The 57,671-nt window shown below is 38.1% G+C and carries 64 protein-coding genes (2 of these 64 only partly in view); 29 read left to right on the forward strand and 35 right to left on the reverse strand.

Going from position 1 to position 57,671, the window contains the following annotated elements:
• Both secDF and AY601_RS15135 read left to right on the forward strand, forming a co-directional pair.
• Positions 1-2,332 carry the 3' portion of a protein translocase subunit SecDF gene (gene secDF, locus AY601_RS15130; protein WP_068402551.1) on the forward strand. It extends 614 nt beyond the left edge of the window, so only the last 2,332 of its 2,946 coding nucleotides appear in the window; the start codon falls outside the window, past its left edge; the stop codon is at positions 2,330-2,332.
• Positions 2,333-2,496: 164 nt separating this feature from the next.
• Positions 2,497-3,363: a hydroxymethylglutaryl-CoA lyase gene (locus AY601_RS15135; RefSeq protein WP_068402553.1), complete on the forward strand. Its 867-nt coding sequence runs from the start codon at positions 2,497-2,499 to the stop codon at positions 3,361-3,363.
• A 20-nt stretch (positions 3,364-3,383) separates the two neighbouring features.
• Here the strand turns inward: AY601_RS15135 and AY601_RS15140 are convergent, their stop codons facing one another.
• The 3 genes from AY601_RS15140 to fbaA all read right to left on the reverse strand — a co-directional run bounded on the left by AY601_RS15140 (position 3,384) and on the right by fbaA (position 5,475).
• Positions 3,384-3,806, reverse strand: coding sequence for a GNAT family N-acetyltransferase (locus tag AY601_RS15140; protein ID WP_068402555.1), 423 nt, complete (start codon positions 3,804-3,806; stop codon positions 3,384-3,386).
• Complete coding sequence (locus AY601_RS15145; RefSeq protein ID WP_068402557.1) at positions 3,784-4,272, reverse strand: low affinity iron permease family protein; 489 nt, start codon at positions 4,270-4,272, stop codon at positions 3,784-3,786. Before AY601_RS15145 ends, AY601_RS15140 begins: the two co-directional genes overlap by 23 nt.
• 123 nt (positions 4,273-4,395) lie before the next feature.
• Complete coding sequence (fbaA, locus tag AY601_RS15150) at positions 4,396-5,475, reverse strand: class II fructose-bisphosphate aldolase (RefSeq protein WP_068402559.1); 1,080 nt, start codon at positions 5,473-5,475, stop codon at positions 4,396-4,398.
• A 253-nt stretch (positions 5,476-5,728) separates the two neighbouring features.
• Between fbaA and accD the strand changes: the two genes are divergently transcribed.
• Positions 5,729-6,574 (forward strand): acetyl-CoA carboxylase, carboxyltransferase subunit beta, encoded by an 846-nt coding sequence (accD, locus tag AY601_RS15155; protein ID WP_068402561.1) that lies wholly within the window; start codon positions 5,729-5,731, stop codon positions 6,572-6,574.
• A 156-nt stretch (positions 6,575-6,730) separates the two neighbouring features.
• Here the strand turns inward: accD and AY601_RS15160 are convergent, their stop codons facing one another.
• From AY601_RS15160 to glmM, 7 genes are all read right to left on the reverse strand, one after another.
• Complete coding sequence (locus AY601_RS15160) at positions 6,731-7,342, reverse strand: outer membrane beta-barrel protein (RefSeq protein WP_157287948.1); 612 nt, start codon at positions 7,340-7,342, stop codon at positions 6,731-6,733.
• Positions 7,343-7,359: 17 nt separating this feature from the next.
• Positions 7,360-8,007 (reverse strand): outer membrane beta-barrel protein, encoded by a 648-nt coding sequence (locus AY601_RS15165; RefSeq protein ID WP_068402565.1) that lies wholly within the window; start codon positions 8,005-8,007, stop codon positions 7,360-7,362.
• A 215-nt stretch (positions 8,008-8,222) separates the two neighbouring features.
• Positions 8,223-10,514 (reverse strand): GH92 family glycosyl hydrolase, encoded by a 2,292-nt coding sequence (locus AY601_RS15170; protein ID WP_068407597.1) that lies wholly within the window; start codon positions 10,512-10,514, stop codon positions 8,223-8,225.
• 268 nt (positions 10,515-10,782) lie between these two features.
• Positions 10,783-10,989: a hypothetical protein gene (locus AY601_RS15175; RefSeq protein ID WP_068402567.1), complete on the reverse strand. Its 207-nt coding sequence runs from the start codon at positions 10,987-10,989 to the stop codon at positions 10,783-10,785.
• 103 nt (positions 10,990-11,092) lie between these two features.
• Positions 11,093-11,623 (reverse strand): GNAT family N-acetyltransferase, encoded by a 531-nt coding sequence (locus AY601_RS15180; RefSeq protein WP_084359302.1) that lies wholly within the window; start codon positions 11,621-11,623, stop codon positions 11,093-11,095.
• A gap of 62 nt (positions 11,624-11,685) precedes the next feature.
• Positions 11,686-12,834, reverse strand: a complete 1,149-nt coding sequence (locus tag AY601_RS15185) for a cysteine desulfurase family protein (RefSeq protein WP_068402571.1) — start codon at positions 12,832-12,834, stop codon at positions 11,686-11,688.
• Between the two features lie 6 nt (positions 12,835-12,840).
• The gene (gene glmM / locus AY601_RS15190; protein WP_068402573.1) at positions 12,841-14,229 is read right to left on the reverse strand and encodes a phosphoglucosamine mutase; all 1,389 of its coding nucleotides are present in this window, start codon (positions 14,227-14,229) and stop codon (positions 12,841-12,843) included.
• Positions 14,230-14,365: 136 nt separating this feature from the next.
• Here glmM and AY601_RS15195 point away from each other — a divergent pair, with 136 nt between their 5' ends.
• Genes AY601_RS15195 through AY601_RS15205 form a run of 3 tightly spaced genes read left to right on the forward strand, consistent with a single transcriptional unit; the run spans position 14,366 to position 16,382 of the window.
• A complete protein-coding gene (locus AY601_RS15195) occupies positions 14,366-15,097 on the forward strand; it encodes a class I SAM-dependent methyltransferase (protein ID WP_068402575.1) in 732 nt (243 codons plus the stop codon).
• Complete coding sequence (locus AY601_RS15200; protein ID WP_068402577.1) at positions 15,094-15,657, forward strand: phosphatase PAP2 family protein; 564 nt, start codon at positions 15,094-15,096, stop codon at positions 15,655-15,657. The genes AY601_RS15195 and AY601_RS15200 overlap by 4 nt, the downstream gene beginning before the upstream one ends.
• Positions 15,657-16,382, forward strand: coding sequence for a ZIP family metal transporter (locus tag AY601_RS15205; RefSeq protein ID WP_068402579.1), 726 nt, complete (start codon positions 15,657-15,659; stop codon positions 16,380-16,382). Before AY601_RS15200 ends, AY601_RS15205 begins: the two co-directional genes overlap by 1 nt.
• 77 nt (positions 16,383-16,459) lie before the next feature.
• On the opposite strand, the gene AY601_RS15210 is transcribed toward AY601_RS15205, so the two are convergent.
• From AY601_RS15210 to AY601_RS15245, 9 genes are all read right to left on the reverse strand, one after another.
• Positions 16,460-16,918 carry a MarR family winged helix-turn-helix transcriptional regulator gene (locus AY601_RS15210; RefSeq protein ID WP_232324611.1) on the reverse strand — a complete coding sequence of 153 codons (459 nt, stop codon included), beginning with the start codon at positions 16,916-16,918 and terminating at the stop codon, positions 16,460-16,462.
• A gap of 1 nt (position 16,919) precedes the next feature.
• Entirely contained in the window at positions 16,920-17,093 is a 174-nt protein-coding gene (locus AY601_RS25955; RefSeq protein WP_198163538.1) for a DUF5522 domain-containing protein, read from the reverse strand.
• Positions 17,093-18,034, reverse strand: a complete 942-nt coding sequence (locus AY601_RS15215) for an MBL fold metallo-hydrolase (RefSeq protein WP_068402581.1) — start codon at positions 18,032-18,034, stop codon at positions 17,093-17,095. The genes AY601_RS25955 and AY601_RS15215 overlap by 1 nt, the downstream gene beginning before the upstream one ends.
• Complete coding sequence (gene coaE, locus AY601_RS15220; protein ID WP_068402583.1) at positions 18,035-18,631, reverse strand: dephospho-CoA kinase; 597 nt, start codon at positions 18,629-18,631, stop codon at positions 18,035-18,037.
• On the reverse strand, positions 18,632-19,579 hold the full coding sequence (locus AY601_RS15225; RefSeq protein ID WP_068402586.1) for a YbbR-like domain-containing protein: 948 nt from the start codon (positions 19,577-19,579) through the stop codon (positions 18,632-18,634).
• A gap of 90 nt (positions 19,580-19,669) precedes the next feature.
• On the reverse strand, positions 19,670-19,993 hold the full coding sequence (gene yajC, locus AY601_RS15230) for a preprotein translocase subunit YajC (RefSeq protein ID WP_041885747.1): 324 nt from the start codon (positions 19,991-19,993) through the stop codon (positions 19,670-19,672).
• A 21-nt stretch (positions 19,994-20,014) separates the two neighbouring features.
• Complete coding sequence (locus tag AY601_RS15235) at positions 20,015-20,461, reverse strand: DUF1573 domain-containing protein (RefSeq protein ID WP_068402587.1); 447 nt, start codon at positions 20,459-20,461, stop codon at positions 20,015-20,017.
• A gap of 12 nt (positions 20,462-20,473) precedes the next feature.
• Positions 20,474-21,367, reverse strand: coding sequence for a transcription antitermination factor NusB (gene nusB / locus AY601_RS15240; RefSeq protein WP_232324612.1), 894 nt, complete (start codon positions 21,365-21,367; stop codon positions 20,474-20,476).
• 90 nt (positions 21,368-21,457) lie between these two features.
• Positions 21,458-22,546, reverse strand: coding sequence for a Glu/Leu/Phe/Val family dehydrogenase (locus AY601_RS15245; RefSeq protein WP_068402592.1), 1,089 nt, complete (start codon positions 22,544-22,546; stop codon positions 21,458-21,460).
• 111 nt (positions 22,547-22,657) lie between these two features.
• On the opposite strand from AY601_RS15245, the gene AY601_RS15250 reads away from it, so the two are divergent.
• From AY601_RS15250 to AY601_RS15265, 4 genes are all read left to right on the forward strand, one after another.
• Positions 22,658-24,448: an ABC transporter ATP-binding protein gene (locus AY601_RS15250; protein ID WP_068402594.1), complete on the forward strand. Its 1,791-nt coding sequence runs from the start codon at positions 22,658-22,660 to the stop codon at positions 24,446-24,448.
• A 70-nt stretch (positions 24,449-24,518) separates the two neighbouring features.
• Positions 24,519-24,845 carry a DUF3276 family protein gene (locus AY601_RS15255; protein ID WP_068402596.1) on the forward strand — a complete coding sequence of 109 codons (327 nt, stop codon included), beginning with the start codon at positions 24,519-24,521 and terminating at the stop codon, positions 24,843-24,845.
• A gap of 345 nt (positions 24,846-25,190) precedes the next feature.
• On the forward strand, positions 25,191-25,664 hold the full coding sequence (locus tag AY601_RS15260) for a hypothetical protein (protein ID WP_068402598.1): 474 nt from the start codon (positions 25,191-25,193) through the stop codon (positions 25,662-25,664).
• Positions 25,665-25,678: 14 nt separating this feature from the next.
• Entirely contained in the window at positions 25,679-26,161 is a 483-nt protein-coding gene (locus AY601_RS15265; RefSeq protein WP_068402600.1) for a hypothetical protein, read from the forward strand.
• 81 nt (positions 26,162-26,242) lie between these two features.
• Here the strand turns inward: AY601_RS15265 and AY601_RS15270 are convergent, their stop codons facing one another.
• The 4 genes from AY601_RS15270 to AY601_RS15285 all read right to left on the reverse strand — a co-directional run bounded on the left by AY601_RS15270 (position 26,243) and on the right by AY601_RS15285 (position 29,811).
• Positions 26,243-27,247: a hypothetical protein gene (locus AY601_RS15270; RefSeq protein WP_068402602.1), complete on the reverse strand. Its 1,005-nt coding sequence runs from the start codon at positions 27,245-27,247 to the stop codon at positions 26,243-26,245.
• 68 nt (positions 27,248-27,315) lie between these two features.
• Positions 27,316-28,425, reverse strand: coding sequence for a hypothetical protein (locus AY601_RS15275; RefSeq protein ID WP_068402604.1), 1,110 nt, complete (start codon positions 28,423-28,425; stop codon positions 27,316-27,318).
• Between the two features lie 8 nt (positions 28,426-28,433).
• On the reverse strand, positions 28,434-29,144 hold the full coding sequence (locus AY601_RS15280) for a hypothetical protein (protein WP_068402605.1): 711 nt from the start codon (positions 29,142-29,144) through the stop codon (positions 28,434-28,436).
• A 250-nt stretch (positions 29,145-29,394) separates the two neighbouring features.
• Entirely contained in the window at positions 29,395-29,811 is a 417-nt protein-coding gene (locus AY601_RS15285; RefSeq protein WP_068402606.1) for a hypothetical protein, read from the reverse strand.
• A gap of 171 nt (positions 29,812-29,982) precedes the next feature.
• Here AY601_RS15285 and AY601_RS26225 point away from each other — a divergent pair, with 171 nt between their 5' ends.
• Positions 29,983-30,108 carry a hypothetical protein gene (locus AY601_RS26225; protein WP_257722232.1) on the forward strand — a complete coding sequence of 42 codons (126 nt, stop codon included), beginning with the start codon at positions 29,983-29,985 and terminating at the stop codon, positions 30,106-30,108.
• A gap of 94 nt (positions 30,109-30,202) precedes the next feature.
• On the opposite strand, the gene AY601_RS15290 is transcribed toward AY601_RS26225, so the two are convergent.
• From AY601_RS15290 to AY601_RS15305, 4 genes are all read right to left on the reverse strand, one after another.
• Positions 30,203-30,613, reverse strand: a complete 411-nt coding sequence (locus tag AY601_RS15290) for an OsmC family protein (RefSeq protein WP_068402607.1) — start codon at positions 30,611-30,613, stop codon at positions 30,203-30,205.
• A 119-nt stretch (positions 30,614-30,732) separates the two neighbouring features.
• Positions 30,733-31,941 (reverse strand): MFS transporter, encoded by a 1,209-nt coding sequence (locus AY601_RS15295; RefSeq protein ID WP_068402608.1) that lies wholly within the window; start codon positions 31,939-31,941, stop codon positions 30,733-30,735.
• Positions 31,941-34,085, reverse strand: a complete 2,145-nt coding sequence (locus AY601_RS15300; RefSeq protein WP_084359304.1) for a S9 family peptidase — start codon at positions 34,083-34,085, stop codon at positions 31,941-31,943. Before AY601_RS15300 ends, AY601_RS15295 begins: the two co-directional genes overlap by 1 nt.
• 107 nt (positions 34,086-34,192) lie before the next feature.
• Positions 34,193-34,456, reverse strand: coding sequence for a hypothetical protein (locus tag AY601_RS15305; protein WP_068402609.1), 264 nt, complete (start codon positions 34,454-34,456; stop codon positions 34,193-34,195).
• 313 nt (positions 34,457-34,769) lie between these two features.
• Between AY601_RS15305 and AY601_RS26230 the strand changes: the two genes are divergently transcribed.
• Entirely contained in the window at positions 34,770-34,901 is a 132-nt protein-coding gene (locus AY601_RS26230; protein WP_257722233.1) for a hypothetical protein, read from the forward strand.
• Between the two features lie 238 nt (positions 34,902-35,139).
• The gene (locus tag AY601_RS15310) at positions 35,140-35,619 is read left to right on the forward strand and encodes a TlpA family protein disulfide reductase (RefSeq protein ID WP_068402611.1); all 480 of its coding nucleotides are present in this window, start codon (positions 35,140-35,142) and stop codon (positions 35,617-35,619) included.
• 5 nt (positions 35,620-35,624) lie between these two features.
• Here AY601_RS15310 and AY601_RS15315 read toward each other — a convergent pair whose 3' ends face one another.
• Positions 35,625-35,804 carry a hypothetical protein gene (locus tag AY601_RS15315; protein ID WP_068402612.1) on the reverse strand — a complete coding sequence of 60 codons (180 nt, stop codon included), beginning with the start codon at positions 35,802-35,804 and terminating at the stop codon, positions 35,625-35,627.
• Between the two features lie 15 nt (positions 35,805-35,819).
• Positions 35,820-36,212, reverse strand: coding sequence for a (deoxy)nucleoside triphosphate pyrophosphohydrolase (locus tag AY601_RS15320; RefSeq protein WP_068402613.1), 393 nt, complete (start codon positions 36,210-36,212; stop codon positions 35,820-35,822).
• A 72-nt stretch (positions 36,213-36,284) separates the two neighbouring features.
• Here AY601_RS15320 and AY601_RS15325 point away from each other — a divergent pair, with 72 nt between their 5' ends.
• Positions 36,285-36,911: a hypothetical protein gene (locus AY601_RS15325; protein WP_068402615.1), complete on the forward strand. Its 627-nt coding sequence runs from the start codon at positions 36,285-36,287 to the stop codon at positions 36,909-36,911.
• Positions 36,912-37,021: 110 nt separating this feature from the next.
• Positions 37,022-37,801, forward strand: a complete 780-nt coding sequence (locus AY601_RS15330; protein WP_068402617.1) for an SDR family oxidoreductase — start codon at positions 37,022-37,024, stop codon at positions 37,799-37,801.
• Here AY601_RS15330 and AY601_RS15335 read toward each other — a convergent pair.
• Complete coding sequence (locus AY601_RS15335; protein ID WP_157287952.1) at positions 37,794-38,447, reverse strand: DUF6266 family protein; 654 nt, start codon at positions 38,445-38,447, stop codon at positions 37,794-37,796. The genes AY601_RS15330 and AY601_RS15335 overlap by 8 nt on opposite strands.
• A 670-nt stretch (positions 38,448-39,117) precedes the next feature.
• Between AY601_RS15335 and AY601_RS15340 the strand changes: the two genes are divergently transcribed.
• On the forward strand, positions 39,118-39,891 hold the full coding sequence (locus AY601_RS15340; RefSeq protein WP_068402621.1) for an SDR family NAD(P)-dependent oxidoreductase: 774 nt from the start codon (positions 39,118-39,120) through the stop codon (positions 39,889-39,891).
• 280 nt (positions 39,892-40,171) lie between these two features.
• Positions 40,172-40,978 carry a phytanoyl-CoA dioxygenase family protein gene (locus AY601_RS15345; RefSeq protein WP_068402623.1) on the forward strand — a complete coding sequence of 269 codons (807 nt, stop codon included), beginning with the start codon at positions 40,172-40,174 and terminating at the stop codon, positions 40,976-40,978.
• Positions 40,979-41,130: 152 nt separating this feature from the next.
• On the opposite strand, the gene AY601_RS15350 is transcribed toward AY601_RS15345, so the two are convergent.
• Entirely contained in the window at positions 41,131-41,637 is a 507-nt protein-coding gene (locus AY601_RS15350) for a hypothetical protein (RefSeq protein ID WP_157287954.1), read from the reverse strand.
• A gap of 578 nt (positions 41,638-42,215) precedes the next feature.
• Here AY601_RS15350 and AY601_RS15355 point away from each other — a divergent pair.
• The gene (locus tag AY601_RS15355) at positions 42,216-42,857 is read left to right on the forward strand and encodes a YceH family protein (RefSeq protein WP_068402627.1); all 642 of its coding nucleotides are present in this window, start codon (positions 42,216-42,218) and stop codon (positions 42,855-42,857) included.
• 30 nt (positions 42,858-42,887) lie between these two features.
• The gene (locus AY601_RS15360; protein WP_068402629.1) at positions 42,888-43,814 is read left to right on the forward strand and encodes a glycosyl transferase; all 927 of its coding nucleotides are present in this window, start codon (positions 42,888-42,890) and stop codon (positions 43,812-43,814) included.
• 85 nt (positions 43,815-43,899) lie between these two features.
• On the opposite strand, the gene AY601_RS15365 is transcribed toward AY601_RS15360, so the two are convergent.
• The gene (locus AY601_RS15365; protein WP_068402631.1) at positions 43,900-44,274 is read right to left on the reverse strand and encodes a YybH family protein; all 375 of its coding nucleotides are present in this window, start codon (positions 44,272-44,274) and stop codon (positions 43,900-43,902) included.
• A 168-nt stretch (positions 44,275-44,442) separates the two neighbouring features.
• Here AY601_RS15365 and AY601_RS15370 point away from each other — a divergent pair, with 168 nt between their 5' ends.
• From AY601_RS15370 to AY601_RS15410, 9 genes are all read left to right on the forward strand, one after another.
• Positions 44,443-45,705, forward strand: coding sequence for a prephenate dehydrogenase (locus AY601_RS15370; RefSeq protein ID WP_068407606.1), 1,263 nt, complete (start codon positions 44,443-44,445; stop codon positions 45,703-45,705).
• Between the two features lie 10 nt (positions 45,706-45,715).
• Complete coding sequence (locus AY601_RS15375) at positions 45,716-46,933, forward strand: GAF domain-containing sensor histidine kinase (protein WP_068402633.1); 1,218 nt, start codon at positions 45,716-45,718, stop codon at positions 46,931-46,933.
• An 81-nt stretch (positions 46,934-47,014) separates the two neighbouring features.
• Positions 47,015-47,815, forward strand: a complete 801-nt coding sequence (locus tag AY601_RS15380) for a methyltransferase, TIGR04325 family (RefSeq protein ID WP_068402635.1) — start codon at positions 47,015-47,017, stop codon at positions 47,813-47,815.
• A complete protein-coding gene (locus tag AY601_RS15385) occupies positions 47,808-48,836 on the forward strand; it encodes a glycosyl transferase (protein ID WP_068402638.1) in 1,029 nt (342 codons plus the stop codon). Before AY601_RS15380 ends, AY601_RS15385 begins: the two co-directional genes overlap by 8 nt.
• A 49-nt stretch (positions 48,837-48,885) precedes the next feature.
• On the forward strand, positions 48,886-49,368 hold the full coding sequence (locus tag AY601_RS15390) for a CHRD domain-containing protein (RefSeq protein WP_068402640.1): 483 nt from the start codon (positions 48,886-48,888) through the stop codon (positions 49,366-49,368).
• 7 nt (positions 49,369-49,375) lie between these two features.
• Positions 49,376-49,981 carry an RNA polymerase sigma factor gene (locus AY601_RS15395; protein ID WP_068402642.1) on the forward strand — a complete coding sequence of 202 codons (606 nt, stop codon included), beginning with the start codon at positions 49,376-49,378 and terminating at the stop codon, positions 49,979-49,981.
• Positions 49,982-50,000: 19 nt separating this feature from the next.
• A complete protein-coding gene (locus AY601_RS15400) occupies positions 50,001-50,996 on the forward strand; it encodes a FecR family protein (RefSeq protein WP_068402643.1) in 996 nt (331 codons plus the stop codon).
• A 41-nt stretch (positions 50,997-51,037) separates the two neighbouring features.
• Entirely contained in the window at positions 51,038-53,578 is a 2,541-nt protein-coding gene (locus AY601_RS15405; RefSeq protein ID WP_068402645.1) for a TonB-dependent receptor, read from the forward strand.
• A 1-nt stretch (position 53,579) separates the two neighbouring features.
• Entirely contained in the window at positions 53,580-54,413 is an 834-nt protein-coding gene (locus AY601_RS15410) for a hypothetical protein (protein WP_084359308.1), read from the forward strand.
• A 17-nt stretch (positions 54,414-54,430) separates the two neighbouring features.
• Here AY601_RS15410 and trxA read toward each other — a convergent pair whose 3' ends face one another.
• The 3 genes from trxA to AY601_RS15425 all read right to left on the reverse strand — a co-directional run bounded on the left by trxA (position 54,431) and on the right by AY601_RS15425 (position 56,845).
• A complete protein-coding gene (gene trxA / locus AY601_RS15415; RefSeq protein WP_068402649.1) occupies positions 54,431-54,727 on the reverse strand; it encodes a thioredoxin in 297 nt (98 codons plus the stop codon).
• 378 nt (positions 54,728-55,105) lie between these two features.
• Positions 55,106-56,278, reverse strand: coding sequence for an MFS transporter (locus tag AY601_RS15420; RefSeq protein ID WP_084359310.1), 1,173 nt, complete (start codon positions 56,276-56,278; stop codon positions 55,106-55,108).
• Between the two features lie 54 nt (positions 56,279-56,332).
• The gene (locus AY601_RS15425; protein WP_068402651.1) at positions 56,333-56,845 is read right to left on the reverse strand and encodes a DNA-deoxyinosine glycosylase; all 513 of its coding nucleotides are present in this window, start codon (positions 56,843-56,845) and stop codon (positions 56,333-56,335) included.
• 118 nt (positions 56,846-56,963) lie between these two features.
• On the opposite strand from AY601_RS15425, the gene AY601_RS15430 reads away from it, so the two are divergent.
• Positions 56,964-57,671: the 5' portion of a S1 RNA-binding domain-containing protein gene (locus AY601_RS15430; protein WP_068402653.1), read on the forward strand. 126 nt of this gene lie beyond the right edge of the window; 708 of the gene's 834 nt are visible here — the first part of the coding sequence; the start codon lies at positions 56,964-56,966; the stop codon falls past the right edge of the window.

Consider the following 57,671-nt stretch of genomic DNA (forward strand, 5'->3'; position numbering starts at 1 on the left):
CCGTATCCTGATTGAGATGCCTGGTGTTCAGGATAAAGAAAGGGTTCATAAATTATTACAAGGTTCTGCAGAATTACAATTCTGGCAGGTGTATCAAAATGAAGAGGTTTACTCGATCATGGAGAACATCAACAAAACCCTTGCCTCTACTTTAAAAGACACTGCTACAGTAACAACTGTAAAAGATACTGCTGTAAAAGGAAAAAGTGCATTGGCTAACTTAGCTAAAAAAAGCACTACTGGTAAAGATTCTTCTGACTTAAAAACAAAAGAACTTTCTAAATCTAATCCATTATTCGCTTTATTAAATATCCCTACTTACCAGGATGAAAAAGGACAACCAGCTTTACGTCCTGGCCCAACTGTTGGATGGGTTGCACAAAAAGATACTGCTAAAGTAAACTCTTACTTCAGAAGACCAGAAGTTGTTTCTATCATTCCTCAGAGTTTCAAATTCATGTGGAGTGTAAGACCAATGGATGGTACTAAAGTTTTTGAACTTTACGCAATCAAATCTGTATCTCCGGATGGAAAACCTGATTTAGGTGGTGAAGCTATCAGCGATGCCCGTCATGATTACGATCAGAAAGGTAAACCTGAAGTGACCATGTACATGACTGGTGAAGGTGCACAGAAATGGAAAAAAATCACAGCTGAAGCTTCAGCCGATGCAAACAACAAAAAATCTATTGCTATCGTTCTGGATAACGCAGTTTACTCTGCCCCTACTGTTCAGAATGAAATCCCTAACGGTATCTCTTCGATCACTGGTAACTTTACAGTGAATGAAACACAGGATTTAGCCAACATCTTAAAAGCAGGTAAATTACCAGCTCCGGCACGTATTGTTGGTGAGTTTGTGGTTGGTCCATCTTTAGGAGAAGCAGCGATCCACAATGGTTTATTATCATTCGTACTGGCATTCATAGTGATCCTTGTGTTCATGGCGTTGTATTACAACAAAGCAGGTTGGGTAGCTAACCTTGCCTTAGTGATCAACTTATTGTTCATCATGGGTATCCTGGTTTCGCTGGGTGCGGTATTGACTTTACCTGGTATTGCTGGTATTATCCTGGTAATTGGTTTATCGGTCGATGCGAACATCCTGATCTTTGAACGTGTAAGAGAGGAACTGGCACATGGCAAATCAACTGCTGTGGCAATCAAAGAAGGTTTTAAACATGCAATGCCTTCGATTATTGACTCCAATGTTACGGTATTAATTTTAGGTGTTATCCTTTATGCATTCGGTAGCGGTCCTGTTCAGGGTTTTGCAACTACTTTATGTATCGGTATCCTTTCTTCTTTATTCTGTGCGGTATTAATCTCACGTTTAGTATTTGAAGGTCTATTGAACAAAAATGCAAACATCACTTTCGGTAACAAAGCAACTATCCACGCCTTTAAAAACATCGCGTTTAACTTTGTTGGCCGCAGAAAGATTTATTATACAATCTCTTCTATCATCATCATCTTAGGTATCATTTTCTACTTCAAAAACGGTGGATTAAGGTTAGGTATTGATTTTAAAGGAGGAAGAACTTACATCGTTCATTTCGATAAAGGAATGGATACTGAAGATGTAAAAGCGAAATTAGCCCCAAGCTTCCAGAATGAAGAAATTCAGGTTAAAACTGCTGGTGCTGACAACGAATTAAAAATCACAACTACTTACCATATCGCTGACCAGAATGCTGGTGCTGATAAGATTGTAGAAGATGCATTAAAAGCTGGTTTAGCAACAACAGGAGCTAAATATACCATTGAAAGTAACCAGAAAGTAGGGCCAATCATTGCGAGTGACCTTGTTTCAAGTGCTTACACAGCAATCTTGTTCTCTTGTCTGTTGATGTTTGTTTATATCATCGTCAGATTTAAGAAAGTAAACTATGGTTTAGGTGCGGTTATCGCATTATTCCATGACGTGTTACTGGTATTATCATTCTATACGATCCTTGATGGTGTGCTACCATTCTCTTTAGAAATTGGTCAGGATTTCATCGCAGCAATCTTAACGGTTATGTCTTATACCATGACTGAAACAGTAGTTGTATTTGACCGTATCCGTGAGAAACTTGCGGAGACTGGTAAAGATGATTTATATGGTGAAGAACGTAATACACTAATCAACTTCGCGTTGAACAGTACATTAAGTCGTACCATCTTAACCTCATTAACCGTATTCTTCGTATTACTTGTAGTCTTCATCTTCGGTGGAGAAAGTATCCGTGGGTTTATCTTCGCGTTATTAATTGGCCGTGTGATCGGTACATACTCTTCGTTATGTATCTCTACACCAATTGTAATCGACTTAGGCAAGAAACACGCATAAGTAATAGCATAGCATTTAAAAGCCTTCTTCTGGAATCAGAAGAAGGCTTTTTTGTTTTTAATCCAAGGCAGCTTTTCCACCACGGAAAGCTGCCTTATTTCTGTTATTTCGTATTTTTACTTACATTGAGCCGTTGCACAAATAACCAGCGTGCTTTACTATTTATGAGTCAGAAAGCTATTAAACTAATCGAATGTCCGAGAGATGCCATGCAAGGCATCCATGACTTTATTCCCACAGACTTAAAAGCGGCCTATATCAATTTGCTCCTGCAAGTTGGTTTTGATACCATAGATTTCGGCAGTTTTGTTTCGCCAAAGGCTATCCCCCAGCTTACCGATACCAAAGAAGTTTTAGCACAACTGGATCTGAGCAATACATCCAGCAAATTATTAGCTATTGTAGCCAATCTGCGTGGCGCTGAAAATGCCATGCTCTTTCCTGAAATCGATTACGTAGGATTTCCATTTTCTATCTCTGAAACTTTTCAGCAGAGGAATACAAATTCCACTATTCAGGAATCTCTGGTAACCGTAGAAAAGATGCTGGAATTATGTGATAAAAATCAGAAGACTGCCGTAGTTTACTTATCTATGGGCTTTGGTAATCCATATGGAGATGCTTACAACACAGCAATTGTAGAACAATGGGCATCGGAATTGGTAAAAAGGGGGACTAAAATACTTTCCTTATCAGATACCACAGGAGTTTCTACACCAGAAAAGATTAAAGAGTTAATGCAGCTGCTGCTCCGCAGCTTTCCGGAAACAGAAATAGGCCTGCATTTGCACAGCACTCCGGAGACGCGTAAAGAAAAAATTGAAGCTGCTTACCACATTGGGTGCAGACGTTTTGATAGTGCTTTAAAAGGCTTTGGAGGTTGTCCGATGGCAGCCGATGACCTGACTGGTAACCTGGCGACCGAAGAACTGATTACTTATCTTCAGCAACAAGGCGAAACATTGAAGCTGAACTTAGATAAATGGCAGGAGGCGATGTTGTTGTCATCGAAAGTATTTCAAGGAATGTAACCTCACCTGCTACCAATTATTTATTTCTTTACCATTCTGAAATGCTGTATTCCAGCTTCTTCAAACTGTTCGCCTTCTACTGCAAAGCCAAACTTAGCATACAAGCTAACGGCTTCCACCTGCGCGTTTAAATAGATCGAGTTGGCACTATCTGGTATATCGGCTAAAGCAGCCGCTACAAGCGCTTGTCCTACCCTTTTGCCCCGGTATTCTTTTAATACCGCAAAACGCTCTAACTTATAGCCGTTGTCAGTTTTCCGCCATCGGCAAGCACCACAAGGCTGGTTATCCAGTAAAGCCAGGAAATGATGAGAAACATCCTCATTTTCCCATTCCAGTTCTGGCGGACAGCCCTGTTCCACCACAAAGACTTGTTTTCGAATTGCAAATGCACTTTCCAATTCTTCCTGCGTCCTGATCTTATTTACCTGAAGTAGTTCCATGATGTTTGGGTTTAAATAAATGCTTCGCTTTCATTACACTCACTTCCTGCGCAGCATCAATGGAATGAGAACAATGAATATCGGTTTCTTGTTTTGCTAATGCTGCTAATGTGACATAGAATTTATGTAACTGATCTAATTCAGCTTCTGTTAAGTCTTCAATATCCACCATCCTGTTACTTGCCCGTTCATGTGCGGCCAATAATTCATTCAACTTAAGCTGTATCGCCTTGCCATCTTTGTTCTGAGCTTTCTGGATTAAAAAGACCATTAAAAAAGTAATAATTGTTGTTCCGGTATTGATCACCAGCTGCCAGGTTTCCGAATAATGAAAAACCGGACCGCTCACTGCCCAGACAATGACAATTAATAAAGCAATAATAAAAGCTGAAGAGCTACCTGTAAACTTGGTCGCAGCATTAGAGAACTGCTCAAATAAGTTGTTTTTCTTTCCTGGGATTTTCATCGCTATTTTTTTCAGCTAATTTGATGATTAAAACCCATTTACAGTGTATAACCGAAAAAAAATAAATCATAAAAAAAGCGCTTCAGATTGACTCTGAAGCGCCTTAAATATTTTTTTCTTTACTTATAATTTATCACTTGCATTTCTACAGTTCAAATCTTCAAAAGCCTGAGTTAAACGTTTAACAAATGCTTCTTCTCCTTTGCGTAACCAAACACGTGGATCATAGTATTTTTTATTTGGTTTATCATCTCCATCAGGATTTCCGATTTGTCCCTGAAGATAAGCTTCGTTCGCTTTGTAATAATCCAGAACACCTTCCCACAATGCCCATTGCATATCAGTATCAATGTTCATTTTGATTGCACCATAAGAAATAGCTTCTCTGATCTCTTCCTGAGAAGAACCTGATCCACCATGGAATACAAAGTTAATTGGCTTTTCAGCTGTTAACCCTAATTTCTCTTTGATATAATCCTGAGAGTTTTTAAGGATTACTGGTTGCAATTTAACGTTACCTGGTTTATAAACACCGTGAACATTACCAAAAGCAGCAGCAACAGTAAATTTATCACTTACTTTACTCAATTCTTCATAAGCATAAGCGACTTCAGAAGGCTGAGTATATAATTTAGAGCTATCAACATCACTGTTGTCTACACCATCTTCTTCACCACCAGTTACACCCAGTTCGATTTCGATAGTCATACCCATTTTAGCCATACGTGCTAAGTATTTAGCCGAGATCTCCATGTTTTCTTCGATTGACTCTTCAGAAAGATCCAACATATGTGAAGAGAACAATGGTTTACCAGTTTCAGCAAAGAATTTTTCACCGTGATCTAACAGGCCATCAATCCATGGCAATAATTTTTTAGCTGCATGGTCAGTATGTAATACAACCGCAACACCATAGTGCTCAGCTAATAAATGAACATGTTTTGCGGCAGATACTGCCCCTAATACACATGCATTTAAGTTATCATTATTCAATGTCTTACCTGCATAAAATTGCGCGCCACCATTTGATAACTGGATCATGACTGGTGAATTCACCGCTTTAGCAGTTTCCATAACCGCATTGATGGTATTTGTTCCGGTAACATTAACTGCAGGCAATGCAAACTGATGTTTTTTAGCCTGTTCAAATAATTCCTGAACAGCATCTCCGTAAATTACGCCTTTATAGCCTTTTAAACTCATTGTTATTAGATTTTGTTTAAGCCGAAGTTAGGAAAAATATTAGCCCGGGCAAACCTTAGCTGGTAATTATTTCATCATACCTATTATTACCACAGCTGATTATTTCAATTGCTATATCAATATAGCAAAAGCTAATCGCTTAATATTTTATAAATTATAACCTGTTAAAGTATTATAGAATTTATACGAAATCTAGGTTAAGCTGTTCTGATTTTTTTTCGTTTCTTTGTAATCGCATTTTTCAACGAATAACATGGCTTGGTTTAAGAGAGAAAAAAAAGGTATCAGTACGCTGACAGAAGAAAAGAAAGAAGCGCCGGATGGCTTATGGAACAAGTGTCCTAATTGCAAGAAAGCATTACACAGCGCAGACCTTATTGAAAATAAATACGTTTGTCACTATTGTGATTATCATTTGAGAGTTGGTTCCAAAGAATATTTTCAGGTATTATTTGATAACAATGAGTTCAAAGAACTTTTTGCTGACCTGACCTCAGGAGATCCGCTTAACTTTACAGACAGCAAACCTTATACAGAACGTTTGGTTGACACAATGGCAAAAACAGGCCTGAAAGACGCTATTCGTTCAGCAGTAGGTAAAATTGAAGGAGAAGAACTGGTAATTGCCTGTATGGACTTCAATTTTATTGGTGGTTCTATGGGTTCTGTAGTAGGAGAAAAAATCGCAAGATCTATCGATTACAGCATCAAACATAAAATTCCATTTCTGATGATTTCCAAATCAGGAGGAGCCAGAATGATGGAAGCCGCATTCTCACTGATGCAAATGGCAAAAACATCTGCTAAATTAGCCTTGCTGAACCAGGCAAAAATCCCTTATATCTCTTTATTAACTGATCCGACTACCGGTGGTGTAACTGCATCTTATGCGATGCTGGGTGATATTAATATTGCAGAACCAGGTGCGCTGATTGGATTTGCAGGCCCGAGAGTAATTAAAGAAACAATCAAAAAAGACTTACCAAAAGGTTTCCAGACTGCCGAATTTGTGCAGGAACATGGCTTCCTTGATTTTATTGTAGACCGCAGGGCAATGAAAGCAAAGCTCGCTACTTTCCTTAAAATGGTAAAGAACTAGATAACCTGTTGCCTGTTAGACAGGCTTCCTTATAAAATAGCCTACGCTATAAAATAAAATCCCCTGCGGAATAAAGCGCTATTAAAGCTTTTATTCCGCAGGGGATTCTTAATATATTCAATTCATCTTATCAGGGCCTTTTAGTCCGGCTCTTGCTTACAAATAGAATTGAATCCCTAAACGCGGATTAAAGAAGTCACTTCCAAAACTAAAAGATCTGAAATCAGTTAAGGATGCCTCATCAGTTTTCAAGTGTTGCTTTGCATATTGGAATCCGGTAATTGACAGTTCTATACCGATTTTTTTAGAGGGGAACAAGGCAAATCCCGGAGATAAGGTTGCGCTATAAAAATTACTTTTCAAATCTTTTTCCCCCATTGTTTCGCTACCTTTTATATTCCGCCAGTTTAAAGCTGCTTCCAGCTGACCAAAAAATTTAAGTTGCGGTGTGATACCAACATAATATCTCCCAAACGGGCTTACACTCACAGCGTAAGCTTTTCTCCGTACAGAACCTCCATCAACCAAATTCTGGGTATAAGCAGAATGTACATAGCCTAATCCGGTTCCTATGACCAGATTATCTGTAACGAAGATTCCCACTGTGGGATTGATTCCTAAGTAAGTATTCCTGTCTGTTATGCTTCCACCTCTGTAGGTGTTGAAATTAGCATAACCTCCTAAAAGTATTTTTCCTTTTTCTGTCTGCGCCATGCAGCTAACTGATATTGATAGCAAACCAATAAAAATTAATACTATTTTCTTCATAATGATACAGCTCAGGATTAGAAATGAAATTGAATACCAATTTTTGGCGCGAAAAAGTCCGTTCCTAAATTGAAAGCATTATTCTTACTCACTTCATGCGAATTCTTATTCTCGGTTTTATTCCAGGCATAAGATAGCCCATCCAGAGAAAGCTGTATCCCAATCCTTTTGGTAGGAAAATAGGCGAAACCAGGCTCTATACTCACCCCTATAGCTGTAGTTTTAGAATTTGAAGGCGGCGCAACACTAACAGCCGGACTAGCCGTTCCTGTTACCGACTCCAGATTTCCCCATTTCATTGGAACAGAGAACTGACCAAAGAACTTGAACTGATCAGATATATTTATATAACGTCTGATAAAAGGGCTCACCATAAAATAATCAGTTGTATTTTTCTGATTTAAAAGGTATTGCGTTTTTTCGCTGCCCTCCTCTGTTAGCCTTGAATAACCAATCCCTAAACCCAATGCCAGGTTATCCTTTACAAAATAACCTATACTTGGAAGCAACGTTAAACTATTTTGCTTACTCTCCATAGCATTGTTACTACTTTTGGAATTGGAATAACCTATTGATCCTCCTGCAATAGTCTTACCTTTTTCAGTTTGGGCATTGACTGCCAGGGCAAATGCAGAAAGCATCGCCAATGTTACTAGTTTTTTCATACAGTGTTTCATTTGTGTATTCAATATTAAACATAAAAGATGATACTTAATATTTAAATTAATAGCAGACAAAAAATATATTACAAAAATGTCTTAAGTAATTAATTGAATTTCAATTTAAAACACAAAAAAAGTGGTTGATTTGCTCATTTAGCTATAAATGAGCAAATCAACCGCTTTATAAGCTGATCAGCTAACGGATCAGAACCCTTAAATTATTGCTGTTCTGTTGACATAGAGTAAGGGAAATCACTTTCCGCAGTACCCCTGGTCTTATTAGGTGTAGCAGTCATATCGAAATCCAAAGTAGCCCCTTTGACTAAATCAGCGTGACTTAACCAGTTTTTACCATAAGCCTTACCATTATATTTCAACGCATTGATATACTTGTTATCCACACTGTTTGCAGCAGCATTGATTACAATCTGTTTTCCATTATCCAGATTAACCGTTACTTTTTTGAACAAAGGCGCACCAACCACATATTGATCTGTAGCAGGAGTAACCGGATAGAAGCCCATTGAAGAGAAAACATACCAGGCAGAAGTCTGTCCGTTATCTTCATCTCCACAATAGCCATCAGGCGTAGCTTTATACATTCTGTTCATCGTTTCTCTTAACCAGTACTGCGCTTTCCAAGGTTGTCCGGCATAATTATACAAGTAAATCATGTGTTGTATCGGCTGATTGCCATGTGCATACTGTCCCATATTTGCAATCTGCATCTCTCTGATCTCGTGAATCACCGAACCATAATAACTTGCATCAAAAACAGGGGGCATAGTAAATACTGAATCCAATTTCTCTACAAACTTGTTTTTACCGCCCATCAGTCCAACCAGACCATTTATGTCCTGGAAAACTGACCATGAATAATGCCAGCTGTTTCCTTCTGTAAAAGCATCACCCCATTTAAACGGGTTAAAAGGTGATTGGAATGAACCATCCTTATTCTTTCCACGCATCAAACCAGATGAAGGATCAAATAGATTTTTATAATTCATTGCTCTTTTCTTGTAGATATCAATCTCAGCAGCTGGTTTATTCAGCGCTTTTCCCAATTGATAAATCGTAAAGTCATCATAAGCATACTCCAATGTTCTGGCGGCATTCTCATTCAGTTTAACATCATAAGGCACATAACCTAACTCATTATAATACTTTACACCCGCTCTTCCTACAGCTTCATTCGGCCCTTCATTATTCGCACCATGTTTTAACGCTTCAAATAAACGCTCAATATCATATCCACGCAACCCTTTAATATAAGCATCTGCGACTACAGAGGCAGAATTGTTACCGATCATACAATTTGCATAACCAGGACTTGACCATTCAGGCAACCATCCGCCTTCTTTATAATCATTTACCAATCCTTCCTGCATCTCTTTGTTGATTGCAGGATACACCAGATTTAAGAATGGGTACAGCGCTCTGAAGGTATCCCAGAATCCCGTACCAGCAAACATATAACCTGGCATAGTTTTGCCATTGTAAGGGCTCCAGTGAACAATTTTATTGTTCGCATCTATCTCATATAACTTATTCGGGAAAAATAAAGTCCGGTATAAACTTGAATAAAAAGTACGTGTCTGATCAACAGTTCCGCCTTCAATAGAAATTTTACCTAAAGTCTTGTTCCATACCGCTCTTGATTTTTGCTGCGTAGCTTCAAACGTATCATTTGCCAATTCTCTTTTTAAACTGATTTCGGCCTGTTCAACACTGATAAAAGACGAAGCGACTTTCATCCCTACTTTCTCTCCTTTTTCAGTCTTAAATCCTATGATCGCACCAGAATGATCACTTTTCAGCTCCAGCGTATCTTTTGCCAGCGTATTTCCGTGCCATGTATTAGCAGAAGAAATAGCCTTATCAAAGTAGATAACAAAGTAATTTTTAAAATTAGCAGGTAGCGGCCCACTTGCATAACGCGTACTGTAACCTATAACTTTTCTTTCCTTCGGAATAACTTTAATATATGATCCCTTATCAAAAGCATCAATAACAACATAAGAACTATCAGATTTCGGGAATGTAAAACGGAACTGAGCTGCACGCTCTGTAGGCGTAATCTCAGTAGTTACATCTGCATCAGCCAGGTATACACTGTAATAATATGGCTTTACAATTTCTGCCTTATGAGAGAACCAGCTTGCACGCTCATCCTGGTTAAACTTCATTTTACCAGTGACCGGCATTACTGAGAATTGTCCATAATCATTCATCCAGGGAGAAGGCTGATGTGTTTGTTTAAACCCTCTTATTTTATCAGCATCATAAGTATAAGCCCATCCATCACCCATTTTACCGGTTTGCGGAGTCCAGAAGTTCATTCCCCATGGAACTGCAATTGTAGGATAAGTATTCCCATTAGACAGGCTTGGTTTACTTGCCGTCCCCATTAACGGATTAACCCAATCTACCGGGTCTGTCACTTTACCTGCTTGCTGCGCCAGTACAGGCATAGTGGCAGCAATAAGTAATGCTGATAAGAAATGTTTCATCATTTGTTTTGTGTGATTTATAGCGTATATACTATTACGCATAAGTTCATATATGGTTAAAGAATTAAAAACGATTTAGCAAATCAATAAACACCCATTATCCTTTTCATACAGTAGCTAAATCTATCCCCTAATGTAATGGAGAAAACTTTAACAGACAAATAAATCAGGTAATATTTACGGGATAGAATTCACAAATCCCCCTTTATAAACAAAAAACCCTGAATCAACTGTTGAATCAGGGTTTTCTTTAGAAATAATATTTTTATCAGAAATCTCTTCCAGGTGTAGTACCAGGCTCATGACCTGCACCTAAAGGCTTATTTTTTCTTTCAGGTCTGTTCGCAAATGCAGATCTTCCAGATTCCGACTCAGAAGATGTTTCACCACTGCTTAAATCTTCATCATTGTCAGTTTCTTTATAAACCGTTTTCTTTTTTTCTTCTTCGTGATCGTGCTTTTCCGGAGTATTCATAACCAATGTTTTAATTAAAAATTATTGACAATTGAATAGACAACAAGCCGGGAAAAATATAGTTTATATTATTTTATAATAAATCAGCACGATCACCTTTAAATTACAAAGGGTGGTATAAATAGACCTGCTTTTTAACCGTGCGGATGATTTCATGAAAATACAGCTCTTCTCTTTCCGCTACATTAGTCATCAGCACTAAAGAATGAGAAACATGAGCGTCATGATAAGAAGGATGAAGATAATCAAAAGGTAAACAAACCAATCCCAATCTTTCATAAAAGCCAATTCTGCGTATGGCATCCACAGAAGCAGGAGGCTCAACCTCTAACAATAATTTACGGTTGACCATGAAATCTTTCATCACACGTTCTCCAAATTTCTTTCCTCTGTTTACCGGATCAATTGCCAGATGTTCAATAAAACACCAGTCCTCAAACTTCCAGCTGGTTACAAAACCAATCGCTTTTTCTTCTTCCAGAACAACCTGCATAGACATTTCCGGAACTGTGCCAATCATTTTTAACAATTGTTTCCAGTTCCTGCGCTCTTCCATTGGAAAAGCAGCATGGTACAACTCCTCTACAAAAGACAGATATGGACTCTTATTATTCTCTATGGGTGCGTATTGCATAATTGTGCTATAAAAAAAAAGCCCTGACCGCTGGCCAGAGCTTTTTGTAATCAATAAAATTCTTAAACTGCGATATTCTGTTCTACAATATGTTTCACTTTTTCTATCACATAATCAATTTCCTCTTTCGTATTCAACTTGCTGAAAGAGAACCTGACAGAAGGACGGTTCGGATCAATGCCAACAGCAGTCAATACATGAGACCCGATATTAGAACCTGAAGAACAAGCGCTGCCGCCAGATGCAGAGATACCGTTAATATCAAGATTAAACAATAACATATCAGACATATCCATTGCAGGGAATGAAACATTAAGGACCGTATATAAACTTTTCTCAGGATCAGTTTCTCCATTAAAGCTAATGGCAGGAATTTCTGCAACCAGTTTATCTTTCATGTAAGTTTTCAATTCCTGGATATAAGTTTGGTGCGCTTCCATCTGACTATAAGCCATCTCCAATGCTTTTGCCAGCCCTACAATTCCATAGACATTTTCAGTTCCTCCACGCATATTCCGCTCCTGCGCACCGCCAAAGATCATCGGACTGATTTTAACCGTGTGATTTACAAATAAAAAGCCTACTCCTTTTGGACCATGCAATTTATGTGCTGCACAAACTATAAAATGTGCTTTAATCTTTCTGACATCATGTACATAATGACCCATGGTCTGTACTGTATCACAATGATAAATAGCCTCGTAACGCTCACAAATATCACCTACCTTTTCCATATCGGTCAAGGTTGCCAATTCATTATTTGCATGCATTAAAGAAACGAAAGAACGTGAATTCTCTTTTAACAGTTGTTCCAGGTGCTCATAATCAACATTACCCTTAGCATCTATATTTACAAAGCTCAGCTTATCAATAACGCCATCTTTTAATAACTGGCCCAGCGTATGCTCAACTGCATGATGTTCAATTTTTGAAGTAATGGCATGTTTGATCCCAAAAGCCGCGATACCACAACGTATAGCTGTATTGTCGGCTTCTGTACCACCTGAAGTGAAAAATATCTCAGCAGGTGTCGCATTCAGTAATCCTGCTACAGTTTTACGGGCCTTTTCAATCAATGTACGTACCTCACGGCCCTGCGCATGAATTGAAGATGGATTACCATAATAATTCTCCATCACATTAATCATTTCAGCCATTACCTCTTTATCAAGAGGGGTAGTTGCAGCATTATCCAAATAGATCCTGTTCATTCTGTATTAATTCAATTTTAAAATTTCTTTGATGTCTGATATAATTTTGTTCGCCAGGTTTTCAGCTACAGTTTCATTTTCCGCTTCGCTGTAGATACGGATAATTGGTTCTGTATTTGATTTACGCAGGTGGACCCACTCACTATCAAACTCTATTTTCAATCCGTCAATAGTGCTGCTCGGTTGATTTTTATATTTTTCCTGTACTTTAACCAACAAAGCATCAATATCCATTTCAGGAGTTAATGTGATCTTATTTTTAGAAATATGGTAATTCGGATAGCTGCTTCTTAACAAGGAAACAGATTTACCAAATTTCGCAAGATGTGTTAAAAACAAAGCGATCCCAACCAAAGCATCACGGCCATAATGCAATTCAGGATAAATAATCCCGCCATTACCTTCACCACCAATAATTGCATTTGTTGCTTTCATCTGGTTTACCACATTCACTTCACCCACAGCAGCAGCATTGTATTCCCCGCCCGCTCTGAGTGTGACATCTTTTAAGGCTCTCGTCGATGATAAATTAGAAACCGTGTTCCCCACCTGATTCTTCAAAATATAATCAGCTACAGCAACTAAAGTGTATTCCTCACCGAACATCGTCCCATCTTCACAAACAAAACATAAACGATCTACATCAGGGTCTACTACAATACCCAGATCTGCCTGTTTGCGCTGCACGACTTTAGCAATTTCAGTCAGGTTTTCAGGTAAAGGCTCTGGATTATGAGGAAACTCACCATTGGGCTCACAATACAATTCGAATACTGTTTTTACCCCTAATGCCTTTAACAAAGCCGGAATAAAAATACCACCCGTAGAATTTACACAGTCAATTGCAATTTTGAAATTTGCATTTTTGATCAATTCCACATCAACCAGCGGCAAAGCCAGAATTACATCAATATGTTTTTGCAGATAAGAGTCATCATAAATAACTTTTCCAAGGTCATTCACCTCAGCAAAAGAAAAATCAGCTCTTTCAGCAATTTCTAATACTTCTTTACCATTTTCATCATTGATAAACTCACCCTTCTCATTTAAGAGTTTCAGTGCGTTCCATTGTTTAGGATTATGGCTGGCTGTCAGAATAATTCCCCCTCCCGCTTTTTCCATTGGAACAGCAATCTCTACCGTTGGCGTAGTTGATAAACCCAAGTCTATCACTTCAATCCCCAATCCCTGTAAAGTACCGGTTACAAGATTATTCACCATGTCTCCCGAGATCCGGGCATCCCGTCCGAGTACGATTTTCTTAATATTCGTATTTTTGATTACCCACGAGCCATAAGCTGCGGTAAACTTCACTATATCAATAGGTGTTAGCCCATTTCCAGCGATTCCGCCGATAGTTCCCCTGATTCCTGAAATAGATTTTATAAGTGTCAACTGCTCTGAATTTTATTTTCCAAAAATAGTAAAAATTTAAGTAGTCATAGTCATATTAGCATAATTTGAGTTGAATATCCACCCAGTTGCATTCCTAATCACTATATTTGCTTTTTCTAAATTTAAGACGGTCCTTATGCAGCGAAAGTGGTTTCAATATTGGTTTAATTCTCCCTATTATCATATCTTATATAGTCAGCGTAACGACGCTGAAGCAGAGTTTTTAATTGATAACCTGACAGCTTACCTTAAACCTGCACTGCACTCCCGTATGCTGGATATCGCCTGTGGAAGAGGCCGTCATTCTGTTTATTTAAACAAAAAAGGATTTGACGTTACAGGAATTGATCTTTCTGAACAAAGTATTAAATACGCGAAGCAATTCGAGCAAAAACATCTTCACTTTTTCGTACACGATATGCGTAAGCTCGGCTATATCAATTATTACGATATCGCTTTGAACCTTTTCACAAGTTTCGGCTACTTTGATACAGAAAAAGATCATGTAAACGCGCTTAAATCTTTCAGAAAAAGTATTAAAGAAGACGGAACAGTAGTTATTGATTACTTCAACACACAGAAAATTATCAGTAACCTGACCCACAAAGAAACCAAGACCCTTGAAGGTATAGAATTTGATCTTCGTAAATTCGTTGCTGAAGGTAAAATCATTAAGCACATCAACTTTGAACACAAAAGCAAACACTATGCTTTTGAAGAGCGTGTACAAGCCTTCAGTCTTGCTGACTTTGAACGTATGCTTGAAAAAAGCGGATTAAAAATAGTGGATACATTCGGCAGCTACAGCCTGGAAGCTTTTGATGTGGCTAAATCTGACAGATTAATCCTTGTTTGTAAAAAAGCATGATAGAAAGCCTGCATAACTTCGATGTAGAACTGTTTCTGAAAATTCACAGGGGACTGTCGAATGGTTTCCTGGACTGGTTCCTTCCATTGATGCGCAACCGTTATACCTGGGCCCCACTTTACCTTTTTATTATCATTTTCAGTTTCAAAGAATATAAAAAGAGAGGCTGGTATATCATAGGCGGCGTAATCCTTACGTTTGCCCTGGGTGATATGATTTCTTCCAGATTCATCAAGCCATTTGTTGCCAGGCTAAGACCTTGTAATGAACCCACACTGATTCATGATATTATTCACCGCGTGCCCTGCGGCAGCGGTTATAGTTTCCCATCAGCACATGCAACAAACCATTTTGGTATTGCCGTGTTTTTAATTATGGTTTTCTATCCAAGATGGAAGCCAATCCTGCCTATTGGCCTGGCCTGGGCATTTATTATTTCTTTCGCACAAATATATGTAGGTGTACATTACCCGATTGATACTATAGCAGGCGCTGCTCTGGGCTCAACTATCGGATTTTTAGTAGCACTCATTTATAAAAAATTACAACCAGCACTTTAATGGAAGTTTGGAAAATCTTAATCCTGTTCTTTTGCGCCTTTTTTGGAGGGTTATCTATATTTTTAGTCAAAAGTGATAAGTCACAATTGCTAAAACTTATACTTTCTTTTAGTGGTGCTTATTTATTTGCAATCACCGTATTACACCTGATACCCGATGCTTACAGCGGGCCGGATCACGCAGAAATAGGTATTTACATCTTAATTGGATTCCTTTTACAGATCCTTTTAGAGCAATTTTCTGAAGGTGTAGAACATGGGCATATCCATAAACATGATGACACCCGGATCTTTCCTTATGGAATCATGATCAGTTTGTGTTTGCATGCTTTTTTAGAAGGAATGCCACTTGCAGCAGATCAGCATAATGCATTGATTTTTGGTATTTCCCTTCATCATATCCCAGCCGCTTTTGCGCTTGCGAGTATATTGATGCAAAACAAATTCAAATCTGCAGGTATTATCTTTTACCTGGCCATCTTCGCCATCATGGCACCTTTAGGGTTCTGGGTAAGTAATGGGATCAGCACAGGCAGTATTGGAGGGATCGAAGTTTACTTCCACAAAATGATGGGAATTGTGATCGGAATATTCTTACATATCTCCACCACTATCTTATTCGAATCCAGCGTAGATCATAAAGTTTCCAAAAGAAAAATGGTTGCTGTCTTGTTGGGTATTGCGATTGCCCTGATTGGATTTTATACCTCAGGACATAGTCATTAATAAATGATCATCAGGCAGTGCCCCTTACTTAAAGCGCTGTATCTTAACAAAAAGCATCAGACAGGGCACTAAGGACACTAAGCCCTGCCTCTTGCTTTTTCCAGCAGCGAAGTTAATTGCTCTGCCTCCTGATGGGTTAAATTAGCAGAAAGAATAGCAGATAAGCTCATTTCTTTATCCATCTTCTTTAACAATGCCAACCCCTTCTCATTGATCAGGATGTCAACTGCACGCTTATCATAAGCATTGGTTTTTTTACAAATCAAATCCTTCTGTACCAGGCGGTCAACAATTCGTGAAGCATCACACATTTTATCAAGCATCCTGGATTTCAGCAAATTGATAGTCGAAGGGTCCGGATGCTGGCCACGTAATATCCTGAGCACATTAAACTGCTGATTGGTAATATCATATACTGAAACAGCCTGTTTCACTTGATCATTACACCAATTCTGGGTAAATGCCAGATTGACCATTGCCTCGTGGAATATGCTTTCATAGCGGGGGGCGTTTGTTTCTTTCTGCAACTGTATCACGTTATCTTTTTTCTGAATTTAATTCACTATTATTCCCATTGTCTTTTTTCCTGCCGTATTTCCATGGACAGTGCTTACAACCATTTTTACAGCAATAACCACGTTTAAGGTGATATGTTTCTGTAAAAACCATCAATCCCTCTTCATTGAAATAATAGTCGGCACTCTGTTCCATTAGTTAAGCAATTTAACAGTAATAATGTTTGAATAATAACTTTTTAGTTGAATTCCACTCCCATGTGTAGTCCAAATTTCTTTTGGCTTTACTTTTTCAATTGTATAAATGATATCATCCCAATCCACATGATCAGAAATGAACAATTGCAACTCATTATTGTGCTGTAAATGTTTCCATCCCGTCGCAAAAACCCTGATTACATTTACCGCTTTGATATAACTTCTGTAAACCAAAGGCGGTACCAGGTAAATCATATCAGTTTTAGTATTCTTCATTACTTTCCGGTCATAAACCTCATATTTCCCCATATCAATTCCCATCTGCTCATAAATTTTCACAAAAGGAAGAATACTATGGTGTACCAGGATCCTTCGCTGCGGACAAAGGTCGCTGATCAGTTTAATCAACCGCTGACTCTTACCTAAAGCATAAGCCCCCAGCATAATATTGCTCGTTGTCGCATTTAGTTTTTTGATTTCCAGTTCTACATCAGGATGTTTGGTATCCGGATTTGCAAAAGTTGTTTCCGTAATCAGTACATCAGCTTCCGCAAATTCTATAGGCTCGCAAGTCGTATCCGGCTGAAGCTTATAATCTCCGGTATATAAATATTTAACCCCTTTATACTCCATCATTACCAGTGCAGAACCTAAAATATGGCCAGCAGGGATAAAACTTATCTTCACTTCATTCAATACAAATTCAGCATGAAAAGCATACAGATGAAACTCACCCGCTGCAAATTTCTTATACCGCTGTATCATGAACAATGAGGTTGCTTTGGTACAATACACATTGAAATTACCACTAATTGCATGATCACCGTGTGCATGTGAAATTACTGCATCCCTGACCATTTCTTTCGGGTCCAGGTAAAAATTGCCATAGGCACAATACAGTCCAATTTTAGTTGGCACTAAAAAATCCGCTAATATCATTTATTTTGTAAGGTTTATAAATTGATGGTGCAGCTCCAATACCTGGAGTATCACCGATCGGCTTTCATCATTTGTAATTAAAAAATCAGCCATTTTATTCTTTTCTTCATCGCTCAGCTGCTTATCCATCCGCGCTTCGACCTGTTCGGCAGTTACCCCATCCCGGTCCATCACCCGTTGTATTTTGACCGCTTTGGGTGCGGTAACCAAAATACTATGGTCACACATTTTATAAGACCCACTCTCAAATAATAGGGCAGCCTCTTTCAAATTATAAGGTACCTCTGCAGGTATAGTTTGCTGCCAGCTTTCAAATGCGCTGAATACAGCCGGATGAACCAATGCATTCAGCTTCTCCAGCTCCACTTTATTATTGAATACAATTTGTGCAATATGTTTATTGTTCAGCTTCCCGGACAACTCATAACTCTCCACGCCAAAAGCTGCTATAATCCCCTCCCTTAATATAGGATCGGTTATCATAATTTCCTTAGCCACGGTATCCGCATAAAACACAGGAATCCCCAGTTGTTCAAATATGCTGCAAACCATAGTTTTGCCACTTCCTATACCACCGGTAATCCCAATCTTAATCATTTATCTTTCTATAATAAAATCAACTTTTTCCGGGTCTATCCTCATCCTTCTGCAATAATCAGGAAAGCGGGTTAGCTTAACACTCAGCTGGCCATGATGCTTTAACTTCCACTCATTCAAATCTACCACAGCTTCAATGAAATCTTCATTTACCTGCTGATAACTGGACAAGGCAACCATAAAAGTGATCTTAACCTTTTTCGGATAAAGCTTAACATTATAATATTCTCCATTATTGATAATCTTCAACGGCACTTCCAGTGTTTTCTCCGTAAACTCATCTACTGGCAATTTAACCTCGATACTCGCCGGGAATATATTTACATTTTTGAGTACGTTCTGTTTCATCCCTACCCGGGTCACTGCCTGGTTCTGAATATTATGCAGCACTAAAGTATCAGTTTTCCACTCGTTAATCTTTTCCAGCTCTTCCTGAGGACCTGATACCGTGACGTAATTCGGTGTACACTGAATCACATCAGAAATACCAAACTGCTTTACAAAAGATAAATTAGATACTAATCTGACCGGAACTCTTTTTACCGTCCTTTTAGAAAAATCAAAGTATAACGTATCAGGACGTACAGATATAATTTTCTGTGAAGTTTCCAACTGGTTGTTCACACTATATAACTGCTCTGAAAAAAGGATAAAGTTCCTGTTATTTAATTTTTCAAGATTAATGCTGATAAATTGCGGATTTACCCTTAAACGTGCAAACAATAATTGCCAGCCCGTTCCTTCTACCTGTAAATCTACCGTATCAGACTGTAAAGGATGAAAAGCTTTTTTCTGCGGGAAATTTTTATAAATCAGGACAGTCTTGGCCGTATAAACATATTTATTGTTTAACGCCAGAAATAACCACCCTGCAATAGCCAGAAGCACACAAGTGATCAATACTAAAAAGCGCTTTCGCTCTATTTTTGTAAGTTTAATGAATGGCATACGGGCTGTAATTAATCAAATTTAAGGTTTTATCACTAAACAAAAAAGCCGCGCCAATAATGGAGCGGCTTTTTAATGTCTATCAGCGAATTAAGCCTTAGGCAATTCAGTAGATGCTTTAGTTGCATCCAGAGAAATAGCTGACTTATCAAAACGGATTTTAGTACCGCCTTCAACTTCGATTAGAAAAGTAAGTTCATTCATATCAACGATTCTGCCATGGATACCAGCAGTAGTAACTATTTTATCACCTTTTTTCAAGTCTGCAACTAATTTCTTGTGGTCTTTAGCTTTTTTAACCTGTGGTCTGATCATGAAGAAATAGAAAACTACCATGATTAATACCATTGGAACCAAGGTACTTAACATACTGCTTCCGCCGGCAGCAGCATCTAAAATTACTGTTAATGTCATATTGATTGTATTATTATAAAATTATGTTCTTTCTTTAACCTCACCAATCAGATGTACTTCTGTTGTAGAAGGATTACCATTTGAAGTGATCGTGACAACTTTATCCTGCATTCCCATTTTGCCAGCGCTGTTAAAAACTACTTTAATCACGCCATCTGCTCCTGGTTTAATCGGCTCTTTAGGGATTTCGGGAATAGTACATCCACAAGTTGCAGTCGCATTGGTAATAATCAACGGGCTTTTTCCAGTGTTTGTAAATTTGAATTCATAGTGTACCGATTCACCCTGTACAATTTTACCGAAATTGTACATTCCCTGTTTGAAACTGATTACAGGTGCATCTGGTGAAGCCACAGTTTTAGTTTCAGTAGTTTTAACTACACTGTCAGTCGCAACCGCTGTAGGTTTTGTTTGTTGGCATGCGGCTAACGTAGCCGCTGCAAATGCAAGTAAAAATATCTTCTTCATTCCTATATTTTTTTATTCTTCTATCAATCCGCGGCCAATTTTTTTGATACTGTTTGTACGCTTTAAATCGCCTAAAATTTTGTCCAAGATACCGTTAATAAATGAATTACTTTTCGGAGTACTGTAATCTTTTGACAAGTCAAGATACTCATTGATGGTTACTTTTACCGGGATCGAAGGGAAATTCATCAACTCACAAATAGCCATTTTCATCAGGATTGTATCCATTAATGCAATACGTTCCGACTCCCAGTTTTTAGTACGCTCAGCGATTAAATTCTGGTATTCAGTATTATTTTTCAGCGTATAAGTAAAAAGATCTTCCACAAACTTGCTGTCTTCTTTCCAATCCACACTGATTGGTGTAAGTTTGTTTTTAAACGGATCTTCCGAAACAAAGTTCTTCAGGGTTTTTGCAACCATCCCCTGCATCACTTCCTTATCTACCGGCCAGTTGATAAATTTATCTTCAAAAGCCTGGATGATATTCTGGCTTTTAAGGATGATTTTTCTAAAGATAAATTTGATAATCTCTTTTGACCCTTCCAGACTATCATCAGTATCTGCCAGATAAGCAATATACTCAGGAGTAGCTTTCAGCTTATTGTAGATTGTTTTGATGAATTCAGGGTCTGCATGCCAGTTAATCTGGTATTTGTTTACAGCCGATTTAAATTCAGGATTTTCCTGCAGCAAAACAATGAACTTGTTGCGCAGTAATTTCTTGTTAGGATTCAGATCTTCAGCTGTTGGAAAATGCTTGTTAGCTCTTTCAATAGCGTCAACTGAGGTGTATTCCGTGATCTCAGAAAGTAATGCCAGCATTCTGACATACATTTCATAAACCTGGTCAATACTGTGCATCAATTCTTTCTTTGCAGAAAGTAGATCTTTTTTGTCTGTCATTTGCCACGCAAAAATGTTTTGCAGGACTTTAATTCGTAGGTGCCTTCTATTTAACATGAATGTAAGAACGAGTTGGTAATATACCGGTTATTAAAATGATGATTTTATTTTTTTGATGTCTATTATTCTTTGTTCTGCAATCCTGTTTGCTGCCAGGATTGTTGGGATATTTTCTGCCTTTGACAGTTTAATTACATTGCGCGTAGCCTGGTAGATATTTTCTGTCAGCTGCATCGTGCGCTTTCTTCCAAAACCTGTTAATTCTGAATAACAATTAATCAGTCCGCCTGCATTAATCAGATAATCGGGTGCAAAAAGTATATTCTTTTCCAAAAGCAACTTACCATGCACATGCTCATCTGCAAGCTGGTTGTTAGCTGAACCAGCAATAATTGCAAACTTCATTCTTGGAATAGTTACATCATTGACTGTAGCACCTAACGCACAAGGTGCATAGATATCAACGTCAAGACCGAATACTTTATTGGCCTCTACAGGTTTTGCTTTATATTTTCTTGCAATATGATGTAAACGTTCCTCATTGATATCACTGATAAAAACTTCCACGTTTTCATTTCTCAATAACTCCACCAATTGCTCCCCTACATTTCCAATCCCCTGTACAACAACAGAGCGTCCTGCCAGCATATCAGTTCCAAAAACTTCCTTAACACAAGCTTTTATGCCCAGAAAAACGCCTTTAGCAGTTGTAGGAGATGGATCACCCATTCCACCAATTGATTCAGGGACTCCCGTCACATATTTGGTTTCCATGCGGATATATTCCATGTCTTTAGTCGTTGTACCTACATCTTCAGCCGTAATGAACTCCCCATTCAGGTTTTGAATAAAACGGCCAAAACTGCGCATCATCGCTTCAGATTTCCCTTTACGGGAATCACCAATGATTACAGCCTTACCGCCACCCAGGTTTAAACCTGTAATTGCAGCTTTATAAGTCATACTCCTTGATAACCGCAGCACATCTTCCAGTGCTTCAGTCTCCGTAGCATAACTTAACATTCTTGTACCACCTAAAGCAGGGCCCAGTGTCGTATCATGAATAGCAATAATGGCTTTTAAACCGGTATCGGGATCATTACAAAAAACAACTTTTTTGTGTCCTAAAGCACTTAGTTGATCTAAAATTGAGGTTACCGCAGAACTATTACCAGACATAAGATTTCGTTTATCAGACAGCTCGCAAAACTAAGGATAAAAAACATTATTTACATTGTTTTAACCAAACAGTTTTCAAAAATCATGTGCAATTGGCTAACTTTACGCCACATGAAGCACCTTCGTTTTTTAAATAAACATTTCTATAAATATAAATGGTGGATCGTACCCGGGGTGTTTTTCGTTATTATCTCTAATATTTTCGGTGTAATTCCAGCTCAGGTTATAGGCCATGCCTTTAACCTTATTACGGAGAACATCCAGATTTATGGCCTTTTCACCGGTTTCGAAAGACAGCAGATCATTTATGACATCTTCAGCTACAGTCTGCTATATTTCGGCTCGATCGTATTGATCCTCTATCTGATCAGAGGTTTATTCCTGTTCTTTATGCGCCAGACCCTGATCCTGATGTCCAGACATATTGAATTTGACATGAAAAATGAGATTTACGCGCACTACCAAAAGCTGAGTCTGGGCTTTTACCGCCGCAACAATACCGGTGATCTAATGAACAGGGCTACCGAAGATGTCAACAGAGTAAGAATGTATGTTGGCCCTGCAATTATGTATGCCATCAATACCCTTGTTTTATTTCTGCTGATTATTACTTCCATGTATTCAGTGAATGCTAAACTGGCTACCTTCTGTTTGCTACCTCTGCCGGTACTGGTCATCATTATCTACTTTGTCAACACCCAGATCAACAATAAAAGCGAGCAGATTCAGGAACAACTTTCCAGTTTATCAAGTTTTGTACAGGAAAGATTTTCAGGCATCAGGGTGATCAAATCTTATGTCAGAGAAGATTATACACGGGAGATTTTCGCTAACGAAAGCAGCGCCTATAAAAACAGCTCTATGGGCCTGGTACGCGTACAAGCACTCTTTTACCCGACTATGCTTCTTTTGGTTGGCCTGAGTACTATTCTTACCGTATATATAGGTGGAGAACAAGTAATCGACGGGTCTATTACTGCAGGGAACATTGCAGAATTCATCGTGTATGTGAATCAGCTTACATTCCCGGTCACCATGCTGGGCTGGGTAACCACACTAATTCAGCGCGCGTCAGCCTCACAGAAAAGGATCAATGAATTTCTTGAATTACAATCAGATATCCATACCGGAGACGACCCTGCCAGAGAAGTCAGCGGAAATATCAAATTCGAGCACGTTAACTTTACCTATCAGGATACAGGGATCAAAGCATTGCAAGATGTAAGTTTTGATATTAAAGCTGGACAATTCGTTGCGATCATCGGGCGTACCGGATCAGGAAAATCTACCCTGGCCAATCTGATGATGAGAATGTATGATACCGATTCAGGTCAGATTTCAATTGACGGGAATCCACTGAAGAATGTCAACCTGAATTCTTTCAGAGATCAAGTCGGTTTCGTTCCACAAGAAGTTTTTCTCTTTTCTGATAACATTAAGAATAATATTGCCTTTGGACTGGATGAGGTAACTGATCTGGAGATCGAAAATGCAGCACGAAATGCAGCCGTATATCATAATATAATGGATTTTGAGCTGAAGTTTGACACGATGCTGGGTGAGCGTGGAATCACACTTTCCGGCGGACAAAAACAACGTGTATCTATCGCAAGAGCATTGATCAAAGAGCCTAAAATATTAATTTTTGACGATTGTCTTTCCGCAGTAGATACCAAAACTGAGGAAGAAATCTTAAACAACCTGGGTAATGTCATGAAAGGAAAGACCAGCATATTAATTGCCCACAGGATATCTACTATCAAAAAAGCAGACAAGATTCTGGTACTTGAAGAAGGCCGTATCGCAGAACAAGGTACTCATGATGAACTAATTAACCTTCACGGCATTTACGAAGAGATGTATCAGAACCAGTTATTGGAAGAAGAAAATAAATCTCTTTAATTTCTATTTTGATCTTATCTAATTAATACTTTATATTTACCCGAACCAAAAACCAACAGCGATACCAAACATGGGAGAATTTGACAACAAAGAGAGAGAAGAGGTTTTTTCTAAAAAAGTAAGGGCCGGTAAGAGAACTTATTTTTTCGACGTTAAAGCAACACGTTCAGGAGATTATTATTTAACCCTTACTGAAAGCAAGAAAAGACTGGAAGACGGTGTATTTGTAAAACATAAGATCTTTTTATACAAAGAAGATTTTGAGAAATTCGCTGAAGGATTAAATGAGACAGTTGATTATATCAAGAATCACCAGGAAGTTGTTGAAAAACGCTATGAATATTCAGAAAATCATGAAGGTGCTGCAAAAAGCCAGAATGATGATTTTTCTTTCTAGGATAGGATTAAAAAAAGAACTTTTAGAAGCTCCTTACAGGGGCTTTTTTTATGCCCTCTTCTTTCACATTTCTGTCCTCAAATCAGAAATCATTACAATTTATCAAATAACGAATAGCCAGTAATATTCTTAAAGAAAATTACACAACATTCCTATTTCCCAACAAATCAAATAGTTATTATAAAGTGCAAATTTTAACAGTCCATATCAGGACACATGGCATTAATTTTGTCGTCAAATTTTGTTTATCCGATAAAATAAATATATTTTAACAATATAATTAGTGATCCACAATAAATATACTAATAGCTAAACAATTTAATTAACCCCTTAAACAGAAATAACATGGAAAATTACAAGTACTTTGAACAGGATGGTCATAAATATCTTCTGAAAGCACAATTCGTATTTATTGGCTTTCTTGGTGGCCTCTTCCTGGTAGGAGGACTTATTCTTGCCTTTACCATAGGTGCAACTGATAACGCCAACAGATGGGTTGGCTATATTATGGCAATACTCGGTGCGCTGGTTTTACTTCGCCTTACCGCAAAAACTACCATCGATATGGAATCCCGTCAGGTTCTGTTAAAAAAGAATCTTTTCGCTTCTGAAGTTGCCTACAGCCTGGACTATTTTGAAACCTTCCTCGTAGCCAAAACGATCTCTGTCTTTGGAATTACAATGAATGCAACAGCAAGTATGGTTTTAAACATCGACGGAAAAGAGAAACTTCTGATGCTGAACCAATCGGTATTTTCTACAGTACCACTCAATAACATGATTAATGAGGCGCTTCACATCATGAAAATTGAAGATTAAATAGAAAAGAAATTATGGCGCTTTATAACTTGGAAATCTCAGATGGCCGGTTCAGTATTCAACCCAATCTGAGTTATTACACTAAAATCAAGATCTTTTTAGCAGGGATTTTTTTATGCTTTGCTGTCGTTCCTTTTGTGCCTATAGCTCATGATATCAAATTTTTCCTGTATTTAATTGGCGCAGGACTTTGCTGTTATGTAGTCTATGAATTCCTGTTTTTAGCGAATGTAAAGATCATTTTTGACCAGGGTACCCGGAAAGTATATAAAAAGATACCCGGAATTTATACAAAAACACTGATGGACTTTGAAGAAATCAGGCTGGTCAATGACACGAGTTATGGTCTGTTGGTCTATACGATTGGCGCTAAGAGCACACGCTTTGTAAAAAACTATCCAATCAGCGAACCCTTTTCAGATACAAAGAAAGGGCATAGAGAACAGTTAGAGTTTGAAACCACCATACTCGAACCTTTAATGGAATTTATAAAATAATATAAACAGAAAAGCTGCCCCGTCAATGACAAGGCAGCTTTTTTAATGTTATAAAGCCTAATTAACCGAGTATTATAAAGCCTACTTAACCGACAACAGGAACCCTATTGTAAAGTTAGCATCCCAGTCAAAAACAAAAGTATCACAATGCGTCGCAGACTTGATCGCTTTGTAAATATTTACACCACTTTTAATCTTTACCTTATCTGTATTATACTTCTCAGGATTATTTAATACAGTAAATCTTTCCTCACCATTACGGGTCTGTTTAGCCAGTTCAAACGGAACACCACCAATAATAAAACAAACCTCACGCTTAGTTGCAGGGATCTTCTCTGCAATCGCTTTAACCTGATCGTAAACAGCAGCATCTTTTAAGTCTTTCTCATAATACTTCGCTCCGGGTGCCTCAGCAGATTTAACAATCCCATCCATCCAGGATATCTTAGTGTTACCAGAACCAATATCAACTACAAAAGAGTTATCATAATAAGAGGCAGGCAATACGCATTTTAGCGCAAGCTTACCTTCCTGCTCTGCAGTAACCAGGTTCACGATATAACCCATTTTCTTCAATTCTGAAGTAATCGCTGCAGTTTTAGGTTCTTTTTGCGCACCTGAGCTAATTACGAAATGTATATTTTTAGACTTCACGCCCTTATCAAACATGGCACCTATATAATCTTTTAATCCAGTACGGATATCAGCAGTAGTTGCCATACCTTCATAAACAAAAGATTTTCCAAAGTCCTTAGAAATAATTTCCCAACGCTTTTCCTTATCAATATTAACTACAAAAGAGTTAAAGCCAGAAGCACCAACCTCAACAACCCCTTTATATTCACCATTTACTGGTTTCTCCGGAGTATAATTGAAAGAACGCTTCTCCTCAGCAGTTGCAGCAGAAGGCGAACCCGAAGCATCTACAGTACGGCTGACACCAGTACTATCCTGTACTGCTTTAGTTGCACCACCATCAAATTTACCGGTTTCAGATGCCCAGTAACCTAATCCTATAATTGGAATAGCAATAATTATTGCTTTTATCGGCCAGCGTAATCTGCCCCATGTTGATTTTTCTTCCATATTCTCTGTTTATATTTTATCGTTAATAATTTAATTTAAGACTGCCACCTTTAAAATCAGCGCTAAGTCTAATCCAGCAAAGTAAAACCCTTATCCACCTTTTCTTCTGCTTTCAGTTCATAAGAAGCGTCTGACATCTGGCTAACATTAAGCATTTTAAGATTACGCTGATCCACCTTTTGAATAAACTCTTCCAACTCACCCTGTGTTGGCGCACCGCCCACAGTGATATTGTTATTCTGATCCAGAAAATCAAGATTAGAACGGATCGAAGCAATATTCTGGCTGATTGCACCTGTTGCTGCATTCATGGCCTCCTGAAATACCCAGCTATCTTTAATGTTAAATACTTCCGCCAAACCATCAGTCGCATTTTTCATTTTCTGAGTCGCTTCCAGTTTTTTAGAAATGATAGAGATACTACTATCAAGCGTACTTACATAAATACGCGCAGCACTTTCATTGTCTTTCAAAACTTCAAGCACCTTGGCAAACTGGTTTGCATACTGCACATAACTTCTCGCATTCTGTTCTTCAGACTCTCCTTCTTTTCCTAACAAAAATGCTTTAGTGCGGGTTTCTTTCGCATCCCTGCCATACCCATTTGCTTTCTCCGTATTGTTATTAGCCGCTTCTTGTTTTCCCTTTTCGTCCAGATTAGCTGCTTCAACCGTAAAACGCTTTGCATAAGTATATTTTTCCTCTGCCGTTTTCTGCGCAGTCTCCCCACTCTGGATCATATCAATACGCACCCCGTCTACATTGGTAATCTTCTCTTTTACCCTTTTCAAAGTATCTTTAGCATCTTTTGATAACAATTGTAATGTTTCAATCGGATTGTTACGGATGATAGCCTTTTCTCCTTTAAAAATCAAAATAGTTCCCAAACGGTGCAGCAAAGCAATAATTTTTGGTGCCAGCAATAACAATACAATCAGTATAATACTAAAAATTACCAACAGAATGCTTTTTGCCGCATATTCCAGCATTAATGGCAGGAATTTAAAAAAGGCAAAAGCTCCGCCTAAAACAATTACCCAGAAAAAAATATTGGCCATCGTCTTTTTGGCTTCTGGCGTTTGCATCTGGCTAGGCAAATGATCACCAAGTACCTGAAATATTGGTAGCTGGCTTTTCAATTCGGCCGGGATGTTGACAAATTGGGACTTATTTTCCATCTTAATTTTTAGTTTATATTGGTTTGGATTATGTTAAGCGCATTTTTTATATCAGTGATCACTTCTGCAACCGCAGTATTGCCTACAGCTATTTTTGCATCTATATCTTTCAACTGAGGTTCATATTTACTATTGATTTCTTTAAGTTCTTTTTGTCTGGAGCTCAGTTTTTCACGCAATTCTTCCATACTTTGTTCCAGCCGCCCGATCTCTGCAGTCAGATTGGCTTTTTCTGCCACCTGGTTCTGTTCAATGTTTTCCTTTTGCTGCTGCTTCTGACTCGTTTCCTTATCAATTACCTTTTGCAATTCTGCTGCATAATTCTGACCCGTTCTGACCAGTTTATCCTTATCCAGGGTTTTATCCACATATTTTAAAGAAGTAAAAGCTGCTTTTATAGAGCCCGCATTCACACTTCCCATCTCAGCAGCTGCATTCCAAACTTCAAAAAAGTCTAATCCCGGTTCATTAATTCTTTCTAAGATCTCCAGCACTTTAAGCTTCATCTGCTTGACATCTGTTGGAGGCAAATCAGAAGTATTTTGTGTTAGATTAGTTTGAGGGTTGTTAGTTACACCTTCACCCTTTTTAGTTTCCGTTACCGATGGCGCAACTGTCTGTTTCGATTCAGGGACAAATGGCTCAGGGCTATCCTCAAAGATTAATTTCTTTAAGCTTCTTAAAATCCCAAAGGAGTTATTAGCTGGTTCCTCACTCATAATTAATTTTATCTGTTACGAAAATAACAAAAAACAGAGATAACGTGCTGATTTATTTAAACCGGTTTTTTTCCTGAAAATAAAGTAAAATTCAGCCATTATGCGATAAAAAACAAAATATAAACGGAGAAAATCTGGTACATCAGCTGGACTGACAACCATCTGGAAGCCACAAACCAGGAAATATAAATTAAAAACCACCTTCAACCTGAATGTTGAAGGTGGTTAGTAGTTCGCTTCAAAAAACAACTTATCTTTCTTTAACGGCGCACTCTTTTACTTGTGCATTGGTTAAAGAAATCCAGCTCTCTTGTTCCGATACATTAGTACCAAGCAAAATTTCCTGATCCTTTTGCAGCTGTTTTTCAAGCCGCAACAGCAAGTCATCTGGTATTGCTTTGTTCAAAATCCTGACTGGCTCATCTAACGCATCTGTTTTAAGTTCCAGATCATAAATTCCTGAAGTCAGTGTTTTACAAATTATCAGGTCCACTACTTTACCATGTGTAATGTTTTTCAAAGCCGTAAACGCATTCACTACCTGTTCTGCATGATCAGCCTTAAAGCCAAGCATCAGTATGGTACCTAATTCAGCGCTTTCGGTATCATTTGATACATATATTTTTTCAGCCTCCGCGAGGATTGATTCTATAACTAACCTGTCCATAATTTAATTCTTTAGAAATCTATACCATAAAAAGGAATGAAAAGGCTTATTGTTTGGTTAAAGATTAAATATTAAAGCCCGATTCCTATAATATTCAATACATTGAAATCCACAGACATCCAATATCCGTAAACAAGGGGGTAACTTACCTTCCCTAAAACAAAAAATAAGATGATTACAATATTATATATGTTCAATAATATCAAAATAGGATTATCAGAAATTATGATTATCCTGCTGGCCCTGGTTGTTATCTTTTTAGTGATGCGTAACCTTATCGCTCCGCCTAAATACTAACCAGCAAATTCTGACCAAAAGAAATGCCTTCTTTACAGAAAGCATTTCTTTGAAACCATTTCAACAGCTTCTAAAAATTAGATTAATTATTCTTTTAAACCAAACTAGCTTCCAGAGAGATAGCCACATTATAAGCCTTACTCACCGGACAGTTTTCTTTTGCACCAGCAGCAATTTTCTGAAACTGCTCTTCCGTAATATCAGGAATATTGGCTTTCAGTACCAGGTTAGAACTTGTAATCACTCCATTATCTAAAGATACTGTTCCTTTAGTTTCCAGTGATGTCGGATTGAAACCAGCCTCAGTCAGATCAAGACTTAACTTCATTGTAAAACATCCTGCATGCGCAGCTGCCATTAACTCTTCCGGATTGGTTCCTACACCATCTTCAAAACGGCTGCTAAATGAATATTGAGTTTGGTTCAGTACAGTACTGTCAGTTGTTAAATGACCTTTACCCTCTTTGATTGTGCCATTCCAAACGGCTGTTGCATTACGTTTCATCTGTTTAGTTTTAATTGTTTATTTTTTGTTAGATGGAGCCTTTGATGAATATTATAATTATTGCATTGCATGCTTAATAATTATAATATTACAAAATTGCCTCCACTATTAAAGACAGTTTAATCCATTTTATGTTTCAGTAATTTAAAACCTGACGCACAAACGACTAACAATACGATCAGCATTATCCACAACCAGTTGTACCCATATTTTTCCGCCAGATAAAAACCTGCCGAAGGGCCGATCACTTGTGAAACCGACCAGCTTAAAGTATATCCGGCAGCATACTGTCCGCGGTTAAACTCATTGGTCCTGCTCATTACAAAAGTATTGATAAAAGGAAGTGCGAACATTTCCCCTATCGTAAACAGCAGTACAGATAAAAGAGCAACCATAACCGGCGTAATTCCTGGTAATAATAGTATGAAATAAGCACCAGCAATAAACAACACACCTTTGACGATATAATGGATTGGAGAACGTTTATTTTCAATTCTGCTGATCATGACCATCTCAAAAAGCGCAATGATCAAACCATTCATCCCCAATATCAAACCGATTTTCATTTCATTGATATGCCAAACCTCTTTATAAAATAAAGGGACTACTCTGAACATCAGGAAAAAACAAGTAGTCAGCATGGTGGTCAGCAATAAAAACTTGATAAATAAGCTATCTTCCCAGGGCTTTCGCACTTGCATTCCCTTAATTTTCTCAGCTACCGCTTTACGTGCTCCTTTGGCAGTTGCCGGCAAAAGCAATAAAATCGAGAGACCAGAAAGTGCACTCACCGATCCATCCAGCACAAACAGCATAGGATAGCTAAAAGATGCAACAATCCCTCCTACAGCACTGCCTACTGCCCAACCCATATTTGTTGCCAGTCTGTTCAGCGAATACGAACGGGTTTGAGTGCCTTCTTTTGCATAAGTTGCAATCGCAGCAAAGTTTGCCGGTCTAAAGGCCTCAGAGAAGAAACTAATTACAACAGTCAGCATACACAAAGCATGAAAATGCGTAACCGTAGAATACAGGATAAAAAACAATCCTCCAATAATGGAAGAGATAATTTGTACAGCCCTGAACCCAATCACATCAGTCAGTTTTCCTCCTGCAGTTGCACCCAAAATAGACCCTACTCCAAACAGGGTGATAATCAATCCTGCATCAGACGGTGGTCTGTGCAAATATTGAGTCATATATAAACTCATAAAAGGTACAGCCATGCTGCTGCTCCTATTGATGAGCATCACTATACTTAATAACCAGGTTTCAGCGCTTAATCCAGAAAAAGAATCTTTATAAGTGGTATATACTTTTTTAATCATTATTGTTTGTATCGTTCAAAAAATTCCATTGTCCTTAACATCTGGTCAGCACGCTGCCTGTTATTTCCTGATCTGGTGAGCTCATGGGTGCCGCCCGGATGTCTTACATATTCTACTGGTCTGCCTAAGACTTTGAGCGCTTTATAGAGCATTTCAGATTGAACAACCCCAGTTCGTAAATCCGTCTCCCCATGAAAGATAATCAGTGGCGTATGGATCTGATCTACATAAGTAAAGGGGGATTCAGCTCTGAGTAATTTTCCGGCTTCCTTTTCCCAGGGATAACCACCAAAATATTCCGGCACCAGCCTCCAGGCATTACCTTCTCCAAAAAAGGTAGTCAGGTCATAAACGCCGCGCTGTGCACAAGCTGCTTTAAACCGGTTAGTATGAGCGATGATCCAGGTAGTAAGGTAACCTGCATAAGAGCCACCGGTAATGAATTGTTTAGTCGTGTCAGCCCAGCCCTCTTCAATAGTCAGATCAAGCGCTTTCATCACATCCCGCATCGGCCCTGCCCCCCAATCCTTCACATTAGCCCTTAAAAAAGCTTCACTATACCCACCCGATCCGCGCGGATTAGCATAGACTATGCCATACCCCAAGCCCGTGTAATATTGGAATTCATGCCACATACTGGATTCACCTGGTCCCCACATCGCTGATGGCCCGCCATGAATTTCCAGCATCACAGGATATTGATGCCCGGCTTCTGCCCCTGCAGGTTTCATAACCCAGTACTCCACTTCCATCCCCTGATCATTGGTAAATGTTTTTTTCACCGGATAACTCAGTTTCTTTCCCTTAAGCCATCTTGTATTGAGGCTGGTAATCTGCTTTGGTGTTTTATTCAGCAAATCTGCAGCAAAAACTTCCGAAGGGTCTGAAGTATTCATTTGCGAATAAACCAATTGTGTTTTATTAATATCAAATGATGTTATTCCGGTATCAAAAGCAGAAAGACGTTTTACTGAATGATCAGCTAACTTATAACGGTACAATACATTTCCTCCATTGGAACTGGCTGTAAAATAAAGCTGCGTATTTTCTCTGTTCCAGCTAACGCCATTAAAATTACGTTCTAAAGGTATCTGAAGCTGTTGTTTTGATTTCAAGTTGTAAACAAATGTTTTCCCTATATTTATTCCTCTTCCAGGAGTTTGTGTAAAACTTATCCAATTGCCATCTCCAGAGATGCTGGTTGCCTTAAACTGCTGACCAGCACCACTCAAAATTAATTCTGGTTTTCCCCCATTTATATTTATCCGGTAAATAGCAGACTCGGTACTTCTATCGGGGTGTACTGAAGGATTGAGATCGGCATTGACCAGAACTGATTTACCGTCCGGGCTCACAGCTATCAATTCATAACTGTAAAAACCACTGGTTAAGGATATAGGAACTGCATCAGGATCAACCAGTGATAAAGTAAATAGCTGGGTAAAATTCAATTCAGGATTAGTAATTGCTTCGTCCTGAAAATCTAACCTGTTAAAAACCTTTGCCTTTTTCTCCTTTTCATTCTGTTGCAAATAAGCTCTGATCTCCTTTAAACTACCATCAGCATTTCCCTTAGCAGAATTTGTATAAATCTCAAGAACAGTAACTTCAGGCTTTTCCAGGTTCCATGATGGTGAGGCCTTTTGCGGATTCAGGACTGAATCTTTTTCCAGTTCTTCCAGGTTTAGTGAAGCAGAGAAAAATAAAGTCTTTCCATCTTTGCTAACCACCGGTTTTTCCGCACCATATTGAAAATCTGTCAACTGCACAGCTTCACCACCATTTAATGAGAGACTGAAGACCTGCGACTTCCCTTTGACCGCTCTTGTAAAAAATAATTGGCGGCTATCTCCAGACCAGCAAACATAACTACTATTTTCTTTCTGGCTGGTGATGGCTCTTGGGGCAGCACTAAAATCTGAAGCAGCCAAAAACCATTGCCGCTGATAATCATATTCCCCTGTTTTAGTTTCATTGGCAACTATAGACTGAACACTATAAGTATACCACTTTCCATCAGGAGAAAATTTCACATTAGAGGCTGTCTTTATTTGATACAAATCGCTTAGCAAAACTCTTTCTTTGTTTTGTGCGGAAGTATCCAGCATAAATAACCATAAAATAATGAAAATGAGAGGTTTCATAGGCTCAGGATCAGGGAAGATTTAGAAACCTAAATTAAAGACAAAACCTCGAATTTCAACTATGGTTAAATTTTAAAAGCCTTTAGCAAAGTAATCATAAAGTCAATTTAGCCTAGATGTGTTTGCTTGGAAAATATCTCATGATGCGCATTTAAAACCAAATCTCTGATTTCCTGAGGTAAGTCGCTTTCTGGATAAAAAGATAGCTCGAAAGATTGATGATCCAGTATAAAATGATCATAAATCCGCTCTGTCTGGCTTAATCTCTTTTGAATAGATTTAAGACCAAAGTATAAATGATATTCTTTTTCTACCTGATCTATAATACTATAGAATAATTTCTGTCTCTTTTGGAGGTCAACAGCTGTCATGTTTATATTTAGTATTTAGCCAAGATACACTGAACCCATAAATTACACAATAGACAATAGTCCCATAATTCTATTATGAATAAAAGGAACAAAAAGATAAGCCCTTTTGTTAGGGCTTCCATGCGTTAAAAAATGTTAATTTATTGAGACTATATAGCTGATCAGATAGCTTTGTTAAGCGAGGTTATTTCCCCCCCTGCAAAAAAAAGGATTTAAAAACCATCCTGAGTTTAGTTATCTTCAGCAGCATCAACTGCCTTTCATTCACATCGCTTTATGCGCAAAAAACAGATCCGGATGCGGACGTAAATTTATGGGTCAGCAGCCTGTTAAAGTAGATGGAGTTTCGGACGAATGGCATGAGCCGCTCAGCAGTTACAACGCAGCTACCAAAGTGACTACAAGAAAACTGATGTCCGGGGGACTTACGCTTGATATCAATTAAATTTCTCAAATTATTTTAATCGTACACAATAAATTCAAGATTTGGTCGTCTTATATACGAGAGCGTTAATTAGATAACGGGGACCGTCCGCCTGGATGGTCCCCGTTTCTTTCCACTAAAATTAATTTTCTTATCATTTCAGACCATCCCAATTATTATATTTGATTACCTTAACAATAGGAATGAAGCCTGCATAAATACGCCAGGCATCACGTTTATTGAAAAAACATCTGATCTTATGAAACCATATCTTTTAGGCTTTTTGATGGCCTTCCTTTCTCTTACTGCTTCAGCACAAATGCCTGCTACGGATATTCCAAATTTTCAGTTTTATAAAGCTGATGGAAAAACCTTCACGAAAGCACAAATTATTCCAGCACACAAATCACTTTTTGTTTTTTTTGATGCGACTTGCGTTCACTGCCAGAAGACCATGATTGAATTGTCTAAGAAATACCAGGACTTAAAAAAATTGAATATCTATCTTGTTTCTCTTGACCAGCATATTACCATGAATGATTTCATGGGCAAATACGGAAAGAACCTGGTTGGAAAAAAGAATGTATTGTTGCTGGAAGATCGCGATCATGTATTTATCCCTTTATTCCAGCCTACAAAGTACCCATCCTTATTTTTATATTCCCCTAAAAATGCACTGACCTTCAAAACAAGTGGTGACACGGAATTACCCAAGCTTTTTGCTGCAATCGCAAAATAAAAAAATTACTGCCTGTTTTCTATAACCGGCACAGTTTTGTGCAATGCAGCGGTACGTTGAGGTGTTCTGCTGCATTGACCTAAAGCAACATAAATAAGGACGAAAATAAGGATGGTAGACAGACAGCCTCCGCCAAGTTTTTTAGCGCCCCAGCCTGCGATGATTGTTTTGAAAAATGAATTCATACTATAGATTTTTCTTTATAACATCATTTCATCTATAAAGTTTTGCACGACTGGAATATCTGCTTCTGCCCAGTCTAATTTCTTTAATTCTGCAGGAAACAGCCATTGAAAAGCTGCATGCTCGGTAAGTTTGATCTCCCCGCTAATCAGTTTACATTGAAAAGGTAGCAGGCGTATCACCTGTTTCCCCTGGTCATAAACTGAAGGCAACATCTTTTTCAAGATCTGGATTTCCACACCAAGCTCCTCCCGGATTTCCCGGATCAGGCCATCTTCAGCAGTTTCGCCCGGTTCAACCTTTCCCCCGGGAAATTCCCAATTAAGCGGCAAATGCATACTCAAACTTCTTTGAGCGACTAAAACTTGTCCGTTCTGGCTAATAATCAGGGCACAGGATACATCTATCATTACGCTAAAATATTAAAAAAATCAGCCACGGGCGATAAGGATACCTCCTTCATCGGCAAATATCCATTATTCATGGGTAAAGTATCTGATATACTGAATGATGGCATCTCGTTTGGAATACCCTTAGCAAATAACTCAACCACACAAATGAAAAGAATTGTTTTAGCTGTAATTATCGGAGTAGCTTCGTTTAGCAGCATCAAAGCCAGTGCACAAATAAACCTGAATATAAATATAGGATCTCAGCCAGCCTGGGGACCAACAGGATACGACCATGTTGATAACTACTACCTGCCAGATGTAGATTCATATTATAATGTATCCTCACAAAATTATACTTACCTGGTCAATGGAAAATGGGTATCGAAAAGAACTTTACCAGCCAGGTACAGCAACTATAATTTATACAATGGGTATAAGGTGGTGATGAACAAACCAAATCCATATTTAAACCATGCTCAAAACCTTAAACAATATGGTAAATACAAAAACTACCATGGTAAACAAGGAAATATCAGAGATAGCAAAGACAAAAGATACATGGCAGCAAGGAATAACAGACCTGGCCAAAATGTAAATCCCCGCTCCAATGAAAGATCACAAATGAAAGGCAGGGCCGGTCATGGACAGGGACATGGAAGAGATAACCAAAAAGGAAACAACAATAATCAGCCCCAAAGAGGTGGTAGAGAAAGATAATACACACACAATTAAAAAAGCCAGTCTTTAATAGAGACCGGCTTTTTTTTGATATTTTTACCTGTAATCCTATAAGACTATTGGTGTATAAAAATTAAAACCTGATTATAATGAACATGTCCCTTTCAAATAAAACTGCAGTAATTTGTGGAAGTACACAAGGTATTGGACTGGCTGCAGCAACCATACTTGCCGGTTTGGGTGCAAACTGCATTTTGATTGCAAGAAATGAAGAATCATTAATCAATGCTTTAAAGGAGTTACCATTAATTGAAGGACAACAACATTCTTATGCCGTCGCAGATTTTTCCGACCCGGCATCAGTTAATACTGCAATTCAGAACATCGTAGCAAAAGACCTGGTAAAAATTTTGATCAATAACAGCGGAGGTCCAAAACCAGGCCCGATTACCGAAGCAATAACCAATGATTTTGAACAGGCATTCAGCCAGCATCTGGTTTGTAATCACTTACTGGTTCAGGCAGTTTTACCCGGTATGAAAGCTACAGGATATGGAAGGATCATTAACATCATCTCTACTTCGGTAAAAACACCACTTCCAAATCTTGGTGTGTCTAATACAATCAGGGCTGCCGTGGCGGGATGGGCAAAAACCTTATCAAATGAGGTGGCACAGTATAACATTACAGTGAACAATGTCCTTCCGGGTCTGACAAATACCACCCGCTACACAAAACTGCTGGATAGTCTCTCCGAAAAAGGAAATAGAAACGAAGTAGAAAAACAGCTGACCAATTCCATTCCTATGAATAGAATTGGTCAGCCGGAAGAAATTGGAAATGTAATTGCTTTCCTGGCTTCACCGGCTGCTTCATACGTTACAGGAGTTAGTATTCCAGTAGACGGCGGAAGAACTCCAGCTATTTAGCCACTTTATCCCAGGAAACCTCTCCAAGATAAACACTGTCAGAAATACTTTTATAATCATCTGAGACAAAGGATAGATACAAATGTGCGTTGCGCATTCTAGCACTCCTGTTCAGGTTGAACTTATAAGTACCCGCTGATCTTCTGACCGAGGTGGTAAAAATACGGGTCTTCCCGTTTTCCCCCGGAAAATAGGCCAATAGCAATACCTGGTCATCCTGATGTGTTTGCCCATTAATGACCTGAGTATCCCAGCTCACTTTAAGCCTGTCGGTCAGGAGACTTGCTTTTGCCTTTTCTACAATGGGCATCTTTCCTTTGGTGACCAGTATTTTTGCATAATCAATTGCGATGTCCGGAAATGTACCTGTAACGTGTTTTCGGTTATATTTAAACGCGTGATTGAATGCATTAGCTGACGTGCCTTTAGCTTCTAATTCAAAACCGACTTTGAGAAACCCTTTGATGTCCTGTAAAAAAAAATTCATCTTTTTAAGCGCCATCCTTGAATTCAGCTGACTATTGGTGGCTTTTTTATAGGATATACCTATAGTTCTGGCAACTATCTGTCCTCCAAGAGGATAAATAACCATATTTCCTATTCTTCCAGAGAATGTTCCTAAATAACTGTTTGTAACAATAGCCATAACTTTTTTATTAAGGTGAAAAATGCTGTGAATACTAATCAAAGGTGTTTTACCCTGTATTTTAACAATTAATAAACTATTAAATAAATACAGAACAAAAACAAGATACACATTAAAAATCAATTAATATATATTTATTTATGTTAACTGATTAGAAAACAAAAAATTAAGCTCCAAACCCGTTGAGAACCGTTTCAGTCTTAGTTAAACAGTAGTCTGCTTACCCTTTCTAACGACCTTAAAACGTCGTTGCAATGAGGTTGGAATGACTGTGGTCATTCCAACGTCATTCCAACCTCATCCCAAGGTCATTCCAAGGCACTATTTAACCCCTTCTCAACACCTGTTCTGTACGCCAAGGCCACGTTTTTAAAACTCAACCCTGTTTTCAGGAATCCGGCTTCAATTTCACTAAATTCAAAACATTTATCCACACAAAAATATAGCTGAATATCAATCACTTAACATGCTTATTAACAATTATTGTGGATAAGTATACTTTTAATGAGCAATTGGATACCTTTTAAATGCAAAAACTATATTCAAGCCTTATCTTCCGATAGCTATCCACATTAAACAGGACTTAACTAACAGTTTATCAACAGCTAATGTGGATAAACTGTTAATTCCGGGAAAAACACTATTTTACACCCCGTTATAGATCTCTTTTATGAATGAATACGCTTTAATAACAGGTGCCAGCAAAGGAATAGGAAAAGCTATTGCAGTTTCACTTGCCCGTTCCGGCTATCATTTACTGCTTGTTGCACGTAGCGATAGTGACCTTCAATTACTTTCACAAAGCATTGAACAACAATATAAAGTTAAAGTGCATTATTTGTCTGCCGATCTTTCGCTCAACACATCTGCTGTACACCTCAAAGAATGGTGTACAGGTATCACTTCAGACCTATCTATCCTGGTTAATAATGCAGGATATGGACTATGGGCCGATTTTGAAGTTTTAAGCCTTTCGGAACAACTCAATATGCTCAGGCTGAACATCGATGCAGTAATTGAGCTGACCTATCACCTTTTACCTATTTTAAGAAAACAAAAACAGTCCTATATTCTAAATATATCCAGTGTAGCCGCTTATCAGGCTATGTCAAAACTTGCCTTATATGCCGCCAGCAAGTCATTCATACTTTCTTATAGTCGTGCCTTGCGCTATGAATTAAAAGATAGTCCGGTTACTGTTTCTTGCTTATCTCCCGGCCCTACTGCTACTGGATTTTCAAGTCGTGCCGGAATGGATGCCTTAACAGAGCTTGCCGAAAAATTCAACATGACGCCAGAAAAGGTAGCGGAAGCTGGCTTAAAAGGTATGTTCAAAAAGAAAGCAGAAATCATTCCTGGCTTTCTAAATAAGGTTTCTGTTTTCAGTGCCTGGTTACTTCCTAAGTCATTGATTGAAAGGATTACAGCCAGCTTGTACAAGTAGTAAAAAAGAATGGATATTTATTTTCAAATCTTATGATAAATAAAATATTTTCCTACATTTTTAATGTATACTAAATTAGTATACATTACACCCTATGAACTATAACAACCCTATCCATAGCATGCCCATCATGCGAATGCCCTTCTCAGAAAGGGCAGGTTGTTGCTATTGTTGTTGTTAAATCACTGAAAAAATATTCTTTGATTAATATCCTTTAGAACCTGCCAATTTATGCAGCAGGATTTGCTATACCCAATTTTCACCCTAAATCTCAGCAACCATGAACCATTCCTATACCAGATTCACTTTAGGCGAAACCATTACAGATGAACAAAACTATTTTTTTAATAAAAATGGCTTCATCCATTTTAAAAACTTCATTCAGCCAGAAACGGTAAATAGCATTATCCAGGCATCTTTAAAAGTCCAGCAGGATTGGATTGAGCAAAAGAAAATCAAAGTAAATGGCATCCCTGTTAAATATGGTAAGGATCTGGATGGTTCTGCTATTGTACAGCGTTTTGCGTTCCTGAATCAGCAGCATCCCTTGTTTTCCGGACTAACGCAAGATCCCCGATTTGAAACTTTATTAAGCCTTATCGGCCCTGGCGCCAGGTTAGGTACGGAAGAAAAAGATGGAATGGTTTTAAATCATTATGTCAATGGCCCGGAAAGTAAGTTTACACAAATGGGCTGGCATACGGATGGTTTACGTGATATCTTTCACGGACAAAAATTAAATCCTATGCTGAATGTGGGAATCCATTTGAGTACGTTGAAACCAGAAAATGGTGGATTAAGGGTCCTGCCGGGTACGCACAAGCAAAGTCTTTATCAAATGTTATTCCGCAAGAAATATTTCCTGGATAATAAAGCTGATTTAAAAGAAGTAGCTATTGTTCCTGAGGCAGGAGATTTGACTATACACGACGGACGTTTATGGCACCGCGTTGCTCAATCGGCTGTAATTGGTGAACAAAGCCGGCGAAGAGTTATCTATTTACCAATCATTGCAGGTAAATACGAACCTAAACATGAAAATAGTCCAACTGCATTTTATCAGCGTTTTGCTAAACTTGTTAAATAACCAAGCCATGCTGATCGCATTAATTATAGGCTACCTGATACGCTCGGGAAAACTGCCCGCCTTGCAGAGAATTAAACTAAATCCTTTTGCACAAAAAAGAGCCGGATAAAATCCGGCTCCCATTATGATATTAAAACGTATTCTATTATTATCTATTGAACAACAACACCATCTTTGTTGATTTTGATGAAGGCCTTTTCAGTACCTTTCGTTACATCAATTTGGTAGAATTGCGATTTATCTGCTGCAGTTACTAAAAATGCTGTTGTAGCTGTCCAGTCTTTGTAAGCATCTGCTTTTAAAGTAGTGGTTACAGGTGCTGGAAGCTCTTCTAATTTAACAGGCACTTTCTGAGAACTATCTTGTTTTACACTCATTGTACTGTCTGTTCTCATCGTAGCTGCGCTATCCATTTTCATTGTAGCTGCACTATCTGTTTTCATTGTAGCTGCACTGTCCATCTTCATAGTGGATGCACTATCTGCTTTAATTGTATATGCACTATCTGCTTTCATTGTATATGCACTATCCATTTTCATAGTGGATGCGCTATCCATTTTCACTGTAACTGCTAACGGAGATTTAGTTTCTGATGCTTTTACTGTTGATATACCTGTAATTGCTAATAATGCTGCGGCTGATAAAATGATATTTTTCATAATTTTAAGATTTGTGTTAAGCATTCGAAATTTTCAATTTGGTAATTTTATATTTCGCTACTGTTGTGTATAATTCAGTTATTTAATCTGAATAGTATAGTTTCATAATAATGCCATAAACCGGCACACAAATCAACAAACTGAAAATCAGTAAACTAACATTTTATCCTATGAAAAACACTGTGGAATAATGCTACAATATGAGGAGACAGGTACCAAAGAAAAATGCTGACATCCATCAGCATTTTTTTTATTAACTACCTATTTATAAGCCGAAGCTTATTTCTTTGCGCAGTTATTGAACTGCATATTTTTAAAATTCATCTATTATAGCTTAATAGAATTCAAATGAAAAACATGAGTGATAATTCAAACATTTGAGAGCGAATTATAACTATAGAGCGTTTTAAACTTGATTGAAATAAAGATATAACTTTTTTATAAAAATGATAAACAATCGAAGTATTTTTTGGTATAAAAATGATTTAGCATACAAATTGGAGACATATGTCCTTCGTTAAGGATATATTTTAATAATTTCTGCATCAAATATTAGCAGCATCTTCTATATTTATTACATGGAAAATAATCAGCCTTTAATTTTATTAAACGCAGCAGAACAGCGCGTTTTGGGTGTGTTAATCGAAAAAAGCAGAACTACACCAGACTATTATCCGATGACTATTTCTGCGTTGACCACTGCTTGTAATCAGAAAACATCAAGAAATCCTATTGTAAACTACGATGAAGAAACTGTCACACTTACCTTAAATACTTTAAAAATTAAAGGTCTGACCAGTACAGCTATGGGTGGGAGCAGCAGGAGCACCAAATATAAACACAATCTTGCTATTGTATATCCCCTGATCCCGGCCGAGCTGGCAGTAATTTGTTTATTGCTTTTACGCGGGCCCTTAACTCCTGGCGAAATCAACACGAATGCAGCAAGACTATATGAGTTTGAAACCATCGAAGAAGTTCAGGAAATCTTACATAAATTAGCAACAGAAGAACCTGTGTATGTTAAAAACCTGCCTAAAAAACCAGGGCAAAAAGAAGCCAGGTATAAACATTTATTTGGAGGTGATCTGAGGGAAGAAGAAAGTCCTGAACCTGAACTCAATCAGCAATCTGCTCCGGATCTGGAAAACAGGGTCATTAAACTGGAACAGGAACTGGAAGAAGTTAAGGAAATGCTAAACCTGTTAATGAGTCAATAGTATTTTTTTTAAATTCGTAAAAAAAATACAATGACCACTATAGCCCCGATCATCCTTTTTGTGTATAATCGTTTAGCACATACACAGCAGGTTATAGCAGCTCTAAAGGAAAATATGTTGTCAGCAGAAAGTGAATTGTATATCTATTCGGATGCTGCAAAAAATGCGGATGCTATACCTCTTGTTAATGCGCTTAGAAGCTATCTGACCACTATAACCGGTTTTAAAAGTGTCCACATCTGTTTACGTGAAACTAATCTGGGGGTCGATGAGAATACCATTCTTGGCGTTACTGAGGTGATCAATGAACATGGTAAAGCTATAGTACTTGAGGATGATCTGGTCACTTCACCCTGGTTTTTAAAATTTATGAATGAGGCGCTGGATTTTTATGAAAATAAAGATGAAGTTGCTTCAATACATGGATATGTCTATCCTATTGCACAGGGACTAAAAGAAATCTTCTTTATAAAGGGTGCTGATTGCTGGGGCTGGGCGACCTGGAAGAGGGCCTGGGACTTGTTTGAACACGATGGTGCTAAATTATTGGAGAAAATCTTAACACAAGGACTTCAGAAAGAATTTGATTTTGACAATACCTACCCTTATGTCAAAGCATTGGAACAACAGGCAACCGGCAATACTACACATTGGGATATCAGATGGTATGCTTCTATGTTTATTGCAGAAAAACTAACACTCTATCCTGGTCAGTCTCTGGTGAAAAACATTGGTCATGATGCCAGTGGAACACATTGCGGAGAAAGCAACAGTTATGACGTCACATTGTCTTTATCTCCATTAGCTGTAGAAACTGAAATTATTGCTGATCCGGAAGCTTATCGTGCATTTACAGATTTCCTGAGAAACTTATCATTTAACAGGCCCCAACGTCCTAAAAGTATAGCATCAAAACTTTTTAAACAATTGAAAACAGCTATCAATCGCCGGTTTTAGCAGGAACATCTGAGACATTCCAGAGCGTAAAAATTCTGAATAGTAAGCATGGGGTGTTTATAATTGTTATTAAATCCTCTCTGTGCTAATCCAGCGATACAAAAAGTTCAGATTGCGTTAGCCATTTTCCCTTGATTTTTCGCCACATGGCCGAATAGTTACCTCTGAATTTTTCTGTTTTATAATTCCACTCCCCTGTTTCCCAAGCCAGTACGCCACTATCTCCTATTGTAATCACTGAAGGTACCCGCTCAAAAACAGGCCGGTCTTCCTGGAACATTTCTGTAAACACTTTTAACAGCAGTTTTTTCCCTGCATACTGTCCACCTTCGCCAGAAATAACAATAATATCATCCATCCAGTACTGTGCAACCCCAGCCGCATCTCCTTTAAGAATAGCAGCATTCGAATTTTCGCGGGAAGCCTGAATAATTTTAACCTCGTTTTGTTTTTGATCCATACTGAATATCTTATTTATCCTATAAAAGTTTTGACAGATAAATAAGGTACAAATATAAATGATTACAAAAATTTACAAATAATTATTACCGTTACTGTTGTGATAAAATTGATGATAATCATTCCTTTTCCAATAGAATTTCGCTTATTTGCCATATATAATATAGAGATGGATATAGGAATTATTGGCCTGGGAGACATGGGCAAACTTTATGCAAAACATTTTGCTAAAGCAGGGCATCAGGTTTGCGGTGCAGACCTCCCGGTCTTCAGAGAAAAGCTTGAGGAGGAATTGTCTCCTTTAGGTATAGAAATATTAATTGATGGAAATGCAGTATCGCGTAAATGTGACGTGATATTTTATGCTGTAGAAGCGGAAAAAATAGAAGAAGTAGTCGCACTTTATGGCGCTTCTACCAAATATGGTGCTATCGTTGCTGGTCAAACCTCCGTAAAACATCCTGAGATTGCCGCTTTTGAGAAATATTTACCTGGGGACGTTAATATTATTACTTGCCATTCTTTACATGGGCCTGGTTTTGACCCTAAAGGACAAACATTAATTGTGATTCCACACCGTTGTGATGCGGATGCTTATACCCGGATGACTGGCTTGCTTGAGGTTTTAGGTTCTGACATTGTAGAGATGAAAGATTACCATGAACACGATAAAATTGTAGCTGATACACAGGCAGTAACCCATATGGGTTTTGAAAGTATGGGTACCGCATGGAAAGAAGCTGGATTTTTTCCATGGGAGAATCCATCCTACCTTGGTGGAATAGATAATGTAAAAATTTTGACGATGCTGCGGATTTTCAGTTACAAATCCCATATCTATGCAGGTTTGGCGATCATGAACCCTTACGCGCGTCATCAGATCAAGCGCTATGCACAATCAGAATCAGAGTTGTTCAAGCTGATGATTATGGAGAAAGAAGACGAATTCCGCCAACGCATTAAAGAGGTTAAGCATTACCTTTTTCCCGATGACAAGCAGTTCCTGCTGCTGGACAACCAGATCATGAAGGAATTTTCGCTATCAGGGACCGGATCACCACATACACCAAATTCACATTTGAGCTTGTTGAGTATGGCAGATGCCTGGTACCATTTAAAAATCAATCCATATGACAACCTGATTTGTCAGACCCCTCCCTTTCGTTTACGTCTTGGAATTGTAGAATATCTGTTTAGAAACGAAGAATTATTGGAAGAATCTATTGTGGCTGCCCTTTATGACAAGCAGATCCGGGCGGACGATCTTGAATTCCACTCTTCGGTAAGAGAATGGTCGTCCATTATTGGTTATGGAGATATAAATGGTTATAAACAACATTTTGACCAGACCAAAAACTTCTTTAATGACAGATTGGAACAAGGCAGGTTACAGAGTGCAGAATTAATCAGCAGGTTAAACCGAAATTCATAAACAGTATTGCATGAAGATGTTTCAGAACCCTACACCTGAAAATGAGCAGGAACGTATATTAAGTCTGGCAGAATTTGACATTGACTATTCCTCTATGGAGAACAATTTCAAAGATCTGGCTCATTTGGCGGCTAAGATTGCCGGTACGGAAATATCTCTGGTTAATTTAATTGATACTTTTACACAGTGGACTTATTCCAGTTACGGGCTTGATGATATAGTTCAAAGTCCCAGGGAAGAGACTGTCTGTCAATATACAGTATCATTGTCGTCTACAGAGGAATACTTTGAAGTCCCTGACATGTCGGCTGACGACCGTTTTAAAGAATTTCCAGCTATGAGCGGGCCACCGAATCTGCGCTATTATTTTGGTGTTCCTTTAACGACTTCTGAAGGGGTTCATATCGGTTCACTTTGCGTACTGGATAAAAACCTGAGAGAACTAAGCCCTGAAAAGATTGAGTTGCTTAAAATTGTAGCTGATGAAGTGGTTAACAGATTAAAAGCATTAAAGGCTATTGCTGGTCTTAAACATCGGTTAGAAGAGGTCAGGGAAACTCAGAAAAAGGTAGCACACGACATCCGTGGCCCTATTGCTGGCATTGTTGGCCTGGCTGCAGTTATTGCAGAACAGGGCAATAACAATAACCTGGATGAGGTATTGGAGTTTATCGCTATGATCCATAAAAGTGGCAGGTCTGTACTTGAACTTGCGGATGAAATTCTGACCGAAGGAAAAACGTCTGCATTAAATGGTGACGAATTTAATCTACTGGTATTCAAGGAGAAATTGGAACGGTTGTATTTGCCGCAGTCGTTGAACAAAAACATCACTTTTCAGATTAATATCAACGAAAAAAATGAACACATTGCTTTCATTAAAAATAAGTTGCTCCAGATTACAGGAAATCTGATCTCCAATGCGATGAAATTTACACCACAAGATGGTACGGTAACAGTAAACCTTGATCTTGAAATTGATGTTAGTCAGTATAAATTAAAGATCAAAGTTGAAGATTCTGGTGTGGGAATGAATGAAGATACAATCAATTGTATCATGGAAGGAAAAACTGCCACTACGGACGGTACCGTTGGCGAAAAAGGCTACGGATTCGGATTATCATTGGTTAAGCACCTTGTGAATAGCTTACATGGAAATTTCAACATTCATTCGGAAATCGGGACCGGTACTACTTTTGAGATTACCCTGATCCAGCACCATCTTTAAAAAATAATTCTGAATTCCATATAGGACTTTTTGAACAACCGGTTGTCATGCATATGAAAAATCGATTATTCAAAACCTGTAATGTTCAAATTATTTTCTTCTAAATTTAAAAAGCCATCTTACGGCTGGTCTGGAAACTATTCCAATTGGAACGATTTAACCGATTCTATAGGCGGCTATAGCGAGGTCAGCATATTGGATAAAACCAGAGATGCCTTATTACAAGTTAAAAATGGTACTGCCATTTACGAACGGGATTCAGTGCTGTTCGACAAAATAGAACATCCATTCCCCTTATTAACTTGTCTATTCAAAAGCGCAGCCTTACTACAAAGGCCCCTTCACATTATTGATTTTGGCGGTTCATTGGGCAGCACCTATTTTCAGACTAAGCGCATGGCCGGACCGGCCATTTGTGCCAGCTGGAATATTGTAGAGCAGGAACATTATGTAACTGCCGGAAAAGAACATTTTGAAGATGACCATTTAAAATTTTATTCATCTATTGAGGCCTGTATGCAAGTTCAGAAACCAGATTTGGTTTTACTGTCAGGCTCGGTTCAATATCTTCCAGAACCACATCTCTTCCTTAAAAAGTTAGCTGCCTACAATTTCGATTTTCTGATTTTTGACCGCACTGCTTTTCATCAAGGCAAGCAAGACCGGCTCACTTTACAAATTGTACCACCTGAAATTTATAAAGCGGCTTATCCGTCCTGGTTTTTTCAGGAAGATAATTTTTTAAATCATTTCACTGACAATTACAACAAGATCTGCGAATTCCCTTCTTATGTAGAGGGAGAAGCGGTGCTCTCTATCGACCAGCAACCAACTGGCTATAACAAAGGATTTTACTTCGTAAATAAATCAAAACATGCTTAAATTTTGCACTTTATTTAATACAACTTACCTTTCCCGCGGAATTGCAATGTACAATTCTCTAGCGCAGCACGCTGAGGATTTCCATTTGTATATTTTCGCTTTTGATGACTATTGCTTTGACGTGCTTACAAAAATGGCATTAAAAAATGCAAGTATTATCAGTTTATATACCTTTGAAAATGATCGGTTACTGGCCATAAAAGACGACCGCACTGCAGGGGAATATTGTTGGACTTGTGCATCTTCTACCATTAAATATTGTATGGAAAAATATGCTTTGGATCATTGTACTTATATTGATGCAGACCTTTTGTTTTTTAGTAATCCAGCTTGTCTAATTGATGAAATGGGCGAAAAATCAGTGTTGATCACCCCACACAGATATACTCCACGTTATGATCAATCGATGACTAGCGGTATTTATTGTGTACAATTCATGACTTTTAAAAATACACCAGCAGGTATGGAGGTATTGAACTGGTGGGTTGATGCTTGTATGGAATGGTGTTATAATCGTTTCGAAGATAATAAATTTGGTGATCAGAAGTATCTTGATGATTGGACTACCCGTTTTGATACTGTCCATGTACTGAAAAATATTGGAGGCGGAGTTGCACCGTGGAATGTACAGCAATATGAATTTGCGACTAAAGAGAAGCAGGTTAAGGGCAAAGAACTAGGTACACAGGCTTTTTTTAATCTTGTTTTTTATCATTTCCATGACTTTCAGTATATTACAGGTGATGCTTACCGCTTATCTTCGCCGGGTTATTTTTTGCATCGTAAGGTAGCCAGGCACATTTATAAACCATATACCAAAGCGCTTTCAATTGCGGAAGCAGAAATTTATAAAGTTAATGCCGAAAAAACTGCCCATGAATTATCAGAAGATAATATTTGGATTAAACTAAAGATGAGAAAATATGTCTTATTTACAGTATTGGGTTACTACAAGAATTTTCACAGTAAACGCTCTTTGGAATATGGATTCCTCAGCAGGAGAACATTTAGATTTAATTAACAATTCGTTTAAGCTATAATTAGTACTTTAGCCTCCTGTATTAAATGGAATGAGGGTTAGAAAATCAAGCTTACATAAGGTTTTAGGGACGATTTTAATTTTGATGACCGTATTGCAGACATCCTGCAAGAAAGTGTCACCGACTGGGGAAACGAAAATTAACCCGCCAGTAAAAAGTTATATCATTATAGCCAGAATTGATAAAAAAGGAACAAATACAAATGCCGAAGGCACAGGTATTTTAAAAGGGACATACGATGAAGGTACTAAGCAATTGACCTACACACTTAATTTTGAGAAAATTGCACCCACAATCATCACGCTCAGAAGCGGGACCAAGGGATCAGTTGGAGAACTGGTTAAGGAGATATACAAAAGCGATGGACAAATCTCCACATTGGAAATTACCGGCAGGCTGAATTTAAACCCCCTGCAGGAACGAAATCTATTAAAAGGACTTTGGTTTGTAGCCATGAATACAGTGTCTGATACTCCTGATATTTCAGGAGGACTGACCTTAAAGCAAAAATAGTGGCCGGATGAGCGAGGAACAAAAACACTCTCTTCCGGATGAAGAACGGGCATTGATCGCCGCGCTGAAAACGCATGATCGAAAGGCCTTTGAAAAACTGTATAAGCAGCATTACAGACAGTTGTTTGCACTGGCTTACCGTTATGTTGGACAGGCACCGGTTGCGGAGGAAATTGTACATGATGTGTTTCTGACGATCTGGAAAATAGCCGGACAGCTTAATGTTCAGTATTCCATTAAAAGCTATTTGTCCAGAGCAGTAATTAACTCTTCTCTGAACTTCATTAAGAAAGAGAAAATTAATAACGGAAAGCAAAATGCTTACCTGGTAGTGGAGAGTGATCCGGATATTGAAAATGAACAGCGGGACAAAAAAGAATCTTTGCTGAACAGCCTGGAGGATGCAATGGCTATTTTGCCTCCAAAATGCAGGGAGGTAATGTATTTAAGCCGTTTTGGAAAATTAAAACAACAGGAAATCGCAAAACAAATGAATATATCAATTAAAACAGTTAAAAATCATTTGACTTACGGTTTCCAGAAATTGAGAGAACTATTGGAAAAACAACAGCAAAATTTATTATTGCTGCTTCTGATACTTTATAAATATTAGCGCCAGTACAAACTATACTATGAAAGCATTTGAAAGTAACGAACAGTTTATTTATTCCTTGATTCTTGACGATCTCGAAGAGACTATCAGTCCTGCGCATAAGATCCTGCTGGAAAACTGGAGGGCTGCAAGTGACCAGAATGAGAAGACATACCAGGGATTTGTTCAAGTAGAGCAAAATATCAATCAACTATACCATACAGAACCTTATGCAACCGAATCTTCCTGGGAAAGTCTGGACTATAAAATTGATAACCTGGAATATACATGGAAACAAAAAGAAAGAAATAAGCATACCAGAATATGGTTTGGCATTGCTGCATCGGTACTGCTTGTTGTCTCTTTAAGTTATTATTTCATCAATAAGAATACTTATACAGTGGTTAGCAATGAACAGAGTGCTACTGCAAAAATGATCACATTGCCTGATGGCACCTCAATACAGCTGAATAGTGGCGCAACGATAAAATATGCTGCTGGTAGTTTCAAGACAAACAGAAGAGTTCAGTTGTTAAATGGAGAAATTTTTGTTAAAGTTATTCATCAGACTAAATATCCTTTTCTGATAGATCTGGGCGATGTACATGCTTTGGATCTGGGTACAAGTTTTAACATTGCTAAACGTAACCGTGATATTGTATTGACTGTTGAGGAGGGACAAGTTGCCTTACAGCAGCCGTTAGCCTCAAAATCCGTACTGCTGAGCGTTGGAACAACAGGCCGTTATTCTTCTGCCACAGGAAAACTCACCGCTGAAAAAAATACAGACATCAATTATAAATCATGGTTAAATAAAGAGTTTATCTTCACAGAAACACCTCTTAATGAAGTCGTTAAACAACTAAGCCGGGTTTATAAAAACTCGATTACGATTGATGGGGACAGCCTTGAAAACCGCAAGTTAACCGCGCATTTACACTATCAAACACCTGATAGTGCTTTAAAAGTTATTGCTGCAACTTTACAATGTCAGGTTATTAATGAAGAAGGAAGTTATATTTTAGCCGAAAAATAACTAAATTTCCACCCCCACTTCTATTCCCTGGTCAATGATGTATGTTAAATAAGGTTTTTGCATTACTTCTTTCTGTATGTTTATTGCATACAGGCAGGCTTTGTGCGCAAGAAAAAACAATCCTCGAACAGCAGGTAAGTATTGATTTGAAGACTGGTTCTCTAGTCAGTGTCCTTTCTAAGTTGCAGGCAAATTATGCAGTAACTTTTTCTTATGAGTCTGATTTACTCGGAGCCTACCAGATAGCTGATATGCATTTCGTAAATACACCCATGTCCTCGGTCTTGAAAAAGGTTTTCAAGGGCACTTCCTTAACATTTAATCTGATTGGGAACAACATCGTAATTACAAAATCAAGATCCAATATCTGTACGATTCATGGGCATATACGTAATAAGGAAGATGGGGAAGAATTAATTGGTGCTACTTTATTTATTCCAAAGCTTAAGGTGGGCGTAGTCACTAATCAATATGGTTTTTATTCACTAAGTGTCCCTAAAGGGAATTATGAAGTACTGATTTCTAATCTGGGTTACGAAACACAGCTAAAAACTATTCACCTGACTGAAAACACAGCGCTGGAAGCCGAGTTGTCTGCACAAACCAATTCACTGCCTGAAGTAGAGATCAAACAAACAGTTACACCAAATTCAATCTTACAGAATCAACAGGATTACAGTCCTGCAGCGTTAGATATGAAAACTTATTATGCTGGTGAAACTGATGTCATCAAGGCTTTACAGATGCAGAATGGTATAAAAACGATTTCTGAAGGAAGTTCAGGCTTATTTATCCGGGGTGGTAATTCAGATCAGAATCTGATTTTACTGGATGAAGCAGTGGTTTATAATCCTTCACATCTGTATGGTTTGGTTTCTGTTTTCAATCCGGATGCCATCAACAATATACAAGTCTATAAAGATTACATTCCAGCTAATTATGGTGGAAGGCTTTCTGCTGTTATTGTTAACCGTATGGCTGAAGGTAATAACAAGGAATTTCACGTCAACGGGGGGATTAATATGTTATCTGCCCGGATTTCAGCAGAAGGCCCGATCGTTAAGGATAAAGGGTCATTTATTTTTGCCGTCAGAAGAAGTTTGCTTGATGTTTTCAGAAGCAAGTTTAAATTATTCAACCCGAATTCAATTTATTACGATATCAATGCCAAGGCAAACTATAGGATCAATAAAAACAATAGTGTGTTTTATTCGGTCTATGCTGGTCAGGACAGACTGCTTTCAGAAAACTCATTCCGCAATGACTGGGGCAACCTGACCTCTACTTTAAGATGGAACCATATTTTTAATTCCAGATTGTTCATGAATGCTTCAGCAATTTACAGCAATTATAGCAATCTGCTGGACTTAAACTCAGACACCTTGTCGCAGAAAAGTCAATGGAGTACTGGGGTAAGGGACTTAACTGTTAAAGCAGATTATACTTTCTACAGCAGTCCTGTCAACCTGGTTAAATTCGGGATTTTAACCACTTACCACCAGTTTACACCCGGTCAGACAAAAAACAAGGAAAGTAACGAGTTTAACATTGCAAAAGATAAGTCTGTAGAAGCTGCTGTTTATTATAATCAGGAGATTTCCTTTGACAATTCTTTTACGCTGAATTATGGCCTGCGCCTTGGACTGTTTCAGAATGCAGAGGAACGTCTTGATGTTTTTGATCCACAGGGAAACAGGGTAAAGCAAAATGATTATAAGACATTTATCAATCCGGAGCCGAGAGTTAATATAAGTTACTTATTAAATGATAAAAAGCGATTGTTCATTACTTACAACCGCAGTTTTCAGTACCTGCAACTGGTGCAAAACAGTACTTTGGCATTTTCTTCTCTGGAACCCTGGGTTCCTGCTTCTGCGACCATTGCCCCACAACGTTCAGATCTATTTTCAACAGGATATAATTATTCGCCAAATGGCTTCCTCTTTTCTTTAAGTGCGTATTATAAGAAATTACACAATCAACTGGATTTAACTGGTCACGCACAGATTATTCAGAATCCTGATATCAGAAATCAGCTCAAGGCAGGCAAGTCAGATGTTTATGGAGTTGAAGTGGAGATTAGTAAAACAGCTGGAAAGTTAACAGGCAGTCTGGCTTACACTTATTCAAGGGCTTTCAGGACGATACAGGGAATTAATGACGGAAACCGGTTTGCCGCTAATTATGATATTCCACATGAGGTGAAACTGAGTGCCTCTTATCTTTTCAACACTAAATTTTCTGTTCAGGCATTTTTCACTTATGCAACTGGAAGACCGTTAACACTGCCTGTCGGTTATTATCAGCATGACGGAATCAATGTTCCCATTTACGAGGGCAGGAATACTTCCAGATTCCCTGATTTCAGTAGATTGGATATTTCAGGTCAGTATCATTTCCAGACTCCATTATCCAGAAAAAGAGCTTTATCAAGTACGCTTTCTGTAGGAATATATAATTTATACGATAGAAAAAACCCTTTGTATTATCATTTAACGACGGACTCTTCAATTGATCAGAAAAGTTCGCTGGAGTATGCATTTGGTGTTTCTCCGTGGGTTTCATACAGTTTTAAACTCTAATATGAAAACGCATTATTATTTCCTCATTTTGTTTTTCTGTATAGTGTCGTTCAGTGCTTGTAAGAAGGATGATAAGATTTCGTTTGATCATCCTAAACGTCAATATGAACTTGCTGTTGAAGGGGGGATTAATACGCTAACAAAAAATCAGTTTATTAAGCTCAGCATACCTTCTTTAGCACTAAACGCAATGCCGGCAGCAATTTCAAAGGCAGTCATTATTGTAAATGATAGTAAAACGAATATCGTCTTTAAAGAAACAGCAATACCCGGTATATATTCTGCAATTAATAACAATAGTCCAAATTACAATAAGGCTTATACATTGACTATTACCTATAATAATAAAACCTATACAGCAGTTGATACGTTAAGGCAGGTGGTTAATATTGTAGATGACTTTTTACCATTGAAGGTAAAAATCAATAGTCGCGGTTCTTATGATGGAACAATACCAAAACATACTTTTGGTTATTTGAATCCTAATAAATGGTGGATAAATTACACAGGGATACCGGTATGGAACCCTTCAAAATTTGACGGTGTACAATATTATAACTATACGCATTTTCTGGGTTCGCCTAATTCTTTATATCCACTGAATAATCTTAAACGCGATTTTAATTTACTGAGCCAGGATGTGATCACTATTTACAAGTTCTCTCTTTCCAAAGGATATGCAAGGTATCTTTATGATGTTTTCCTGGAAACGGACTGGAGCGGTCTTTTTTCCAGTGTTCCGGTAAATGCACAAGGTAATGTATCTGGAAATGCACAAGGTTATTTCTATGTTACAGACATAGATTTAAGAAGATACAAGGCTAAAGAATTGTAAGCGTTATGCGTATTTTTCTATAAATGTCTTTCTATAATTCCCTGTAACTGATTTGCAGGAATTACGCCCGACTGCCTCCATTTGATCTCTCCATTTTTGAAAAGGATTAAAGTGGGAACTCCCTGAATTTGATATTTACTGGAAACTGCCTGATTTTTATCGACGTCAACTTTCAAAATTGTTGCCCGGTCTCCCAGCATCCCTTTAAGTTGCTGCAGAATTGGAGCCATCATTTTACAAGGACCACACCATTCGGCAGAGAAATCTACCAATACTGGTTTAGCTGAATTAATAATTTCTGCGAAGTTTGCCATAAAGATTTTTGTCTGAAAAATAAGCGGGGATCCCACTCTCGCAGTATCCCCGCCATCTAAATTAACGCTCTCAAATATATAGACGCTTATAATTTGATATTATTATGTATGACTTCAAATATTTTTTAAGATTAATCTTTTTAGCCCCATAATGTAGCCTAAGTGCATCCCTTCGTGGAAACTAAGGAAGTTTGTTGCATCTTCAATACTGTTCAAATTAACGCTGTAACGGGTAGTCCATCCTTTATAGTTATCAAATATTCAGTTATGATAGTATGTCTGCTACATTGGTTTTCTATTGTGTTCTACTGGTTTCTATCCTGCTACACTGGTTTTCTATCCTGCTACTCTGATTTTCTATTATGTTCTACTGGTTTTCTATTGTGATTTCTCAGGAATAGCCATCATCTTCTTCTGATACCTGAAAAATAGCTGCGAAATCGGTATCAGCATTAATCCGCTGAAACCAAAAATAATAAATGCGACTCTTAGCCCGAAAGCGTGCGCAAGGTATCCTATAATCGGGGGGCCAAGCAACATTCCGGTAATTGCATAAGTGGCAATAATCGAGATAGCCATTCCTGGCGAATATTTGCTGGAAGCACCTGCTAAAGCATAACTCATAGGCACTACTGCAGCTGTACCAAAGCCAACCATCGAAAACCCAATCATAGCAGGCCAGAACTGCGGTACAATAATAGCGAGCGAAATTCCCGAAACAACAAGGAGTGCACACATCAAAAAGGTAGCTGGCATTCCAATTCTTGAAATGATCAGATCGGACAGGAACCTGGAGGCAGCCATAAAGGTCATGAAAATTAAATAGCCGTAAGTAAAGATCTCTACATGGAGTACTTCCTGGAAGTAAATCCCACTCCAGTCAAACATTCCTCCTTCGCATATTGCAGCAAAAAAGATGATAAATCCGAGATATAGAATATAAGGATCAGGCTTGCCTACAATAATTTTATTACCTTTTTCAGACCGGTCTCCTTTTAACAAAAACTGATACGAATAACAGGTAATCACTAAACACAGGAGCGCTACAATCAATAAGTGCATGTGCAGAGAAACATTGTAAGTCAGCAATAATGTCGAAAATGCAACTCCGGCAATCCCGCCTGTACTCCAGAAGCCGTGAAAAGAGCCGATAATTTTCTGACTGAATTGCTTTTGCAGCGTAATCGCCTGTGTATTGACTGAAATATTAAAAATCCGTGTCGTAAAAGCAAACAGGACAACTGCAACAACCAAACTAAAAGTGTTTTGAGAAAATCCGATAATCGCCAGTGCAACTGCATTTAAGCCATAGCCGACAGCAAGGGGAACACGGCTGTTATATTTAGAAACCAGCCAGCCCGATATTGGCAGCCCGATTAGAGAACCAATTGGCATAGCCAGTAAAATCGTCCCAAGTTCAGCTTCATTAAAGCCAAAGGCCATTTTAATAGTTGGAATCCTTGAAGCCCAGGTCGCAAAACTGAATCCGGACATAAAGAAAAAAAGGCTTAGATATATTCTGTGTTTGTTTTTGGTGATTTTATCCTTCATTTATACCGCAAATATAAGAAGGAGTTTATATTTAAATCTTTAAATTATTGCTCCTTATAATTTAACATAAGGCAAAAGCTCTTTCCACAGCTCCAACTTTTGTTCAAATGTTTTTGAAGCATTTGCACGGCTTGGAGAGGGTAACAAATGATAGTTTTTATCCTCACTTTTCTTTACGTGCTTAAGATAAAATTGTTCTGCTTTCCTGCTATCAAAAAATATTTCTGTGATAGCGGGATATTGTTGGTAAAAAGCAGCAAAGTCATTGACTACTTCATTCTTAATATTACTATCCAGACTACCTTCGCAGGTACAGGATTCCAGCACATCCCATAGTGCAATTCCATGATTGAGCAAGAATCTTTTCCTTGCTTCATAATCTGCTTCAACGGGTTGCTGAAAAAGTGTATAGATCAATTTCCAGAAATGATTGCCCGCATGACCGTAATATTGTTGAAGACTTAGAGAGCGGTCGCCAGGCATAGTGCCCAGTAACAGTACCTTACAGTTTTGATCAACAATTGGTGGAAAGGCAGTTTTCAATGGAGGAATAATTGGGTCGTTCATTCTTTATGTCGTTTTATGCTCAGGGTTTAATGATATATTATAACACATGGAGTGTAAAGATGTTCTCATATTCTTGCTGATATTGCTACCTTTGCGGATTGAATATTAAGAAATACCAATGATACAGATAGGACAATACAACGAGTTAAGAATTATAAACAAGACAGAATCAGGACTAATACTGTCTGATGGCGATAAGGAAGCGCTATTGCCCTACAACCACGTTCCTAAGGATGCGGAAATTGGAGATAATATCAATGTTTTTATTTATATGCATAAAGATGGAAAGCTTCATGCAACTACACAAAAACCTCTGGCTTGTGTAGGCGATTTTGCTTACCTGACTGTTGTTGAAGATGGTGAGAATGGTGTGTTCATGGATATCGGTATCGATAAAGATGTATATGTACCTGAAAAAGAACAAAAACGCCCAATGTTTAAGGGTGATAAACACGTTGTTTATGTTTTTCTTGATGATAGCAATGACCGTATGGTGGCTTCATCCAGATTAACGAATTATGTGGAAGAGGAAGAAATCAATTTTGAAGAAGGTGATGAAGTAAGTTTATTGATCGCAGACCGGAGTGATTTAGGTTACAACGCAATTGTTGATAATAAGTATATAGGTTTATTATATCAGAATGAATTATTTGATCAGCTTAATCCTGGAGAAGTAAGAAAAGGCTGGATTAAAAAGGTTAGAGTGGAAGGAAAGATTGACCTGAGTTTACAGCCTATGGGTTATAGTCATATTCTGGATACGAAAGAAGTCCTGATCAAAATGCTGGAAGAAAACCAGGGCCTGATCGCTTTAGGTGATAAAAGT

It is taken from the genome of Pedobacter cryoconitis (genome assembly GCF_001590605.1).
GTDB lineage: Bacteria > Bacteroidota > Bacteroidia > Sphingobacteriales > Sphingobacteriaceae > Pedobacter > Pedobacter cryoconitis_A.

Coding starts and splice junctions, on each gene's coding strand:
- AY601_RS15290 (WP_068402607.1), bottom strand. CDS start 30,613: ATGAAACGTAATGCAACAGCCGTTTGGAATGGCACAATCAAAGAGGGT.
- AY601_RS15405 (WP_068402645.1), top strand. CDS start 51,038: ATGTTAAATAAGGTTTTTGCATTACTTCTTTCTGTATGTTTATTGCAT.
- AY601_RS15280 (WP_068402605.1), bottom strand. CDS start 29,144: ATGAGTGAGGAACCAGCTAATAACTCCTTTGGGATTTTAAGAAGCTTA.
- AY601_RS15350 (WP_157287954.1), bottom strand. CDS start 41,637: ATGAAAAATATCATTTTATCAGCCGCAGCATTATTAGCAATTACAGGT.
- AY601_RS26225 (WP_257722232.1), top strand. CDS start 29,983: ATGATTACAATATTATATATGTTCAATAATATCAAAATAGGATTATCA.
- AY601_RS15360 (WP_068402629.1), top strand. CDS start 42,888: ATGACCACTATAGCCCCGATCATCCTTTTTGTGTATAATCGTTTAGCA.
- AY601_RS15425 (WP_068402651.1), bottom strand. CDS start 56,845: ATGAACGACCCAATTATTCCTCCATTGAAAACTGCCTTTCCACCAATT.
- coaE (WP_068402583.1), bottom strand. CDS start 18,631: ATGATTAAGATTGGGATTACCGGTGGTATAGGAAGTGGCAAAACTATG.
- AY601_RS15245 (WP_068402592.1), bottom strand. CDS start 22,546: ATGTCTGGTAATAGTTCTGCGGTAACCTCAATTTTAGATCAACTAAGT.
- AY601_RS15300 (WP_084359304.1), bottom strand. CDS start 34,085: ATGAAACCTCTCATTTTCATTATTTTATGGTTATTTATGCTGGATACT.
- yajC (WP_041885747.1), bottom strand. CDS start 19,993: ATGACATTAACAGTAATTTTAGATGCTGCTGCCGGCGGAAGCAGTATG.
- AY601_RS15385 (WP_068402638.1), top strand. CDS start 47,808: ATGCTTAAATTTTGCACTTTATTTAATACAACTTACCTTTCCCGCGGA.
- AY601_RS15165 (WP_068402565.1), bottom strand. CDS start 8,007: ATGAAAAAACTAGTAACATTGGCGATGCTTTCTGCATTTGCCCTGGCA.
- AY601_RS15395 (WP_068402642.1), top strand. CDS start 49,376: ATGAGCGAGGAACAAAAACACTCTCTTCCGGATGAAGAACGGGCATTG.
- AY601_RS15225 (WP_068402586.1), bottom strand. CDS start 19,579: ATGCCATTCATTAAACTTACAAAAATAGAGCGAAAGCGCTTTTTAGTA.
- AY601_RS15175 (WP_068402567.1), bottom strand. CDS start 10,989: ATGAATACTCCGGAAAAGCACGATCACGAAGAAGAAAAAAAGAAAACG.
- AY601_RS15235 (WP_068402587.1), bottom strand. CDS start 20,461: ATGAAGAAGATATTTTTACTTGCATTTGCAGCGGCTACGTTAGCCGCA.
- AY601_RS15365 (WP_068402631.1), bottom strand. CDS start 44,274: ATGGATCAAAAACAAAACGAGGTTAAAATTATTCAGGCTTCCCGCGAA.
- fbaA (WP_068402559.1), bottom strand. CDS start 5,475: ATGAGTTTAAAAGGCTATAAAGGCGTAATTTACGGAGATGCTGTTCAG.
- AY601_RS15420 (WP_084359310.1), bottom strand. CDS start 56,278: ATGAAGGATAAAATCACCAAAAACAAACACAGAATATATCTAAGCCTT.
- AY601_RS15310 (WP_068402611.1), top strand. CDS start 35,140: ATGAAACCATATCTTTTAGGCTTTTTGATGGCCTTCCTTTCTCTTACT.
- AY601_RS15400 (WP_068402643.1), top strand. CDS start 50,001: ATGAAAGCATTTGAAAGTAACGAACAGTTTATTTATTCCTTGATTCTT.
- AY601_RS15335 (WP_157287952.1), bottom strand. CDS start 38,447: ATGGCTATTGTTACAAACAGTTATTTAGGAACATTCTCTGGAAGAATA.
- AY601_RS15285 (WP_068402606.1), bottom strand. CDS start 29,811: ATGGACAGGTTAGTTATAGAATCAATCCTCGCGGAGGCTGAAAAAATA.
- AY601_RS15185 (WP_068402571.1), bottom strand. CDS start 12,834: ATGAACAGGATCTATTTGGATAATGCTGCAACTACCCCTCTTGATAAA.
- AY601_RS15135 (WP_068402553.1), top strand. CDS start 2,497: ATGAGTCAGAAAGCTATTAAACTAATCGAATGTCCGAGAGATGCCATG.
- AY601_RS15205 (WP_068402579.1), top strand. CDS start 15,657: ATGGAAGTTTGGAAAATCTTAATCCTGTTCTTTTGCGCCTTTTTTGGA.
- AY601_RS15215 (WP_068402581.1), bottom strand. CDS start 18,034: ATGATATTAGCGGATTTTTTAGTGCCAACTAAAATTGGACTGTATTGT.
- AY601_RS15325 (WP_068402615.1), top strand. CDS start 36,285: ATGGGTAAAGTATCTGATATACTGAATGATGGCATCTCGTTTGGAATA.
- AY601_RS15170 (WP_068407597.1), bottom strand. CDS start 10,514: ATGAAACATTTCTTATCAGCATTACTTATTGCTGCCACTATGCCTGTA.
- AY601_RS15145 (WP_068402557.1), bottom strand. CDS start 4,272: ATGAAAATCCCAGGAAAGAAAAACAACTTATTTGAGCAGTTCTCTAAT.
- AY601_RS15200 (WP_068402577.1), top strand. CDS start 15,094: ATGATAGAAAGCCTGCATAACTTCGATGTAGAACTGTTTCTGAAAATT.
- AY601_RS15275 (WP_068402604.1), bottom strand. CDS start 28,425: ATGGAAAATAAGTCCCAATTTGTCAACATCCCGGCCGAATTGAAAAGC.
- nusB (WP_232324612.1), bottom strand. CDS start 21,367: ATGACAGACAAAAAAGATCTACTTTCTGCAAAGAAAGAATTGATGCAC.
- AY601_RS15250 (WP_068402594.1), top strand. CDS start 22,658: ATGAAGCACCTTCGTTTTTTAAATAAACATTTCTATAAATATAAATGG.
- AY601_RS15345 (WP_068402623.1), top strand. CDS start 40,172: ATGAACCATTCCTATACCAGATTCACTTTAGGCGAAACCATTACAGAT.
- AY601_RS15320 (WP_068402613.1), bottom strand. CDS start 36,212: ATGATAGATGTATCCTGTGCCCTGATTATTAGCCAGAACGGACAAGTT.
- AY601_RS15370 (WP_068407606.1), top strand. CDS start 44,443: ATGGATATAGGAATTATTGGCCTGGGAGACATGGGCAAACTTTATGCA.
- AY601_RS15260 (WP_068402598.1), top strand. CDS start 25,191: ATGGAAAATTACAAGTACTTTGAACAGGATGGTCATAAATATCTTCTG.
- AY601_RS15265 (WP_068402600.1), top strand. CDS start 25,679: ATGGCGCTTTATAACTTGGAAATCTCAGATGGCCGGTTCAGTATTCAA.
- AY601_RS15255 (WP_068402596.1), top strand. CDS start 24,519: ATGGGAGAATTTGACAACAAAGAGAGAGAAGAGGTTTTTTCTAAAAAA.
- AY601_RS15380 (WP_068402635.1), top strand. CDS start 47,015: ATGTTCAAATTATTTTCTTCTAAATTTAAAAAGCCATCTTACGGCTGG.
- AY601_RS15375 (WP_068402633.1), top strand. CDS start 45,716: ATGAAGATGTTTCAGAACCCTACACCTGAAAATGAGCAGGAACGTATA.
- AY601_RS15410 (WP_084359308.1), top strand. CDS start 53,580: ATGAAAACGCATTATTATTTCCTCATTTTGTTTTTCTGTATAGTGTCG.
- AY601_RS15330 (WP_068402617.1), top strand. CDS start 37,022: ATGAACATGTCCCTTTCAAATAAAACTGCAGTAATTTGTGGAAGTACA.
- AY601_RS15195 (WP_068402575.1), top strand. CDS start 14,366: ATGCAGCGAAAGTGGTTTCAATATTGGTTTAATTCTCCCTATTATCAT.
- AY601_RS15305 (WP_068402609.1), bottom strand. CDS start 34,456: ATGACAGCTGTTGACCTCCAAAAGAGACAGAAATTATTCTATAGTATT.
- AY601_RS15160 (WP_157287948.1), bottom strand. CDS start 7,342: ATGAAGAAAATAGTATTAATTTTTATTGGTTTGCTATCAATATCAGTT.
- AY601_RS15295 (WP_068402608.1), bottom strand. CDS start 31,941: ATGATTAAAAAAGTATATACCACTTATAAAGATTCTTTTTCTGGATTA.
- AY601_RS15340 (WP_068402621.1), top strand. CDS start 39,118: ATGAATGAATACGCTTTAATAACAGGTGCCAGCAAAGGAATAGGAAAA.
- AY601_RS15140 (WP_068402555.1), bottom strand. CDS start 3,806: ATGGAACTACTTCAGGTAAATAAGATCAGGACGCAGGAAGAATTGGAA.
- trxA (WP_068402649.1), bottom strand. CDS start 54,727: ATGGCAAACTTCGCAGAAATTATTAATTCAGCTAAACCAGTATTGGTA.
- AY601_RS15270 (WP_068402602.1), bottom strand. CDS start 27,247: ATGGAAGAAAAATCAACATGGGGCAGATTACGCTGGCCGATAAAAGCA.
- AY601_RS15390 (WP_068402640.1), top strand. CDS start 48,886: ATGAGGGTTAGAAAATCAAGCTTACATAAGGTTTTAGGGACGATTTTA.
- accD (WP_068402561.1), top strand. CDS start 5,729: ATGGCTTGGTTTAAGAGAGAAAAAAAAGGTATCAGTACGCTGACAGAA.
- AY601_RS25955 (WP_198163538.1), bottom strand. CDS start 17,093: ATGGAACAGAGTGCCGACTATTATTTCAATGAAGAGGGATTGATGGTT.
- AY601_RS15355 (WP_068402627.1), top strand. CDS start 42,216: ATGGAAAATAATCAGCCTTTAATTTTATTAAACGCAGCAGAACAGCGC.
- AY601_RS15180 (WP_084359302.1), bottom strand. CDS start 11,623: ATGCAATACGCACCCATAGAGAATAATAAGAGTCCATATCTGTCTTTT.
- AY601_RS15315 (WP_068402612.1), bottom strand. CDS start 35,804: ATGAATTCATTTTTCAAAACAATCATCGCAGGCTGGGGCGCTAAAAAA.
- AY601_RS26230 (WP_257722233.1), top strand. CDS start 34,770: ATGGGTCAGCAGCCTGTTAAAGTAGATGGAGTTTCGGACGAATGGCAT.